Here is a 41,402-nt window from a genome sequence, read left to right on the forward strand (position 1 = left end):
TTCTGTTACGGCACTACGCAACATTATTGGGCAGCACCAGCTCGACGAGGTTCTTAAAGAGCGCCAGCAGATCAACGCTACGCTGCAGCAGCTAGTAGATGCTGCCACTGAAACCTGGGGTGTAAAGATTGAGATGGTGGAAATCAAGGACGTAGAGATACCTGAGTCTATGCAGCGCGCCATGGCCCGCGAGGCCGAGGCCATTCGGGAGAAACGCGCCCGCATTATTAAGGCCGAAGCCGAGCTGGAAGCCAGCATCAAGCTCACCCAAGGCGCCAAACAGATGGAAGAAAGCCCCATTGCCTTAGAGTTGCGCCGCTTGCAAATGCTCTCCGAAATCGGAATTGACAACAATACAACTACCATTGTAATGGTGCCCTCTGAATTTACCCAAGCTGCCAAAAGCCTGACGCAGCTAGCCGGACAAACTGGTAACTAACACCCTACCGTTGGGTAGCCTGACTACGCATCCCTAATTGGATAGACTGCTTGCTGCAATGGTAGGAAGTAAGCGCGGGCTAGGTATGCTGTGTTAGTGAGTAGGATTGCTTTTGGCATACCAGACCCACGCTGCACCAGCTTCCACAAATGCTTTCTGCCGTTGCATCCCCAGCTTATCCAGCACCCGACAGGAGGCACTATTTGCTTGCATCACCGTGGCACGCACCTCGGCTACTTGTAGCACTTGGAAGGCAAACACCAAGCTGGCCGCGGCCGCCTCCGAGGCATACCCCTGACCCCAATACTGGGGAAGCAACCGGTAGCCAATATCGTAGTAATTGGTGCGCCCATCCACAAAGCTGTCGTTGACCAACTTGAGGCCGCACCAACCCAGAAACTCCTGGGTATCCTGGTGTACTACGGCCCACCGTCCCAGGCCATTGTGCTGGTACTGCCCCCGGATATACTCGACAATGGCGCTGGCTTCTGCCAGCGTACTGATGGGCTTGTTGGGCACGTAGCGCAGCACAGCGGGGTTCGAGTCGAGGGCCAGAATACCGGCGGCATCGGCCGCAGTTATTTCCCGCAGCAGCAAGCGGGCAGTGGTCAGGCTATTCACGGCGCCGTAGGGCGTACACCAACTCATCGTGGTATTCGCCGTTTTTGAAAAAGGTTTGGGCAAAGCGGGCTTCCAACGCAAAGCCTGCTTTTTCTAGCACGCGCTGAGAAGCCCCGTTGGTACCAAAAGGCCGCGCGAAAATGCGGTTGATGTCGAAGGTCTGGAAGGCGTAGGCTACCATGCGCGTAATGGCCTGGGTGATGATACCCCGCCCCCAGAACGGCTCGCCCAGCCAGTAGCCCAGCTCGGCGTTTTTGCGTTCAATAGCTGAGCGCGGATGCACGCCAATGCCGCCAACGGCTTCGCCCTCCACCTCAATAGCGAAGAGATGAGCAACCTCTTCGCCGCTGGCAAGCCCGATGAAGTAGCGGCCAGCTTCCTCCGTGTACGGATGCGGAAACTGGTCGTTCATGAACCGAGCAATGGCCGGATTATTGGCGTAGCGGACCAGGCTAGGCAAATCAGTCAGCGTCCACGGGCGGAGTGTGAAGGGAACGGAATTACTTGGCTTGTACATAGAACGGAATATTTGCCGTGGCTACGTTGTCGTGGCCGTCGTAGGCGTATACAAACAAGCGGTAGGCGCCTTCTTTTTGCGGGGCCGTAAGGGTAGTCTGGGCTTTGGCTCCGGCCGGAATCAGGCCCGTAATAGCCACTGGGCGGCTCTCCCGGTCGCCGCCCGACTTAAGATCGGTGCTTTCTGGCAGCAGTTCCCACCGGTAGGTTAGCTGGTCCTGGTTGGGGTCGGTAACGGCCACAGCGGCGAGGTAGCGCTGGCCGGGCTGCAAGTACACGTTGTCGGTAGCCTGCTTATTATTCAGCGTGAAACTAGCCAAGTGCGGGGCCCGATTCTTCGGCCACGCCCCGCTCCAGAGGTACTGCATCACATCCACCACCTCTGATTCTTTTCCATCTTCGGTGAAGAGCCCGTACCAGGTAGGCGTGCGCTCCTGCTTCTGCCCCCACAAGAATACGTAGGTACCTAAGCACTGCGTTTTGTCCTTGGCTACCGATGCCTCGTAGCGGCTCTGGTACACGGCCGCTTTCTGGCTGCTGGTTTCTTCTACCGAGGCTTTCCAGGGCGTAACCGGGCTTTCCCAGTGGCCGGTGGGGCCCCACTCCGCTACTACATATGGCCCCTTCCAGCCGGTGGTGCGCACCTGCTGCGGAATGGAAGCCAGCCCCGCGTACGTGTTGATGCTCAGGATATCCACGGCCGGGCACTTGGCCTTGATATAGTCTACCTCCTGTTGGTTGAGGCCCGCCAGCACAGTACTGGTGGGGTGGTTAGGGTCTACCTCGTGAATCATTTGGGCAATTTGCTGCACCGCGTCCCACACCTTGGGGTTGGTATACTCCAAGTTCAACTCGTTGCCAATCCCCCAAAACAGCAGGTCTGGGCTGTCTTTAAATCGGAGCACATCGGCACGCAGGCGCTGCAATTGTTCGGCTACTGCCTTTGGGTCATTGTAGTCGAAGCCATGCCGCTCACGCACCACATCCAGCCCCATCATCACTGTAAGGCCGTTTTTGTGGGCCTCGGCTAGCACCTTCTCGCCGCCCACGGTGGTCCAGGTACGAATGGAATTGCCGCCGCAAGCTTTGATACGCTCGGGGAACTGCCCCCCACCGGCACCTTTGATAAAGTATGGCTTGCCGCCGCGGAGCAACTCGTAGCGGCCATTGGTTTGCTTGACTTCCACTTTAACGGGACCTGTTTGGGCGCAAGCAACGGTACTAAGGGTAAGCAAGGATAGAAGGAGGTGGGCTTTCATGGACAGATGCGGGTAGTGAAGGCCCTATGTTAGTTAAACAGCACGGATATATTGTGCGCCTTCCTGCACCTACCCTGAGCTAGCTGGGCTGTACTGAGCACCAGGCGCACCCACATGCCACTGCTTACGCCGGTGGTTAAACAAGGCGGCTCCCGGTAGCATAACTGCTAGCAGAGAGATGCTAGCCACTTCCCAGAAGTGGAGGCCCGGCAGGCGTACCAGCACTTCGGCCACCAAGGCCACGTACAGTTCCAGCACCGACAAGTACATAAAACTGTAGTGCAGCTGCCGCCAGGAGCGCACTGGTTTCTTGCGCAGTACGGGCGCCATTCCTAGGACCAGCGTAACGGAGCTGAGGAGCGCGGCCACGTGAAAAATACCGAAGCCGTGGTATTGCCGGTAAATGGCAAATGAAGTGGTGAGCATCAGGATCATACTACCCACGTAGCCGTACCCGAACCGCTTGTGCAGGGCACCTCGCTTGGCTAGCAGCAGCACCGCAGTCCCCAGAATTAACGAAGCTAATGCCGCTACCAGATGTAGTAACCCCCAACTGCTATAAACTACTGTAGGCATGCGGTAGGCGGCTTGGTCGGCAGCCGTCACGGCGTGCTCAAGACAAAGTCAGGGAGAATAAGGGAAACTAGCTATGTGCGTTTGCTAGCAAAACAGTAGCCCCCCCATATTGTTCTTTTCGCCACTAGGTGCAGGATTACATCCCCGCATGTCAACCCAGCCCCCTTAGCTTGCGTTATAGGGCCTACACACCATTTCCTTGTCAATCATGAGCATATTTGGTTCTGACCGCCAACCGAGCGGTACGCTAGGAGGTTTGCTTTCAGGTTTGTTTAATAGCTGGGGTGGCCAACGTGCTGCTGCTGGCGCTGTTCGTCCGGCTTCCGGTGGCTTCAACCGCAAGCTTGCTGGGGGTGCGCTGCTAGCAGCTGGCGCGGCGTATCTATACAATCGCAACAGAAATAAAAGCGTAAATACCCCTAGCTTTACCGGCAACGAATAGCCTATTCGTTGCAACAATAAAATCCCCGCTTCGCGCTGCAACAGGCACGAAGCGGGGATTTATTTTGAGCTGATGTTCACTTCCTATAAGGCCTTACACTCAGTACGCTTTACCTCAGGTCACCTCACGGTTAGTACTTCTACTATATAAACGTGTTTGCTGCTCTGGTTTTTTACCGTGATGCGGAAGGTTTTGCCGTTTTCCAGATTTAACGGGGCGTGTCAGCACTGATTAGGCGCAAACGCTTTTTCTAACAGAGCAATTACTTCTTCTGTCGGCCTAGCCTCAGCGTCTAGCTTAGTCAGAGGCACCACTACTTTAGGAAACTCATCCACAAAACGCATTTCCTCAAATGCAGGAATGCGGTGCTGCTGCATAATCTGCTCGAAGTGCTGCCGGTCTACGCCCCATACTTTGACAAACTTCGATTCGGCTACGTAGGCTTCCATTAGCGTTTTTTCATCTTCATAGATGAGGCCGAATTCTAGGAAGCAGTCTTGGACTAACTCCTTTTGCAGAGAGGCTAACTTTCCCAATACAAGTGCCTTATCCTGATACTCGCCATGTGTCACTTCATCTTCGTATGGACAGAAGATACAAGCACATACGCTGGGCAGCATAGCTGCTAGGTCTGTGAATAACTCCCATAAACGGGAGTTATTCACATTCACCTCGGCATAGAAGCGAAACAGTTGTTCGGGGTCTTCTACTTCCGTCAGCACAAAACCTTCAACGAACTCTACTTCCTGCCACGCATCAATTGTATCCCAATAGGAACGCGGCACGTCACTTTTTCCCGCAAATCGGGTCGTTCTAGGTATTTCTAGGCTTGACATGGCTTTGTATATTTCTCACGGCCGCGCGGCCATCGTAAACACCAGCTCTCCGCCGTTCATAATGGCCTCGTGCGCGAGGAAGGGGCGGGTGAGCTTTTGGCCGTTGAGGCGGGCTTCCTTCACGTAGACGTTTTTGTCGCTCTGGTTCTTCACCGTGATGCGGAAGGTCTTGCCGTTTTCCAGGTTCAATACCGCGCCGTGCACGGCGGGGCTGCCCAGGGCGTATTCCGGGGAGCCGGGCGCGACGGGGTAGAAGCCCAGGGCGGAGAAGATATACCAGGCCGACATCTGCCCGCAGTCGTCGTTACCGCCGAGGCCGTCGGGCGTGGGGCGGTACATCTTGGGCAGAATCATGCGTACCCGAGCCTGGGTTTTGTAGGGCTGGTCCGTCCAGTTGTAGAGGTAGGCGGCGTGGTGGGCGGGCTCGTTGCCGTGCACGTAGTTGCCAATGATGCCCTCGCGGCTGATATCCTCGGTTTCAGCGAAGAACTTGTCGGGCAGATTCATCGTGAACAGCGAATCGAGGTGCTCGGTGAAGCGACGGTTGCCGCCCATTTTGGCGATAAGCGCCGTGGGGTCCTGGGGCACGTAGAGGCTGTAATTCCACGCATTGCCCTCAATGAAGCCCTGGTTGTGGGTACTCAGCACGTCGAACTCCTTGCGGAAACTACCGTCGGCAAGCTTAGGGCGCATAAAGCCGATGCGCTGATCGTACACATTCTGCCAGTTCTGAGCCCGCTTGCTGAACTCCTGGTAGATATCCTGCCGATTGAGTTTCTGAGCCATCTGGGCAATGCACCAGTCGTCGTAGGCATATTCCAAGGTTTTAGAAACCGAGGAGCCGCTTTTGTCCTCGGGCACGTAGCCCAGCTGCATGTAGTAGCCAATGCCATCGTAGCGGGCCGTACGGGCCGTAGTCACGCAAGCATCAAGGGCCTTATTGGCATCAAAGGGAGCATTGCCTTTCAGCACAGCATCGGCAATAACGGGCACGGAGTGGTAGCCAATCATGCACCAGTTTTCATTGGCATAATGGCTCCAAATAGGCAGCATGTGCTCCACGCTCTGGTCGAAGTGGGCCAGCATGGAGCGAATCATATCGGCGTTGCGCTTGGGTTGCAGCACGTTGAACAGCGGGTGCAGGGCGCGGTACGTGTCCCAGAGCGAGAAGGTAGTATAGTTGGTGAAGCCGTCTGCCCGGTGGTTGTTCTGGTCGAGGCCGCGGTACTGCCCATCGGCGTCCATGTAGTTCGTGGGGCTCAGAAAGGCGTGATACATGGCCGTGTAGAAGTTCTCCTTATCTACCTTCTTCGGCGACGTGATGACCACTTTGCTTAGCTCCTGCTGCCAGAGTTGCTGGGCCTGGGCTTTCACCTTGTTGAAGTCCCAACCCGGTGCTTCGGTACGTAGGTTTTGGAGGGCGCCGGCAGTGCTCACGGGCGAGAGAGCAAACTTCACTTTCACCTTTTCGCCGGGCGCGGTGGTCTTAAAGTTGAAGTACATGCGCAGTTGCTCGCCGGCCAAGTCGGGGAAGTTCTTCGTCTGGTCAAACTTGCCCCAAAAGCCGCGGTAGGCCTGCTTCTTGCTGTAATTGTGGCTACCGTACTCGGCAAAGGGCCTTGAGAACGTCATGGCGAAGTACACCGTGCGGGTGCGGGCCCAGCCATTGGTTTGGCGGTAGCCGGTCACGAGGGTATCATTTTCTACCCGCACGAAGGTCCACACGTTCTTGTCCGGGTAGTTGTAGATGCCATGCATCAAGTCCACAATCAGGTGGGCCTGATCAGTGGCCTGGGGGAAAGTGTACTGGTGCATTCCCACGCGGTTGGTAGCGGTCAGCTCAGCCAAGATGTCGTGGTCTTGCAGGCGCACGCGGTAGTAGCCTGGTTCCGCTACCTCCGTATCGTGGCGAAAACGGGAGCGGTAACCACGCTCAGGTTGGGTAGCCGTGCCGGGATTCAGCTGGAGCGCCCCCGTAGTAGGCATCACAAGAAAGTCGCCGAGGTCGGAGTGGCCGGTGCCGCTGAAGTGGGTGTGGCTAAATCCTACAATGGTAGGGTCAGTATACTGGTAGCCAGCGCAGTACTTGTACACATCAGGGTTGTACTTGCCGTCCTGCTCGTAGCTAAGGGTGTCGGTATCGGGCGAGAGCTGCACCATACCGAAGGGCACAGTAGCCCCCGGAAATGTATGTCCCATCTTCGCCGTCCCGACTATCGGATGGGCATACTGCACCAAATTTTCAGTAGGCTTTGAGGTTTGGGCGAGGGTAGGCAGGGCCGTGAGCAGCGCGGCCAGCAGCAGGAGTTTCATTAGCTTCTGGAAAGGCGGTTGAGGATAGCAAGGTAATGCTAAATGGTTTTAGCAAGTCTCTCTTCCTTGGGCATATCCCGGTTTATGTATTCACGCAGATGTAGGATTGTAATATAGATACTAGTCCCTAAGCTCACCTGTGACCATAGCTTTCATGGTGGCAGCGTAGCAATCAAAAGTACACCTATGTGCTCGTGCTCGTCAATGACGAGCCGACGCTCCAAGCCAACATCCGCTCAGGTTAGTTTAACCTTACACTCCAGGATTAGTGGGCAGTTCTCAACCATCGTAGTAATAAGCCTTGCCCATCTAGCATTGCTTATTAAGGACTGAGACATCTTAGCTCTTCTATCGGTAGGCAATAGTAGCCTCTCAATGCCCGTAGCTTACTACCCGCGTCACTTTCCACTGCCCGTCGCGTAGGCGCCACACCATCATGTTTTTGAAGGTACCGCAGTCGTCTTTGCCGTTCTCGACGTGGCAGAAGCGGTGTTGGTAGGTTTCCACGGCGCCGTAGCCGCTGATCGGGTAGACTTCCAGCGTGCCAGGCACGAGCTGGCGGTTCAGGCCGGTCGCTTTGTTCTGGTCAAACAGAGATTGGAAGCCTTGCATGGTTTGCTGAAAGTCAGCTAGGCCGCCTTTGTCGTGGTAGAACTCCAGGTCCTCAGCGAAGAAGGTTTGGAGTTGAGTTAGATCGTGGCGGTTAAATGCTTCAAACATGGCACTATCCTGACGGGCGATGGTGCGGTACAACGCTTTATCAACAGCTACCGATGGCCCTGCCTGAGGTACCAAACCCGGCTTGGCCGCTGAGCAGGACGCCATACTGAGTGTCAGCAGCATACCAAACCAGTAGCCTATTCCCTGCCGCCCCAGCCGACATTTTCCTTGGATCTTGTTCATACCTAACAACTATGAAAACCCGCCTCTTTATTCCGCACAGTACTGGAGATGCGGACGAGCCGGGGCGTTGCATACTACCAGCAGGCTACTAGAGTAACAGAAGATAAGCGGGCGCACTTCCCCAACGCAACCGGACAGCTACGTTCAGGTGAAAACATACAATCAGAAGTCAAAGCTGATCGAACCGTCTCTACTACTTGGTGGATAGTAATACAGACAACGTGGTAGAGATGCTCCGACCAGCTTGAGCCAATTGTTCTGCTTACCTCAACAACTTTTACGTACTCCTTACCCCGCTTCACCGCGCAATATCTCCAGTGGGGGGCGCGTCAGTACATCACGGCTGTTGAATAGGCCAATGAGGACGGTGAGAATAGTAGTACCTAAGGCCAGTAGTAGTAAAGGCACCACCGACGGGGCGAAAGGAACTTCAAATACCCAGCGTGCCAACGCCCACGCGGCACCAATGGAGAGCACCAGCCCAGCCCCGGCCGCCAGTATACCCAGCAAAGCGTATTCCACTAGCGTGATGCGCAGAATCTGCCGACGACTGGCTCCTAAAGTGCGCAGCAGCACGCTTTCTTGCACGCGCTGGTAGCGGCTCACTACCACGGAGCTGGCCAGTACTAGAAGGCCAGTAGCAATGCTAAACAACGCCATGAAGCGAATCACAAAGGAAATTTTGCTCAGGATATCGTCCAGGGTTTGTAAGATCAAGCCTAGATCAATGGCCGATACGTTGGGGTAGCGGCTCACCAACTCTCGTTGCACAGCTCCGAGCACGGCGTTGTTGGGCACGCGGGTCATGAGGGCGTCAAACTGTGGTGCATCTTCTAAAACGCCACTGGGAAACACAACCAGGAAGTTCGTTTGCACGCGCGACCAGTCTACCGTGCGGGTGCCGCTCACAATAGTGGCTAGAGGCACTCCTTGCACGTTGAAGGTCAGGGTATCGCCCAGAGTTAAGCGTAGGCGCTTGAAGTACCCATCTTCCATAGAAATTCGGGGCGTCCCGTCGGCGCCTAAGGACGGTGCCTGGCCCGTTTCTAGCTTTTCGGAGGCAATAAGCTGGTTGCGGTACGTCACGCGATACTCCCGGCTAAAGGCCCGCTTGAGCCCACCCCGAGCGGTATCCTGGCGGAAGTCGGCGCTGGTGCGGCCGTTGATGGCGGCCAGTCGCATGGTTACGACTGGAACTTGTTGAAGAATGGGCAGTTGCCGCTGCTTGAGGAGCTGGCTGATGCCCACCCGTTGGCCGGGCTGAATGTCAAATAGCACCAGGTTGGGTTGCTCGCCGCTGGCTGCCAGCTGTACCCGGCCTAGCAGCAAGCCCTGCAATAGGTAAAGGGTAGCCAGCAGAAACACACCCAAGCCAATAGAAACTACTAGCGTAATGGTCTGGTTGTTGGGGCGGTACAGGTTGGCCAGTCCCTGCCGCCATACGTAGCTCCACGAGGTAGGAAAGTAACGGCGTACCATCCAGCGCAGCCCCTGGCCCAAGGCGGCCAACGCCCCAAATGCTACCAGTAAACCACCCGCAAAGCCCAAGGCCTGTTTGGCGTCGCGGATTTGCAGGTACGCAAATCCCGTAATGAAGGCCGCAATCAGCCCAAACACCACGAAGCGCAGCGGATCAGGCCGGGTAGCATCTTCCTCAAAGGAAGCGCGCAACGTACGCAAGGGCGATACGCGCCGAATACTCAGCAAGGGCAGTAGGGCAAACAGTATGGCCACTAATACTCCCGTGATAATGCCCTGAACCACCGCCGCCCACGATACGGCGACTCGCACAGCAACGGGCAAGAAACCCGCAAATACGCGGGGAAGCAGTAACTGCACCATTGTGCCCAGCCCCGCCCCCACTACGGCTCCTACCAAGCCCATGAGAGCTATCTGAAGCAGATAAATCTGGACGGCTTGCCAGCCGCTGGCGCCCAGGCAGCGCAAAACGGCCACCGCAGCTACTTTCTCCCGCACGTACAGGCTCACCGCGCTAGCTACCCCCACGCAGCCGAGCAGCAGGGCTACAAAGGCTACTAGGTTCAGAAACCGGGTGAGGTCGGCAAAAGAACGGCCGGTTTGCTTTTTCCGACTGGCTACGGTGTCGGTATCCAGATTTGCTTCCTCGAAGCGAGCTTCCAGAGGCTTGATAAGGGCCTCCACATCGGTGCCGGGCGCAAACTGGTAGTAGGTGCGGTACTGGATGCGGCTGCCGCGCTGCACGAGCCCAGTTTGCGCCAGCAGCCCCCCAGGAATAAACACCGTGGGCGCCACGGCCGCACTAAAGCCCGACTGCCCCGGCGTTTTGAGCACCCGCCCGGCAATACGAAATGTGAGCTTCCCTACCTTAATAGAGTCGCCGGGACGGGCGTTGAACTGCACCAGAAGCGCATCATCCACCAAGGCCAGGCGCTGCCCTGGTCCTGCTGCTTGCCGGAACAGGGGCACCGCGCCGGCTGGCTGCACTTCCCACGTGCCGTAGTACGGAAAGCCGCCCGTAAGGGCCCGCACCTGCGCCAGCCGTACCCCCTGCCCTTTCGGGAACTGCACGAGCGAGGCAAATGCTACCTCATTGCTGCGGGTACCCCCTAGCCCACGCAGCGTGGGCTGCAACTCAGCCCCAACCGGCTGGGTAGACGAGATTACCAAATCGGCACCCACCAGCTCGCGTGCTTGCTCGTTGATGCTACGGGCCAGGTTGTCGCCGAACCCGTTAATGCCCACTAGTGCCGCAATGCCCAGCACAATAGCTGAAATAAAAAGCAATAAGCGGGAGCGACTACGGCGGCTGTCGCGCCATGCCATGCGCCAGAGCCACCCCAGGCCTGGCCGCGCTTTCGGAAGGCTACTCATGAGGTGGGAGTAGGCGCTATGGCCCGGTCAGAGAAGGAATCGGATACTACGGTGCCCCCCTTGATGCGCACTACTCGCTGGGTCTTGGCGGCCAACTCCAGATCATGCGTCACCAGCACCAACGTGGTACCAGCTTCGCGGTTCAGTTCAAACAGTAGCTCCACCACCGTGGCACTGGTATCGGCATCCAGGTTGCCGGTGGGCTCATCGGCAAACAGAATTTTAGGCCTGTTGGCGAAAGCCCGAGCCAGGGATACGCGCTGCTGCTCGCCCCCGGAAAGCTGGGTAGGGTAATGGTGGCCCCGGCCAGCCAACCCCACGCGCTCCAACAGGTTCTGCGCCGTTTTCTCGCCGCCCTGAATACCGCGTAGCTCCAGGGGTACCAGCACGTTTTCGAGGGCCGTGAGCGTGGGCAGTAGTTGAAAATTCTGGAAAATGAAGCCTACGTACTCGTTCCGCACCGCGGCGCGCTGATCTTCACTGAGGGTATCCAGCTGAATACCGTTGAGCCATACGCTGCCCGACGAAGCCCGGTCGAGGCCGGCGCACAGCCCCAGCAGGGTGGTTTTGCCGCTGCCCGAGGGGCCCACAATAGAAAAGGTGTCGCCGGGTTGCAGCTCGAAGCTGACGGACTCTAGCACAGTAAGCTGGCGCCCAGCACTGGCGTAGGATTTGGTAAGATTTTCGACTTTGAGCATGAAGCGAGAGTGAGAAAGCTACCCACCTGATGTAGGGCACGCCTTCGGAAGACAGATTAGGTTGGGAGTTGGGCCGACAGCAACTTGCTAGACGTTTCAACCACGCGGGTACCTTCTCCCGTTACGTACCAATCAGGAAAAGATTTCTTACCGCATGAAAACAGCTTCATTCTTCCTTCGCTGCTGGCTAGCACTTGCCATGCTGACCGGCTGCAATACGAACACCCAGCCGGCGACTGACCCGGCGGCTACTACCACCCCTCCCGCTGCGGCCACGCCAAGTACCCCGGCTACCCCACCGGCCATCGGCAAGCAAACCATTTTGTTTTTTGGTAACAGCATTACGGCGGGCCTAGGAGTCGATCCGGAGGAGGCCTTCCCCGCCTTAGTAGGCCAGAGGATAGATTCCGCCGGCCTGGGTTACACTATTCAGAATGCGGGCCTTAGTGGCGAGACTACGGCCGGTGGCCGCAGCCGTGTGGGCTGGGTACTGCGCCGCCCGGTAGCGGTGTTTGTGCTGGAACTCGGCGGCAACGACGGCCTACGGGGCCTCCCCCTTTCCGACACGCGCCGCAACTTGCAGGCCATCATCGACACTGTACGCCGCCGTAGCCCCCAGGCACAAATTGTGCTGGCCAGCATGCAAATTCCGCCCAACCTGGGCGCCGACTACGCTACGCAGTTCAAGCAACTCTACGCCGACTTGGCCCGGCAGAACAAGCTTGTTCTTATTCCTTTCCTGTTGGAAGGCGTGGGCGGGGTAGCCCGCCTGAATCAGCCAGATGGCATTCACCCCACGCCTGCCGGGCACCGCTTGGTAGCTCGCACCGTTTGGGCCATCTTGCAGCCTCTGCTGCAAAAACCAGCCGCTACCCAGCAGCCATAAGCTGAACTATGCACCAGGGGTGGCACACACTAGGCTGATAACAGAACCGGAGCTTCACTTGCTAGCCCTGAGACAAAACCAGGAACATAGCAAAATTCTAATCTAAAAGATTCGGGCTTTTACCTCAAAATTGGGTTGTTCTTTAACCGGTGAGTTCCCACTCACCTAACCCAGCTCTTACCTTCACCGTTGCCCACTAGTGGCTGTTTTAGGTGTGACATAAGTGTATAACCCTGTTGCCTGACGGCACTAAAAAGGCCTTCTACTACATGTAGAAGGGCTTTTTGTGTTTGCATTTGCAGTGCTTACGCCTGCATATTTGGAGAAGGCACGTTTTGAATTACGCAGTGCAGCGCTACTGCTTGCCGCTCTTCTCGCCGCTTAATACGGCCTGACGGGGCTTCACTTGTGCTACCCATTTGTTCTCTTTCCTACCAACCAAAACACCATGAAAAACACATTACGCACTCTTGTGGGCGCGGCGGCTCTGCTGCTCCGTCATTCCGCAGCCGAGGCGCAAACCTACCAGCAGGTTTGGGCCGATGAGTTCAACGGCAGCATTAGCCCCGATTGGGTATTTGAAACCGGCGGCGGCGGCTGGGGCAACAATGAGAAGCAATACTACCAGCGGGCCAATGCCACGGTAGCCAACGGCAACCTGCTCATCACGGCTAAGCGAGAAACCGTGGGCGGCATGACCTACACCTCCGCCCGCATGAAAACCCAGGGTACCCGGGAGTTTAAATACGGCAAAATAGAGGCCCGCATGAAGCTTCCGTTGGGTCAAGGGCTGTGGCCTGCCTTCTGGATGCTGGGCGCCAACATCAACACCGTCAGTTGGCCTGCCTGCGGCGAAATTGATGTCATGGAGCACATCAACGCCGAAAACAAAGTGTACGGCACGGTACACTGGGACAGCAATGGCCACGCCGAGTACGGGGGCAATATCATTACGACACCCCAGGACTACCATGTATATACCGTGGAGTGGAACGCCAGCGCTATTCGCTGGTTTGTGGATGGCACCAAGTACCACGAAATCAATATTGCCAACGGCACCGGCAACACGGAGGAGTTTCAGCGCCCTTTCTTTCTGCTACTGAACCTGGCCGTGGCGGGCAACTGGCCCGGCCAAACCGTGGATGAAAGCAAGCTACCGGCCACCATGTACGTAGACTACGTGCGGGTATACCAGCTTACTTCCTCGCCGCCTCCTACCACCTCCAGCACAACCATTCAGGCCGAAAGCTACAGCTCAATGAACGGAGTACAACTGGAAACCACTTCCGATACTGGTGGCGGGCAGAACGTGGCCTACATTGACCAGGGTGATTGGATGGCGTATAGCAACGTTACGTTTCCTACCTCCGGCACCTACACCATTGACTACCGCGTGGCTAGCCCATCCGGTGGTACGCTTTCTTCAGACCTGAATGCGGGCTCTATCCAGTTGGGAAATACGACCATTCCAGCTACGGGCGGTTGGCAAAACTGGACTACGGTTTCTAAGACGGTGAGCATCAATGCGGGCACCTACAATTTCGGGGTATTCGCCCAAACCGGCGGCTGGAACCTCAACTGGATTCGCATCACCAAAACTGCGGCCCGCACGGCCCTGGCCTCTACTGATGCTCAAGCCTCCGCTGACTTGAAGCTGTACCCAAATCCCGCAACCGACCAGCTACGCGTGGAGGCAGCCGGCAGCCTAACGGGTAGCCACTACCAGATTTTAGATGCCAGTGGCAAGACCGTGGGCACCGGAGCACTGCAATCTTCTACCGTCAATGTATCGGCACTGAAAGCCGGCATGTACTTGTTGCAAATTCAAACCAGCAAGGGCGAAATACTAACGCGCCGCTTTAGCAAGTAGGCCGTCCTGAGCAGGAAATTATTGCTCTACCCGGGGGTAAAGAGTGCCTTTGCTACTTCGATGGGCAGAGCTATTCTTTACCCCCTAGTAGTTTGATAAGGGCATGAAAACCCTACGCTTATGCAAGGCCGCTACGGGAAAATTTTGCCTGAGCCGCTGGTCTTTGCCACGAAAACGCTTTACTTGCGGCCGCAAATGGATGCCGCCGCCTCGTTTGGCACCGGTCCATTGCCCGAACATATGACTCTTGCTACTACCGTATGTACCTCTCGCCTAGCGCTGGCTGTTGCCAGCCCAGTAGGCGTGTGCGTACTGGTAAGCAAGGGTAGCAAGCACATGGCGGGCTCGTCCGCGGGCCTGCTGATGGTCAAGAAATCGAAGAAACGTAACCCGATCTGACCGTCGCACCTGTTCGTCGTACCCGAATCTGAATGTAAGCGCCGGTCCTCCCAGGATCGGCGCTTTTTTTTTACCCTTACTTGCTTTCGCCCGCAACCTCTTGGGCTTTTCACCGCCACTTACCTCCCGTTTTTCACCGTTTATGAAAGTTTTAAAGTTTGGCGGCACGTCCGTCGGGTCGGCGCAACGCATGCGCGAAGTAGCAGAGCTGATTCATGCCCCGCAGGAGCGCCGCATTGTGGTACTTTCGGCTATGTCGGGCACTACCAATGCGTTGGTGGAAATTGGCCGCCTGCTGTACGCCGGCGACACCGCTGCGGCCACGGCCAGCATTGAAGCCCTGCGCCAGCGCTACCACCAGGTAGCCAGCGAGCTGCTCCCCGACCCGGCCGTAGCCACGGAAGCCATTCAAGACCTCGATCAGCGGTTTGAAGCAGTGCGGGAACTGACGCACGCGCCGCTTTCTGCCGATGGGGAACGGGTAATTCTAGCCCAGGGTGAGCTGCTCAGCACCCTGCTCTTCCACCGCTACTACACCCGCGTGCTGGGCCGGTCGGCGGTGCTACTGCCAGCGCTGGACTTTATGCGCCTCGACCAAGACGAGGAGCCGGATGCGGCTTTCATTCGGGAACACCTGGCTACTACGCTGGCTCCGCATGCTGCGCAGTCGCTATTTATTACCCAGGGCTATATCTGCCGCAGTGCCCAAGGCCACATCGACAACCTAAAGCGCGGGGGTTCTGACTATTCGGCTTCCCTGATTGGGGCTGCTGCCGATGCTTCCGAAATCCAGATCTGGACGGACATTGACGGCTTGCACAACAATGACCCGCGCGTAGTGGAGGGCACCTACCCCATCCGGGAGCTGTCGTTCGACGAGGCCGCGGAGTTAGCCTACTTCGGGGCTAAGATTCTACACCCCAGTTCGGTGCTCCCCGCCCGCCAGCACGGCATTCCAGTGCGCCTGCTCAACACCATGCAGCCCGACGCACCCGGCACCCTTATTTCGGCTAAAACTGGCGCCGAAGCCATCAAGGCCGTTGCGGCGAAAGACGGTATTACGGCCATCAACGTGAAGTCGAGCCGTATGCTACTGGCCCACGGTTTCCTGCGCACCCTATTTGAGGTGTTTGAGCGGTACCGTACGTCCATCGACATGATTACAACTTCGGAAGTAGCCGTATCGCTTACTATCGACGATGCTACCCGCCTACCCCAGATTTTGGAGGAGCTACGCCGCTTCGGCACGGTGGAGGTAGACGAAAACCAGAGCATTATCTGCCTGGTGGGCAACCTGGAGCACGACGCCCACGGAGCCGCTAACCAAGCGTTTGCCGCCCTGCGCGACATTCCAGTGCGCATGATTAGCTACGGTGGCTCGCCTAACAACATCAGTATTCTGGTGCACACCAACGATAAAATGAGTGCCCTCAAGGCCCTCAATGCTGGCTTGTTTCAGCGGTAGTCCCATAGTATTCACTTCCAACCCCGCCTCACGTTGTGCGCAGGGCAGCTAGCGTGCTAGCGTTTGTTTTCGTCACCCGACTGTTGTCATGACTTTTCAACTTCCTGGGCAGCTGGCAACCCAGCCTACCCCTTTTTACTACTACGACCTTGCCCTGCTAGATCAGACCCTGACGGCTTTGCAAGCGGCCGCCCAACCGGGCAATTTTCAGGTGCACTACGCCCTGAAAGCAAATTTCAACCTGCCTATTTTGGCCCGCATCAAAGCCCACGGCCTGGGGGCCGACTGCGTGAGTGGTGGGGAAGTGCAACGCGCGTTGGAAGCGGGGTTCGCGCCCGACCACATCGTGTTTGCGGGGGTTGGCAAGTCTGATGCAGAAATCAACCTGGCCCTGGCCGCTGACATCTTCTGCTTTAATGCCGAATCGGTGCCGGAGTTGCAAGTGCTAAACGAACTAGCGGGGGGCCAGGGCCGCCGGGCGCGCGTGGCCCTGCGCATCAACCCTAACGTGGATGCGCATACCCACCCCCACATTACCACGGGTCTGGATGCCAATAAGTTCGGCATCAGCCTGCAAGACCTGGCCGGTGTGGTAGATAGCCTGGATAGCTTGCCGCACCTTGAGCTGGTAGGCCTGCACGCCCACATTGGCTCGCAGATTACGGAGCTGCACGTGTTTGCGGAGTTGAGCGCCAAGCTCAATGAATTGCAGAGCTGGCTGGAAGGCCGTGGCCACCAGCTACCCCACCTCAATGTGGGCGGCGGCCTGGGCATCAACTACCAAGACCCCGATGCGCAGCCCATCCCCGATTTTGCCGCCTACTTTGGCATGTTTACGCAGCACCTAGCTCGTCGCCCAGGCCAGCAGGTGCACGTGGAGTTGGGCCGGGCGGTGGTAGCGCAGTGCGGCACCTTGGTAAGCCGGGTGCTTTACGTGAAAGAAAGCCAGCAAGTGCGGTTCGCCATTCTTGATGCGGGCATGACGGAGCTGATTCGCCCGGCACTGTACGGTAGTCACCACCACATCCAGAACCTAAGCAGCCAGGGCGTGGCGCTACCCTACGATATCGTAGGTCCTATTTGTGAGTCGTCGGATACGTTTGCTAAGGGCACTCTCCTACCCGAAACCAAGCGTGGCGACCTGATTGCTATTCGTTCGGCTGGGGCCTACGGCGAGGTAATGTCTTCGGGCTACAATCTGCGGGAAAAGGCCGCTGCGGTCTACCAATAGCCGTTTCTGAGAATTAACAATAAAAAAGGCTAGGCGTATTGCCTGGCCTTTTTTGTGCTAGGGGTACGGCTACCACCAAACCGTCCACTTTCCTAATTTCTGCTGCTGGCTGAAGTAGCGCAGCATCCACTGGCGTTCCGGGCGCAGTTCGCCCTTCACGAGCAACACGGGGTGTTGTAGCAGCAAGCTACCGAGGTAAGGCTCCTGCCGGGCGTCTTGCAGGTAAATCAGGTTCCGGCGCCAGGTGTCATTGCGCTCAAACTGGGTTTCCCGCTGCAGGCTAGAGTTACCGTCGTGCAAAGAAACGGGTAGCTTCTCCAGCTCGAAGGCCAAGGATGGCAGCAACTCGTTGTACACCAGCACTTGGCGGGTTTGCAGTTGCTTAGCGCGGATGAACTCGGCTAGTGGCCTGCTGCCGTTGAATGCCAGCTCATTTTGCTGCATAATGGGCTTGGCCGTGAGCAGCAATGTCACTGTAAACACCACCGTGGCGACCAACAGGCGGGGCGCAATGCGCACTTGGTTCCAGAGCGTGAGTAGCAACACCAGTACCAGCACTCCGGCGGCGGGCCACACCGTTGTAATGGGCTTGACCTCAAAGCCCAGGTCAACTACCGTAGTGAAGATGGGCAGCACGCAAAGTAAGCCGAGCAGCAACCCGTAAAAGGCCACAATGCCCACGTACCACCGATGCAGTGCGGCTTCGGTGCAGCGCCCCAGGTAGTACACCGTGAGCAGCACTACCCCAGGAAATATGGGCAGCACGTACAGCAAGAGCTTGGATTTGGACAGTGAAAAGAACAGCAGCGGCACCAGCACCCAGAAAATCAGCACATTTTGCCACGGCCGAGGCACCGTACTCCAAGGCGTTTTGATGGCCCGTACAACCAGCGCTATGGCCCAGGGCAAGCTAGTAGCGGGAGCCAGCACGAGGTAAAACCACCAGGGCTTAGCTCGGTTGAAGGTGGCGGCGTTGGCAAAGCGCTCCACGGTGTGCTCAAACAAGAAATAGCGCAGAAAGGCCGAGTTTTCGGCTACTAGGTAGCTATACCAGCTGAGGCCTACCACCAGAAATAACCCCAGGCCCAGCCAATGATGCCCCGTAAAAGGCCGCCTGATTTGCCCCTGTTTGAAGTAGTGCCCAACTACTGCCATCAGGGGCAACACAAAGCCTACGGGGCCTTTGGTGAGGAAAGCTAGCCCCAGCCCTACCCAAAACAGGTATAGCCACCGGGCCCCGCCTCCCGCGTAGTAGCGCAGAATACCGTACGCAGCGGCCAACTCTAGCGTGGCCAAGTAAGCGTCGGTGGTGACGTTGAGGGCCGAGATAAGCACCACTGGCAGCGTGCCATAGATAACGGCCGCGGCCAGCGCCCGGGCCCGGTCTTGCTGAAATAGCAGCAGCCCAAGCCCATACATGAGCACTACTTGCAGCAGCACGGCCAACACGGGCAGCAAGCGTACGCCCAAGGTAGTTTTGCCGAACAGGCCCAGACCAGCCGCAGTAAGCCAATACGTGAGTGGGGGCTTGTGGAAGTGATAGATGCCTAGCAAGCGGGGGTGCAGCCAGTCCTGGCCGACTAGCATCTCACGCCCAATTTCCGAGTAGCGGGCCTCACTGCTTTCCAGCGGACCCCAGCTACCTAAGTTTAGCAAAAATGCCGCGCTCAATCCTAGAAGAAAAAGCCAGAGCCAGCGGCGGGAAGTCATGGGAAAAGGCATAAGGGGCAGCGCAGCTAGCAGGGTGAAACGGGGAGCAAAGTTAGCCACAAAGCTAGGCCGAAGTAAGGTTTGGCCCAGGTAGGGTGCCGGAATAGCGGCACCTAGTCTCTTAGGAGCACGGCTGAGCCTAGGCATGCTGCGTAGGTCAGGCACTACCCCTCGCTTAAGGCCGCACTACACAACTCAAAACTTACTCATAGTCAGCAACTAACCTGGCACTCACTGGTTACATGTGGCGTACCCACCTCGTCTGCTGCCATGAAAATTCTCCTTACCGGCGCCACTGGCTATATCGGTCAGCGCCTGCTGCCACTACTGGTAGAAATGGGTCACGAGGTGGTGTGCCTCGTGCGCGACCCGCGCCGCTTCGAGCTGCCTGCTGCTCTGGTTTCTCGCGTAACCGTAGCCGCCGGCGACCTGCTCAAGCCCGATTCGTTGGCCGCCCTACCGCTCGACATTGAGGCGGCGTACTATTTGGTGCACTCCATGAGTGGGCACGACAAGAACTTCTACCGCTCGGAGCAGGAATCGGCCCGGCACTTTACTACCTACCTCAACCGCACTACTGCCCGCCAAGTCATCTACCTATCGGGCATTGCCAACGACCGGGCCCTGAGCACCCACCTTCGCTCCCGCCGGGCAGTAGAGGCTGTGCTGGAAGAAGCCGAAACGGCGGCCCTCACGGTACTGCGCGCCAGCATCATCATTGGGTCGGGGTCGGCTTCCTTTGAGATTATCCGCGACCTAGTGGAAAAGTTGCCCGTGATGGTGACACCGCGCTGGCTGAACTCGCGCTGCCAACCCATCGGCATCCGCGACGTGATGCACTACCTCACGGCCGTGCTGGACAACCCGGCTGCGCTGGGCTGTTCCTTTGATGTTGGTGGCCCTGATGTGCTTACCTACCGCCAGATGCTGCTGCAACTAGCCGCTGTGCGGGGCTACCGCCGCTACATTGTGACGGTGCCAGTGCTCACGCCCCGCCTGTCGTCGTGGTGGCTGTATTTGGTTACCAGCACCACCTTTTCCTTGGCCCAAAGCCTAGTGGAAAGCCTGCGCAACGACACGGTAATGAACCCTACCCGCAGTATTGCCGCAGTGGTGCCGCACGCGTGCATGGGCTACCAGGCCGCCGTGGAACTGGCGTTTCAGCGCATTGAGCAGAACGAAGTGCTCAGCAGTTGGAGCGACGCTCTGAGTAGTGGCGTGATGCCCCGCAACTACATGGACCACATCCAGATTCCGCAGTACGGCTTGCTCACCGACCGCCAAACCCTGCGCTTTACCCGCCCCCTCCAGGAGGTGCTGCAAAATGTGTGGAGCATTGGGGGCGAGCGGGGCTGGTACAAGGTAGACTGGCTGTGGCGGGTGCGCGGCCTACTTGATAAGCTGGTGGGCGGCCCGGGGTTGCGGCGGGGGCGCCGCTCTCCTACCCGCCTCCGGGCCGGCGACCCGCTCGACTTCTGGCGCGTACTCGTTGCCGACCGCACGAGTCGCCGCCTACTGCTCTACGCCGAGATGAAACTCCCCGGTGAAGCGTGGCTACAGTTCCGCATTCTCGACAATCCCGACGGCTCTCACACCCTGGAGCAGTTGGCGGCCTTTCGTCCGCAGGGGGTAGCGGGGCGGCTGTACTGGTACTCGCTGGTACCGTTTCACTTCATCATCTTCCGGGGCATGATTGAGAACATCGTGCAATACGCCGCTCCCTCTTCAAAGCAACTTGCTTTGCAAGCTGCCAGGGCGTAGGCAAAGTGAAATGCTACTACAGCAAAAGCTACCCTCCCAAACGAAACGCAAAACGCGCAGTTTGAGAGGGTAGCTTTAGCATATCATCCTCCTGCTAGCTAGAGCAAGAACCTCAGCCCTTGGCTTTACTTAGAGTTAGAGTGAGCTGACCTTGGCTTTAGATTTTCTCAGGCAGCAGCAGAGCATCTTCGAAGTTACCCAGAATAGCTTTCTCGCCCTCAGTTACGGCCTCCACCAGCAGAGCCCCGCCCACAAAGGCACCCTTCCAGGATTCGCCCATGCCGCCGAACACCTCTTCCCGGTCGCCGCGGGAACGAAGCTTGTTGATTCCCATTTTAAAGGCGCGCACTTCCTTGGCCGTGCGCTGCGCCCACTTCTCATCGTCGGAAGCCAAGGCGCCCACTAGGGCTCCGTTTGAAATGTTCATCTCGCCTACCAGCTCCTCCACGCGGTCAACCAGCACAATGCTGTCGATGGGACCAAAGGGCTCCTTAAAGTACAGCTCGCTCTGGCGGGGCAGGTTGACTAGGGCCCGCGGCGCACGGTAGGCCGAACGGTCCTGGCCGGGCAGGAACAGGCTGTCGTCAAGCTTGCCTTCGTAGATGGGCGTAGCGCCAGTTTTCAGCGCGTCGGCGTAGAGACGGTCTAAGTCTTCAGCCTGGGCTTTGTTGATAACGGGACCAAACGCCAGCTCTGGCAGCTTGTCGTCGGGGCTGTCTACCAGCGTGGGGTTGCCCACTTTCAGTCCTTTAATAGTATTCCAGTAGGTTTCTACGAACTGCGGGAACAGGCTCCGCTCTACTACAAAGCGCACATAGGCCGTGCAACGCTGCTTGCCGTAGTCGTAACCCTTCTTGAGCTGATCAGAAAGACCATCCCAATCAGAGAAATTCCAGATGCCGTAGGTATTCACGCCTTCCATTTCCAGCATGTAGCGCTTATGCTCCTGGCTTAGTGCATCGGCAATGTTGCGTCCGTTGTAGCGCCCGCCCACGAAGGAGAGGCAGTCTACCGCATCATGTTTCACCAGTACGTCGCTCAGTTCGCCCCCCGAGCCGCTAACCAGCGTTACGGGCAGGCCACAGCGGCGAGCAATAGCAAAAGCTAGGCTTAGAGAAATAAAGCCTCCATCGGTAGGCGTCTTGGCAATAACGGCGTTGCCGCACAAGGCCTGCACTAGCACCGCATGCAGCAGCACCGACATGGGATAGTTCCAGGAAGCAATGTTGCTCACCAGGCCCAGGGGCTTGCGGTTGCCCAGCATGCTCTCAATGTTGTCTACGTACCATTGCACGCCATCAATAGCGCGGTCGATGTCGGTGAAACCCAGCTTGTAGGTTTTGCCGATTTCCCAGATCAGCAGCTTGCCAATCAGCTCTACGTGGGGGCGCAGTTGGTCGAGGCAGTCTTGCACGCGGCGTTTGCGCTCATCCAAATCCGTAGCGGCCCAGGCCCCAGCCTCTTTCTTCGCCGACTCCACAGCACGCAGGGCTACTTCCCGGCTGAGCATGGGCAGCGAACCAATTTCCGAGCCATCGACGGGCGAAATGAACGGGCGCGGCTTGCCGGGCTCTTGCCAGCGGCCTTCCAGCAGGTTCAGAAAACCTGTGCCGTCGGCAGTGAATATTTCGGGAGTAACATTCTTGGTTTGTTGCAGCAAAAAGCTGAACTCCACCTGTGGTGAAACGATTTTAGGCATGGCGAGGAGAGAAGCAGTCAGTTCTTAGTTTAGGAAATCCTGCTTCCTAAAGAGGATTATTTTGGATTTGTTTTGAACGCTGCCGCTAGTTACACCGCCGCCGTGGCTCCTGCAACTACCGGCTGCTCTTGCTCTACGGCGCCTACACTCTTGGTAAGCAGCAAGTTTACCATGCTGGAAGAACCTACAAACAACGGGGTGCGCTGGTGAAATTCTGTAGCCACAATATCCAAGATGGGCCCATGCTCCGATTCGGCAGTGCCACCGGCCTGCTCAATTAGGAAGGCTAGCGGGAAGGCTTCGTACAGCACGCGCAGCTTGCCACTAGGGTTTTTTGACGTGGGCGGGTACAAATAGATTCCTCCCGTGAGCAGGTTGCGGTGATAGTCTGCCACCAACGAGCCCACATAGCGGCCGCTTTGCCCCTGGCGCTTGCACTGCATCAGGTAGTCGCGCACGTATTGGGGGTAGTCGAACCAGTAGCCCTCGTTGCAGCTGAATACCGTACCAGAAGTAGGGATGCTAATGCTGGGGTGAGAAAGAAAGAATTCGCCCAAGGAGTTTTCGTAGGTGAACCCGGCTACCCCGTGGCCAGTGGTGTACACTAGCATGGTGCTGGAGCCGTACAGGATGTAGCCGGCCGCCACTTGGCGCCGCCCACCCTGCAAGAAATCCTCGCGCGTGGCGTCCTCTCCCACCGGCGACACCCGACGGTAGATGCTGAAAATGGTCCCGATGCTGATGTTGACATCAATATTAGAGGAGCCATCCAGCGGGTCAATAGCCACCACGTACTTGCCGTTGCAGTTACCGGTATGAATGATGTCGTCCTCTTCTTCGGATAGCACTGCGCACGCCTCACCGCCGTTGGTAAGAGCCCGAATGAAGCGGATGTTCGCTTCCACATCCAGCTTCTGCTGCGCCTCACCTTGCACATTCTGCTGGCCCATGGCCCCAATAATGCTGGTCAGGCCTGCCCGGTTTACTTCCCGGTTTACAATCTTGCCGGCCAACGCAATGTCGCGCAGCAACTGACTCAACTCACCAGTGGCAAACGGAAACTCGGCCTGTTTGCGCATAATGTAGCGTTCCAAGGTGGTTCCAACTGGCTGGGCTATAGCATTTTCCTTTGTAATACTCATGGCATGAACAGGATACGGTGAGGCCACCAGAATTGCGGCAGCATTCCGAGCGGGTAGTGGCCCCTAACTTCCACTTCCGCCCGAAAGCCGCCGCGTATTCTGTTGGATGAGCTGAATGATTTAGAAAGTAAGTCGTCGTTGAGGGCAGGAATGCACTGCCTGCGTTGGGCGTGCAGCACCCTTGGGTTTGCACAGGACCTCACTTCCTGAATTGGAAGCTACCAGTGTCCCGGCCTATAATTAGCTTTTGACTTCGGGCTGTTTCTGGGACTGCCAGAGCACTACCTGCCATCCCTTCTTGGGGTCCTTTATTTGCACTACCACGTATTTCAAATGGGCCAGATTGGGCGTGCCATCGGGCTTATTGGGCAGCGTGATGGTAATTGTACCGTTCACCACGGCGGCCTTACCGTCGTTGTACGCACGCACGTTCAGGGTTTCCACGTCGATTTTATCGTACTGGCTTTTTCCGTCGCGGATGCTTTGGATATACTCCTGCTTGTTGTTTTGCTTGCCGTTGGAATGGGTGTACACCAAGTCGTCGGCAAAAACCTTTTCAAGAATGGTGTAATCCTTTTTCACCTGAGCCTCAAACCGTTGACGCTCCAATGCTTCTACCTGTTTGACAGCCGCAACATCATTTTTGGATTGGGCAAAGGCAAGGATAGGCAGGGCCAGCCACAGCAGGGCCAGCAACACATGGTTCTTTTTCATAGCTCAGAAAGACGAAAGCAGGAGGTTATTCCGCGGCCGAGGTGGTACTATCTAGGTCAATTTGCTTCATGCGGGGCGCCAGGAAGTGCATCAGCACCCAGGCCAGCAGGTAGGCCCCGCCGCAAATCCAGAACATGATGAAGTAAGCTTTGTCGAGTTGCCCGATGCTTTCGTAGTACACAAACATGCGCTTCTGCACCAAGGCCGAAAGCAGAATGCCTCCTAGTCCGCCGGCCATGCCGCCAATGCCCGTAACCGAAGCCACGGCCCGCTTCGGGAACATGTCCGATACGGTGGTGAAGATATTGGCGCTCCAAGCCTGGTGTGCCGCCGCCGCAATACCAATCACCAGCACGGCCAGCCACATATTGATCTGCCCGAGCTGCTGGGCAAACACGATGGGGAACACGCAGAGAGCAATGAGGAGCATGCTGATTTTGCGAGCCTTGAATGCGGGCCAGCCATTCTTGATGAAGTTCATGGGAATCCAGCCGCCCCCAATGCTACCTATACTAGACAGCACGTACACCATGGCTACGGGTACGGCCACTTCGGTACCTTTCAAGCCGTACTGCTTATTGAGGAAGTCGGGCAACCAAAACAGGTAGAACCACCAGATGGGGTCGGTCAGGAACTTGCCAAGCACGAAGCCCCAGGTTTGGCGGAAAGTCAGCAGCTTGAACCACGACACCTTGGGTTTGGTCTCTATAGAGGCGGCCGCCAGATCATCTACGTCGCTGTGAATGTAGTCGAACTCAGCTTTAGTCAATTTGGCGTGGCGTGCAGGCACCTCGTAGAGCATAAACCACAGCACCAGCCACACAAAGCCAAGCGCGCCCGTGATGACGAAGGCCCACTGCCAGCCGATTGTCTCGGCAATGAGGGGCACCGTCAGCGGGGCAATAATAGCGCCCACGTTGGACCCTGAGTTGAAAATACCCGTAGCCAAGGCGCGCTCCTTCTGCGGAAACCACTCGGCGGTGGTTTTGATGGCCGCCGGGAAGTTGCCGGCTTCCGTTACGCCCAAAAAGGCACGGGCAACGCTAAAGCCCAGGGTACTACTCACAAAGGCATGCCCAATGGCCGACAGGCTCCACAGGAAGGTAGATACGGCATACCCCATCTTGGTACCAAGCTTGTCGATTACGCGGCCTACCCCAAGCATACCCAAGGAATAGGCTAGCTTAAAGGCAATTTCAATGTTGGCGTAGTCGCCGGCATTCCAGCGAAACTCGGTTTCCAGGTAAGGCTTAAGCAGGGATATAACAGCCCGGTCGAGGTAGTTTACCGTGGTGGCAAAGAACACCAAGGAACAGATGGTCCAGCGGTATTTGCCAATGCTAGTGGCCGTGGGAGTGGCCGCAACAGCGGGTGGGGATTGTATCATCGAATTCAGGAAAATTCGGTGGGAGATACTATGAAAAGGCAACGGTCATCGCCCAAGCAGCAGAGTGGGGTTCCTACTTTTTAAGCGTGCCTACAAAGGCGAGCAGGCTGGCAATTTGCTGGCGCAGCGCCTCAGTATCGTCGGCATTCTTGAATAGCTGGGAGCCCATCCCAACCACGTTGATGCCGGCCTGAAACCACTCGCGCAAGCTTTCTTCCGTGGGCTCTACTCCACCCGTTACCATAAGTGGCACGGTAGGCATAGGGCCGCGCAGGCTTTTGATGAAGCCCGGCCCAACTACATTGCCCGGAAATATCTTCACAATGGCCGCTCCTAGTTGGGTAGCCCGGTATACTTCTGCCACCGTCATGGTGCCGGGCAGCCAAGGCGTGCCATGCTGTCGGCATACCTCCGCTACCTCTTCCGTTAAGCACGGCTGTACCACAAAGGCCGCACCGGCCTGAATAAACCGCTCCGCATCGGCGGCGGTGTAAATAGTGCCAATGCCGAGGAGCATGTCCGGGCAGTTTTCGTGCGCAAAGGCTACTAGCTCGGTAAACACGTCAAAAGCATTGGCGCCACGGTTTGTAAACTCGAAGACGCGTAGTCCGCCCGCGTAGCAGGTTTCCAAGATACGCTTGGCGTAAGCGGCATCGGCATGATAGAACACCGGTACTACGGGGTAGCGCAGCACGGTTTCCAGGGCGTCGGCAGATAAAATTCGGGACATGGAAGGAAGATAGAACCCAAGGGCGCAGCCCCCAGGCAATGGAGTTCAGAGTGAGTTAGCGCAGCAAACGGCCGGTCGTGTTGCCCGCCATGATGTGCTCGACTTCGGCCGCTGTCACTAAGTTGATGTCGCCGGAAATGGTGTGCTTGAGGGCGGAAGCGGCCGTAGCGAAGGTAAGAGCCTCCGTAACGGTAGAATAGGTCAGTTGTCCGTAGATAAAGCCCGAAATGAAGGAGTCGCCTCCACCAATGCGGTCTACCACAGGGTTGATGTCAAAGTCCTCCGTTTCGTAATAGTCGCCTTCCACGTATGCCAGGCCGCGAATTCGCTCATGCGAAGCGCTTTGGGTGTTGCGGCGGGTAGCAATTACCTGCTTGATCTGGGGAAAACGCTGCACTAGTTGCTGGCTCATCGACACGAAGCTGTTTTCGGCGCCGGCTTCGGCTTTGATGCCAAACAAGTCCTCGGCATCGCCTTCGGTGCACACTACCATGTCGCAGCCGGCTACTAGCTCAGGCATCACGTCTTGGGCACGCTGCCCATACTGCCACAGGTTGCGGCGGTAGTTCACGTCGGCCGACACGGTGAGCCCCAGGCGGCGAGCGGCGGCAATGGCCTCTTTAGTAGCCTGCGCGGCCGTAGCCGAAATGGCGGGCGTGATGCCCGTCCAGTGCAGCCACTGGGCATTTCCTAGAATCTTGTCCCAATCAAACCACTCGGGTTGCAGGTTGGCAAAGGCAGAATCGTACCGGTCGTAAACGATGCGGCTCGCGCGCAACGACGCGCCTACTTCTAGGAAGTAGAGCCCCAGGCGCTGGCCTTGAAATACGCAGTGCTGCATATCCACGCCGTGGTGCTGAAAATGCTGCGCCGCTGCGTGCCCTACGGCATTATCAGGAAAGCAGCCGGCGTGGGCAGCCGGCATGCCTAAGTACGCTAGTGCCGCAGCCACGTTAGCATCCCCGCCACCGTAGGTAATATCCAACGAGTGTGCCTGCGACAACCGCAAATTTTGCGGCGGGGAAAGCCGCATCATGATTTCACCAAAGGTGACAACTTGCTTCATGGAGGAAGGAGAGAATCGTGTTGACCATTCTGCAGCGGCTGGCGCCCCCGAACGGTCTACCAGGAACGAGCGGGGCTATACTACCGCAGTTTCAATGGGCGCCGCCACGGTAGCGAAACCGAAGTACTCTTTGGCGTTGCCGTAGCAGATGTTCTGCACAATACCACCGAGCAGTTCCAGGTCTTCGGGCAGCTCGCCGTTTTCCACGTCGTTGCCGAAGAGGTTGCACAGCACGCGACGGAAGTACTCATGGCGCGGGTACGAGAGGAAGGAGCGCGAGTCGGTGAGCATGCCTACAAAGCGGCTTAGCAGGCCCATATTCGAGAGGGCGTTGATCTGCTTTTCCATGCCATCCTTCTGGTCCAGGAACCACCAGCCCGAGCCGAACTGCACCTTGCCTGCTACTGAGCCGTCGTTGAAGTTGCCAATCATGGTGGCAATCAGCTCATTATCGGCCGGATTCAGATTATAGATAATGGTTTTGGCTAGCTTATCCTGCTCATCGAGGCGGTTGAGGAAGGAAGAAAGAGCACGCCCCTGGGCGAAGTCACCAATAGAATCCCAGCCCGTATCGGGGCCGAGCTGGCGCAGCATGCGAGCGTTATTGTTGCGCAGTGCCCCCAGGTGAAACTGCTGGGTCCAGCCTTTCTCCCAGTCCATCTCCGCCAGCAAGACCAGCATGGCCGATTTGAACTGCAGTATTTCCTGCTCGCTCAGCGCCTGCCCACCCCGCACGCGGGAGAAGATCGTGCTGATTTCGGCCTCAGTGTACGCAGCCGCGTAGATTTGCTCTAACCCGTGGTCGGAAAGACGGCACCCAAGGGTAGCGAAAAAGTCGTGGCGCTGGCGCAGGGCGGCTTCCAAGTCGGCGAAGGTGCGAATGTCTACCCCCGCTGCTTGCCCCAACTTGTCGAGGTAAGCGTTGTAGCTGGCAGCATCCTCAGGGGCCATTGCCTTATCGGGGCGGAAGGTAGGCAGCACTTGCACCTCAAAGTCGGTTTCCTGGAGGGCACGGTGGTACTCCAAAGAATCGGCGGGGTCGTCGGTAGTGCATAGGGTTTCCACGTTCATCTTGCGCAGCAGGTTCTGCACGGAGTACTCGGGCGTACGCAGCAGCGCGTTACACTGGTCGTAGATGCGGCGGGCGCTGTCTTTGTTCAGTAGCTCCGTGATGCCGAAGTAGCGCTGCAATTCCAGGTGGGTCCAGTGGTACAAAGGATTGCGCACCGTCTGTGGCACCGTTTCGGCCCACTTCTCAAACTTTTCCCAATCGGAGGCATCCCCGGTGATGTAACGCTCTGGTACGCCATTGGTGCGCATAGCCCGCCACTTATAATGGTCGCCGTAGAGCCACACCTGCGTGATAGTATCAAACTGCTTGTCTTGCGCAATTTGGTCGGGCAGCAGGTGGTTGTGGTAGTCGATGATGGGCATCTGCTTGGCATACTCGTGGTAGAGTGTGCTGGCCGTGGCCGTTTGCAGCAGGAAGTCGTGGTTGAGGAATGGCTTCATGGTCAACTAAGATGGTTGGGTAGCCCTCAGAAGCGGGTATGGGTAGTGAGTAAAGGTATCCAGATGCGGGCAGCTTCTGACCAGTTTAGAACCGTATTCCCTTGGTTTTTTAACGGAAACGATTACGGTAGGTGCGCCGCCGGAAGGCAGTGGTTTAAGGCGCTTACTAAAGCGAGCGACAGGCTAGTTTTGGCAAGCGCCCCAAACAAGGTGAAAGCTGGGTATTACAGAGAAACTCCGCGTTTCCACGGAATAAAGTCGGTTTGGCCGTGGCGCACGGCGGCAACTTCCTCACCACTGGCTACACGAACCACGTAGTCCAGAATTCGCTCCCCGGCCTGCTCAATAGTTTCTTCCCCGTCGATGACGGTACCGGTGTTCAAGTCAATGATATCGGGCATGCGCTTGGCCAAGGCCGTGTTGCTCGAAATCTTAACCACGGGTGCAATGGGGTTGCCGGTGGGCGTGCCCAGGCCAGTAGTGAACAGTACTACCGTGGCCCCCGAGCCTACCTCCGCCGTGGTTGACTCCACGTCGTTGCCGGGAGTACACAGCAGGTTGAGCCCCGGCTGGGTTACCGGCTCGGGGTAGTCGAGCACGGCTACCACGGGCGAGGAGCCGCCCTTGCGCGCCGCTCCCGCCGACTTCATGGCGTCGGTAATAAGGCCGTCGCGAATGTTGCCCGGCGAAGGATTCATATCGAAGCCAGATCCCACGGCCACGGCCGAGTCTCCGTAGGCTTTCATGAGGGAGCTGAACCGCTCGGCGGTGGCCGTATTTACGCTACGGTCTACCAGCTCCTGCTCTACCCCGCACAGCTCCGGAAACTCAGCCAGGATAACGGAGCCCCCTAAAGCCACAAGCAAGTCCGACACGTGACCCACGGCTGGGTTAGCCGAGATACCCGAAAAACCATCGGAGCCGCCGCACTCCAGCCCAATGCAAAGCTTGCTCAGTGGCGCTGGCTGGCGCGTCTGCTGATTAGCCAACATCAGGCCCGCAAAGGTTTGGCGCAGGGCAGTGCTCACCAGGGCTTCTTCGGTGCCTATTTTCTGCTGCTCCAGAATGTAAAGCGGCTTCTGGAAATTGGAGCTGCGCTTGTTAATTTCGTCCTGCAACATGCTCACCTGCGCGTTTTGGCAGCCCAAGCTCAGTACCGTAGCACCAGCCACGTTGGGGTGCGTAATGTAGCCGGCCAGTAGTCCGCACAGGGTTTGAGCATCTTGGCGGATACCGCCGCAGCCCCCCTCGTGGCTTAAAAACCGGATGCCGTCTACGTTCGGAAATAGCTTGGGCTTGTGCTGGCCGTTCTCCGCCGAGTGCAGGTCCGTGGCCAGAATTTCTTCTACCGACTTGCCAGCTTGCATCAGCGAAATCAGCTCCTGGGTTTGGGGCTGGTAGCTCTTGCGGCGGGCGTAGCCAAGGTCATTTACCAGGGCTTCTTCTAGCACCTGAATATTGCGGTTTTCGCAGAATACCAGTGGAATCACCAGCCAGTAGTTGGCCGTGCCTACGCTGCCATCGGCGCGGTGAAAGCCCATAAACGTGCGTTCCTGCCACTTGCTTACGTCGGGCACGGGCCACTCGGCGCGGCGCTGGTGGTGCTCGTCGTAGCTGTCGGTAGCGTGGCGCATGTTGCCAGTCGTGAGCAACCCACCTACCCCAATGGCTTCGCGGGCTTTACCTACCAGCACCCCATACATATGCACGGGGTCGCCGGGAGCGAGAAATTGCAACGCCAGTTTGTGCTTGGCCGGTATCTTTTCGGTAGTCGTGACGGTGATGCCATCCCACGTGACGGGCGTGCCAATGGGCAGGTCCGTGAGGGCTACCAGCACGTTATCGTCGGGGTGAATTTTGGCTACCAAATGTTTCATTGGAGTATTTTCTAAAGTGATGTTCTGACCGTACAACTTTTCCGGGAGAGGATGAGTTTACACGGCCACATTTTGCGCCACAGTGCGGTTAAGCGTGTGGGCGACGGTAGTACGGGCGCCGTGCTCAAGGATTTTTTCCAGGTAGCGCGTTACGCCAGCCGTAAACCCAGGTAGCGCCGACAAGTCGTGGCCCCACAAGGCTTGGTTTTTCAGCACAGTGCGGGTGAGTTCTGCGGGTTCCAGGCGGGCCCACAGGTCGGCGAAGTAGCCCGCCTTGTCGTCCTGAATTTCATAGGACTGGCCGTTTGCCTCCCCATACCACGTGCCTCCCTCCTGCCGGGTAGCGCGCATAAAGCTTAGGTAAGCGGCAAAGCCCAAGGCCATGTAGTGTGGTACCGCCTTCAGCTTCTGATAATAATGCAGCAGCGTGGGCACGTTACGCATCTGCATTTTGGCCGTGTAGTTCATGGAAATGGACAGCCACCGGTGCTCAATGGATGGGTTGCGAAACCGGTCGAGCACTTGCATGCCGAAGCGCTGTCCCATTTTTTCGTCTACCTGATAGGGAATGCCGGGTAGCAAATCTGCCAGCATCAGGTTGTGCACAAAGCCTGCTAGGTTGGCATCTTCCATGGCCTCGCGCACCGTAGTAAAGCCCGCCAAATGAGCCAAGCCGCAGCTCAGGGTGTGGGTACCGTTCAGCAGGCGAAGCTTCAGCTCCCGAAACAGGTTGATGTCAGGCTGAACAATCACGCCAGCATCTACCTGCTCAAACGACAGAATCTCCTTAACCCGGGCGTCGCCCTCAATGGCCCAGAGCGTATATACCTCCGACATAGTCAGCAACTCATCTTCGTAGCCCAGCTCAGCGGCCAGGACGGCCTGGGTAGCCTTGTCAGGGCGGCCAGGCACAATGCGGTCTACCAGGGAGTTGCACACCTGGTTGGCCGTTTCCAGCCAGTCGATGAACTCTGCGTCCAAGCCGTTGCGGTGCGCTTGCTCCAGCAAAATGGCTTCCAGCTTGGTTCCATTATCCGGAATTAGCTCGGTAGGGACAATGACGAGACCTTTGTCCTTGGCGCCCGCAAAGGCACGGTAGCGGGCCAACAGAAACGCAAGCAGCTTGCCGGGAAACGACTGGGGCGGGCTCTGGCTAATGTCGTCCGACACGAGCTGAATGCCGACTTCCGTGGTATTAGAAAGTACCACTTGCAGGTCTGGATTGGCCGCGCAGGCCAAGATGTCGGCCCACTGGCTTTTCGCCGACAACACCCGGCTGATGGCCGAGCAAACGACGTTTTCGGATATCTCACGGCCGTCCTCAATGCCACGGATGCCGAGCGTGTACAGACCATCTTGGCGGGTAAACGCATCAATGTCACCACCGTCGGTGCTTTTCACAACGACAATGCGGCCGTTGAAAACACCTTGGCGGTTCGCCTTGTCAATGAGGTAGTCAGGCAGGCCGCGCAGCAGCACGCCCGTACCAAATTGAAGAACTTTCTCGGGGAGTTCCAGCAGAGCGGATGAGGGCAGCGCAACGGTGGTTGCGGGCGCTTGGGAAACCAGGTGTCGGGATAAGTGCGGCATGGTTAAAACCGTTATTGTTTGCGGCCCAGGGTGGGCGTAGCGTTGCTATTCCATTTCTGCTGCCAACGCGGGTAGTCGCGGTTGAGCAGCTTTTCGGGCCAGGTACCGGCATAAGCGTAGCCGGTGCGTCGCTCGTACTCTATTTCGGCCAGCGTAGCATGGGGCTGGGAATCGCGGCCCACGTAGATGGGTCGGTTGGTGTTGAGGTCATAAAAACGAGCCCAGATGGTAGCATTGGCCTCCGGCACGATTACCCGGTCGAAGCCCTTGGGCTGCTTGGCGTCGGGTTGGTCCTTCACGGTGTACCCCGTAATCTTCACCATTTGCAGCCACGCCACGGCCGCCTCTATTGCTTTCTTAATAGCTGGCGTTGGGCTTTCTGTGTCCATCAGAAACTGCACGATAGACACGGTTTCCATACCACTCAGGGAAGGCAGTTCAAACGCACGGGCCTTCACTGGCAGCAGGGTTTTCTCGTCGTGTTGGGCGCACCAAGCCGTGAGCTTCCCTTTTTGCACGTACTGGGTTTTCAGCATGCAGTCGATGCCCCGGTTTACGGCGGTGGTGGCAGGGGCTACCAGGGCGGCGTCTACTACCTCCAAACCGTTGGCGCGGCGGCTCACATCACGCAGCACCTGCAAGGCCCGCACCATGGCGTTGTCGTTGTAGGTAATCTGGTGACGGTAGCTGCTCAGGTCGGGGTAGTACTGGGGAAAGCCGCCGTTGGCATACTGCATTTTCAGCAGGTAGCGGATACCTCTCTCAGCCGCCGCTTTATAGGCAGCGTTAGAAGTCGTTTGAAACGCCTTCACCAGGTAGCGTATTTCCCGCGTGGTGGCATCGTTGTCGATGGTGGCATCGTTGCGGCCGGCGTCGTCGCGGGTAGCGGCTTCTTCGGCCACGGTCATGGCGTGGTCGTACTTTACTTTGATGTTGTTCACCATCTTAGGCCAGCCACCCACAGTCCGCTGGTACAGCAGCATCCGCTCGGCCACCGAGTCAACGCTAGCCGCAGGGGCTGGTGCAGCACTAGCCACGGCCCCGCCCGATAGCGAAGCCGTAGCGGGCCGGGCCGAGTACCGGTCGGGAGCGTTTAGGTTAGATGGCTTGAGCGGCACCGTAGCTGCCTTGCCCGATTTTGGATACCACCGACCACCAAAGGTCCAGTCGGCCCCAATTTTACGGGCTTTCGGAGCGCCCTGCGCCGCGCTCAAGTTGTTTTTAAACCACGCAAAGTCGCCGCCCTGCCGGTGGCAGTTCTGGTAGTACACCCGGCGCCCCCACTGCTTAGCCCCGGGCCCCGACTGAGCCCAGTATATATCCGCGTCGGCCATGTTCTGCCCGAAGGTGCAGTTCACGAGGTAGAACTGAGCTTCCCGGTGAAAGCGCCCTAGCTTGAAGCCTGGGTCCCCCTCGAAGGAGCAGTTCTTCAAGACCGTCTTGGAGTCCTGATCCGCGGAGCCATCGTGCCAGATGGCGGCCGAGGTGTTGTGGCAGATAAAGCGGCAGTTTTCCGCATAAGCCCAGCCCCGGGGGCAGTAGAAGTCTACCCCGCCCTCCATGGTGCAGTCCTGAAAGTAATACAGGCCCGCATCCACGTCCCAGGGGCTCACCGTGTCGCCGCCCAGGGCCCGGAAGGTGCAGTGCTTCACCACAAGGCGGGTAGTACCGGGCATGGTACGCAGCGCCATTTGGTGGCCGGTTTTGCTCAGGGTTTTCTTTTTGGTGGGCTCCGTGGGGCAATCAATTGTAACGGGGCCGGTGGCATCAAAGCCGAAGCTGTTGATTACCGTGAGGTTTTCTAATGTGATATCGGGGGAGTTGCGCATGTTCAGAGTAGCTACGCCCCAGTCGTCTTGGCCCGCAACGGGGTCGCAGCGCCACGCGTCGCGGGCCTGCGCAAACGTCAGCACCACGCCTTTTTCGCTCTGGCCTTTCAGAATGATGTTCTGCTTGCCATCGAGAAGCACTTTCTCACGGTAGGTGCCATTTTTGATGTACACCGTCCGCGGCTTGGTTGCCTCATTGGGCAAGCTGTTGATGGCGGCTTGGATGGTCCGGAAGTTTCCCGAACCATCCGCCGACACCGTTACCTGCTGGGCCCGGGCCGATAAGATTCCCATTTCCCCAACCCCCACCAGCAGGAACAGGTAGCTCACTAATTTTTTCATGGTGCAACGCGCAAACAGCATCGGGCGATTACACAAAGTCTTCCCGCATGGGACTGAAAGAATCCAGCAGCACGCCTGCTTCCAGGCACTCTACCCCGTGCCACACGTCGGGGGCGGCGTAGAACGTGTCGCCCGCGCGGAGCACCCGTTCTTCTTCGCCTACCGTGCACCGGAACACGCCACTTTCCACGTAGGTAATTTGGCTGTGCACGTGGTGGTGCCGGGCTCCTACCCCCCCAGCTTCAAAGGCCACTTTCACCAGCATCAGGTCGGGACCATACGCCAGAATTTGGCGTTGCACGCCCACCCCTACCGTTAGCCAGGGCAGATGAGAAGTTGTAGAGAAAGCCGGTTGTGCAGAAGTCATAATCTCAAAAAGGAAGGATGTGGGGAGTGCAGCCAGGCCTAATGCGAAATACTAGGATTTCACACCGCTAGCTTTCATGTAGTCACCTGCTAATAGCCCTGATTTTGCTTTAATGCCGGATCAGAAGCCAGGGTGCTTTGCGGAATTGGAAGCAATTCTTTGCCTAAGCCCGGCACGTACTCGGCGGCCAGGCCGCTGCCTACGCTAGCAGCCGTGGTAGTGCCCAGGGTGTAGGAAGTGCCAGCGGGGCGCAGATTTGCGAGGTAGGCTGCATCAATAGCCTGGCGCCAGTTTACGCGCACGGTACCCGTAGGGGCAGCCGTATTGCTGGGTGAAGGCCGGTAGAACGAGCGAGTCCACTGCACGGGGCCAGCAGCCGGCGTTTTGTAGTACATGTACTGGGGCACGTTCTGATAAGGAGCCTGGTTTTTGGCCAGCTTCTCAATCTCCGCCTTCACCTCCGCAATTTTAGTAGCAAACAGGTTCCAGCGGAGCAGGTCGTACTTACGAATGCCTTCGCCACCAAACTCAAGGTAGCGCTCATTCACAATGGCATTGAACATGGCTTCTTTGGAAGCCATATTCAGGCCTACTGCCGCTTTGGCGGCACTACCAAAGGCGCGGGTGCGCACTTGCAACAGGGCGTCTTTAGCCGCCTGCGTGGGGCCGTTTAGCTCGTTTTCGGTTTCGGCAAACATCAAGACCACATCCGCAAATCGAATAAGTGGCCAGTTGTAGCCCAAGTAGTTGCTAGAGCCCGTCACCAGGGGCACGTGCCAGTCGCGGCGGAACTTGCCGTCCGTTACCACATTCAGGGCCACGCCCGAGAAGAACGTGCTGGTGCTGGCCATGCCGTAGGGCGTTAGGGTTACGTCGCGGCGGGTGTCCGTCGAGTCGAAGGCATAGAAATAGGTAGGTGCAATGACCATGGCGCCCTGGGTAGAACCATAGGCGCTGGAGGCGTTCTGCAAGCGTGGGCCATTGTAGTAGCCCTGCTTGCTGTCGGAAGCGGCCGTGGAGCCACCTGCACCTACCTGGAACATGATTTCGTTGGCTACATCGGCGCGCTGCTGGTTGATGCTCTGGAATACTTCCAGGAACGTGGTGTTCAACTTGTGCTCGTTCGGACGTGCCATCAGCTCGGCGCACTCCTGGCGGGCAATGCGGTAGTAATCCAGGTAGTCGGCGGGGCGCACCATCTGCACTCCTTGCAGCGAGTAGCCGCCCCGGTAGAGGGCCAGGCGGGCCCGCAGGGCTTTCACGGCACCTTTCGTGATTCGCTCGTTGGCAGTACCCGCGGCAGAGCGCCACGGCACCAGCTTTTGAGCTTGGCCCAGGTCGGCAATGAGGCGGGCCAGGGTTTCGTTGCGGTCGGTATTGGGCAGGTTGAAGTTCTGGCCCGATACCGAGGGCGTAAACTGCGCCGGCACATCCCCCCAGTTGCGGATCAGCTCAAAGTAGTACTGCGCCCGCAGGGTTAGAGCCTCGCCGTGCAAGCGGTGCAGCGCAGCCGTGTCGGCCGCCGAACCGCTAGTGTAGAGTGCCATCTGTGGAATCTGCTGAATACAAATGTTGGCGCGCTCCACACCCTGGTACAGCTGGTTCCAGGGGTTGGTAATTTCGGTGTTGGTAGCCAGGGCCTTGTAGCGCGCAATGCTGCGACGCTGCCCATCGGGGGCACCCGGCGAGCCAATCATTTCATCAGTATCTACGGAATAGTACAGGCTGATGCGCTGCCCGTACCCGTTGTCGCCCGAAAGGGGGTCGTAGGCGCCAATAACGGCGGTAGTGGCGCCAGCTACTGTGCTGAATATATAGGAAGTGGTATTGAGCGCCACCGGCTCTACATCCAGGTAATCTTTGCAGGATGACACCAGCCCGGCGGTTCCCGTTAGCGCCACGGCGGCAGCTACGGCCCGAAAGGGGAATAAGGATTTCATATGCTGAAGTGGGAAAGCAGTGGGTGGGAATTACAGGGCCAGGTTCACACCCAGCAGGAAGGCCCGGCTACGAGGGTAGGCGGCATAGTCAACCCCAGGCGTGAGCGGCGACGAACGGCGGGTGTTCACCTCGGGGTCGTAGCCCGTGTATTTGGTGAAGGTGTACAAGTTGTTCAGGGTCACGTAGAAGCGCACCTGGGTCATCTTCACGCGCTGAATTAATGGTTTGGGGAGGGAGTAGCCGAGCGTCACGTTATTGATGCGCAGGAAAGAGCCATTCTCCACGGCCCAGGAGTGCAGGAAGTAGCGCTGGGTAGGCGTCCAGATCTTGGCATTCTGGTTTACCTCGCGCAGCGTGTTGAGGTCGGTAATGCGGGTGCCATCGGCGTTGATGGTGCGGTACCGGTCTTCCATCACATCGAGCACGTTGCTGAACACGGTGTTGGGCGTGTTCGTGGTGAACTCAATCTTGTTGGCGTTGTACACATCATTGCCCAACACAAAGTTGAGGAAGACGCTGGCGTCGAAGTTCTTGTAGGTAAACTGCTGGTTCAGGCCGCCCGTCACCTTGGGGTTGGCATTGCCGATTACCTTCTGGTCGAGGTCGTTCACGGTACCATCCTCGTTCAGGTCCTTGAGTTTGATGACACCCGGCTGGGCCACCTGACCTACTGCCGTACCCGAGGGTAGCAGCCCCGACTTAGGAATCCAGAGGTTGGTAGCGGCATCAAAGCCCTCGAAGTCATCGGCGGTGTAGAAGCCGTCGGTCACGTAGCCGTACATTTCGCCCACTGGCCGACCCACTACCGCTTTGTAGTCGGCCGCCGAAGCGAAGTTCGAGCCCGCCCAGCCCGAGTTGATGCCAGCAATTTCGTTGAGGTTTTCGCCCAGGCTTTCAATGCGGCCGCGGTTCATGGAGGCGTTGGCAGTAGCCGTCCAGGTGAAGTCGGGTGTGTTGAAGATGGTGCCCGTCAGTTGCAGCTCTATACCTTTGTTTGAGGTTTTGCCTACGTTCTGCAACTGGCTGGTATACCCCAAGAAGGGTGGAATGGGCCGGTTGATGAGCAGGTCGGTCGTCGTGTTATAGTAGATGTCGCCGGTAAACTGCACCCGGTTTTCCCACAGCGCTAGGTCCACCCCAAAGTCGCGCGAGGTCGTTACCTCCCACTTCAAATTCGGGTTGGGCAAGGTAGTAGCCGAAGCTCCCAGCACTTGGTTATGGTTGAGGTAGTAGGGCGCATTGCCGGCCGCAAACAATTGGTTGTACAGGAAGTCGCCGATGCGGTTGTTACCTGCCTGCCCATAGCTCAAGCGGAACTTCAGGTCCGAAATACCGGAAACGCCCGTGAAGAAATCTTCCTTGGAAATACGCCACGCGGCGGAAGCACCTGGGAAGAAAGCCCATTGGCTTCCCGATCTGAACTTGGACGAGCCATCTGCCCGGAACGTACCCGTAAACAGGTACTTATCGTCGTATGAATACGTTAGGCGGCCAAAGCCCGAGAGCTGGGTGTAGTCCTGGGGAATGCTCGTGCTGGGCAGCACTGGCTGGGCCGTTACGCCCGTGGGCAGCACGCCCTGGTTGATGTTGGCCCAGGCCCGCTCGGCCGTAATGTCCAGCGGCAGGTAGTTGGTTTGGATGTACTGCTGGCGGTTGCGCTGCTGGTAGGTTTCCTCGCCCAGCAACAACCCAATCGCGTGCTTGCCCTTGGTGAGGCTATAATCCAGCACGTTGGAGTTGTTGAGCGTTACCTGGGTGCCCGTGGTAATGGTAGCAAACGGCAGCTCGTTGTAGCCACCCGCAGGCTGGCGGATGGTAGGTGAGTTGCGGCCGTTGAAGGTGTTTAGCTCGGTGTTGTTGATGTCGAAGCCAGCCGTGGAGCGAAACACGAGGCCCTTGGCCAAATCCAGGGCTATGTTGGCCCCCACATTGAAGGTGCGGCGCTTATCATCCCGAAACTCGCTTTCAATGGCGACGATAGGGTTTACCAGAGACGAAGTCGTGAAGAACTCCGGGTCAAACACGTTCGGGTCGAGCAGGACGCCGCTGCTGCGGGGCACCGACAAGGGTAGGTACTGTACCGCGTTGCGTAGGCGGGAGGTGGTGTTGGAACCCGAGCTGGACGTTCCAGCGCCGGTGGATTTTTGGTCGTTGAAGCGCACGTTCAAGCCGATGCGCAGCTTCTCCAGCGGCTTGGTATCGAAGCGGAAGTTCACCAAGTTGCGGGTGTAGCCCGATGCCCGCTGAATGCCGTCTTCGTCGTTGTGGGTTAGGCTCAGGGAGTACGTCGTGCCCTTCACCCCACCCGATACCGACACGTTGTGGGTTTGCTGGAAGGCGTCGCGGCCGAAAGCCTCATCCTGCCAGTCGAGGAAGGGTGAGTTGCGGGCGCGAGCAAGCGTATCGCTTAGGTAGTTGGAGCTACCAAACAGCTTCTCGTACGAGTCTAAGCCGGCGCTGCCAGTAAGACCTACCTGCTGGGCCCGTTCAAACTGATAATCGAGGTAGTCGGCGGGCTTGAGCACGCCCAGCTTCTTGCTGATGCGGCGGAAACCGGCAAAGCCATTGTAGCTAATAACGGTTTTGCCTTCGATGCCTTTCTTGGTGGTGATGATTACAACGCCGTTGGCACCGCGGGCACCGTAAATGGCGGTAGCCGACGCGTCCTTCAGCACATCCACCGAGGCAATATTCTGGGGCGCAATTACGGCCAGGGCATTTTCAATCTGAATGCCATCTACCACGTAGAGCGGCGAGTTGTCCTGGGTGATGGAGCCACCGCCGCGCACCCGCACGCGCACGTCGAGGTTGCCGGGCGTACCTTCTGAAGAAGTAAGCTGCACACCAGCCAAACGACCCGTTAGAGCTTCGGCGGCGGAGTTTACGGGAATATCCTTGATCTGCTGAGCACTGACGGACGACACCGAGCCGGTTACGTCGCGGCGCTGCACGGCCTGGTAGCCAATTACTACCACGTCGTCCAGCGTCTTGCTGTCTTCCCGCAGGGTCACGTTCAGGCTAGTGTTGCTGCCTACTGCTACTTCGTAGGGCAGGAAGCCGATGTAGCTAAAGCGCAGGGTAGCATTTTCGGGCACGGGCAGGTCGAAGCGGCCTTCCACGTCGGTGGAGGCGCCCGCGGTAGTACCCTTTACCACTACCGTGACGCCGGGGAGTGGCTCCCCTTTATCCGACTTAACGACGCCTTGCACGCGCCGCTGCTGCGCCCAGGCTGGTGCCGCCACGCACGCCAACAGCGGCGCCAGCAACAGTAGTTTTCTTTTCATGACAAGTGTGGGAATTTGGTATTGGGAAGGTGGGTGCTTTTCAGCGCAGTTCTGTGATGGACACGGGGTCCATATCGGTGTATTCTTGGTTTTCGCCACCCATACCCCAGATGAAGGTGTAACCGGCCGTACCGCAGCCGGAGTGAATAGACCACGGCGGCGAGAGGATGGCTTGCCCCTCTCCCACCCAGAGGTGGCGGGTTTCCTGGGGCTGGCCCATAAGGTGCAGCACGCGTTGCCCCTCAGCCAAGTCAAAGTAGAGGTAGGCCTCCATGCGCCGGTCGTGCACGTGGCTAGGCATGGTGTTCCACACGCTACCCGCGTGTAGCTGCGTCAGGCCCATCACAAGCTGGCAACTTTGGATGCCCTCCAGGTAGATGTACTTATAGATGGTGCGCTGATTGGCCGTTTCCAGGGCACCCATGGTCACGGGGGTAGCCTCGGCCTGGGTCATGCGGGTAGTAGGATAAGCCGCATGCGCAGGCGTAGACAGCAGGTAATACTTGGCAGGTTGCGCGGCATCGACGCTGGCAAAAGTTACCTCACGAGCATCCTTGCCCACGTACAGGCAATCTTGGCGGCCCAGCTCGTACAACATACCGTCTACCGTGACGGTACCGGCCGCACCGGTATTGAGGATGCCCAGTTCGCGGCGCTGCAAAAAGAACTCTGCCTTTAAGTTCTCTGGGCAGGGCAAGCTAATGGCCTCCGTGGTGGGTGTGGCGCCTCCCACAATCATGCGGTCGTAGTGGGTGTAGACCAACTGAATTTCGCCGGGCACGAACAGGTTTTCCAACAGGAAGTTCTCCCGCAACTCGGCGGTGTTCATTGCCGCAGTTTCGCGGGGACCAATAGCGTAACGCTGAATCATACTAGGAATACTAAGCGAATGAAAGTAGGAGGCAGTGCCTTTGGAAGCAGGAGTGGGTACACCCTCCTGCTCGGTTAACAGGTAACCTTAGCGGCCCATCCAGCCGCCATCGACGGTGAGGATGGTGCCATGCACGTAGTCGGCCGCGGCCGAGGCCAGAAACACGGTGGGCCCCTTAAAGTCCGCGGGCGTGCCCCAGCGCCCGGCCGGAATGCGGGCCAGAATGCTCTGGGCACGGTCCGGGTCCTGGCGCAGGGCCTGCGTGTTGTCGGT

32 protein-coding genes (1 of these 32 only partly in view) are annotated in these 41,402 nt (G+C 57.7%); 7 read left to right on the top strand and 25 right to left on the bottom strand.

Annotated features, from left to right (window positions below):
* A protein-coding gene (locus CHB83_RS03835) for a slipin family protein (RefSeq protein WP_218823159.1) crosses the window boundary here: on the top strand, positions 1-439 show its 3' portion. The gene continues 329 nt to the left of window position 1, outside the view; only the last 439 of its 768 coding nucleotides appear in the window; the start codon falls outside the window, past its left edge; it ends in the stop codon at positions 437-439.
* A 93-nt stretch (positions 440-532) separates the two neighbouring features.
* Here the strand turns inward: CHB83_RS03835 and CHB83_RS03840 are convergent, their stop codons facing one another.
* The 9 genes from CHB83_RS03840 to CHB83_RS03885 all read right to left on the bottom strand — a co-directional run bounded on the left by CHB83_RS03840 (position 533) and on the right by CHB83_RS03885 (position 11,456).
* Complete coding sequence (locus tag CHB83_RS03840) at positions 533-1,087, bottom strand: GNAT family N-acetyltransferase (RefSeq protein WP_089331710.1); 555 nt, start codon at positions 1,085-1,087, stop codon at positions 533-535.
* Complete coding sequence (locus CHB83_RS03845) at positions 1,053-1,577, bottom strand: GNAT family N-acetyltransferase (protein ID WP_089331711.1); 525 nt, start codon at positions 1,575-1,577, stop codon at positions 1,053-1,055. Before CHB83_RS03845 ends, CHB83_RS03840 begins: the two co-directional genes overlap by 35 nt.
* Positions 1,561-2,835, bottom strand: a complete 1,275-nt coding sequence (locus tag CHB83_RS03850) for a glycoside hydrolase family 2 TIM barrel-domain containing protein (RefSeq protein ID WP_143436981.1) — start codon at positions 2,833-2,835, stop codon at positions 1,561-1,563. The genes CHB83_RS03845 and CHB83_RS03850 overlap by 17 nt, the downstream gene beginning before the upstream one ends.
* 69 nt (positions 2,836-2,904) lie before the next feature.
* Entirely contained in the window at positions 2,905-3,411 is a 507-nt protein-coding gene (locus tag CHB83_RS03855; RefSeq protein ID WP_143436982.1) for a DUF2306 domain-containing protein, read from the bottom strand.
* Between the two features lie 663 nt (positions 3,412-4,074).
* On the bottom strand, positions 4,075-4,638 hold the full coding sequence (locus CHB83_RS03865; protein ID WP_089331713.1) for a hypothetical protein: 564 nt from the start codon (positions 4,636-4,638) through the stop codon (positions 4,075-4,077).
* 66 nt (positions 4,639-4,704) lie between these two features.
* Positions 4,705-7,002, bottom strand: a complete 2,298-nt coding sequence (locus tag CHB83_RS03870; protein WP_089331714.1) for a GH92 family glycosyl hydrolase — start codon at positions 7,000-7,002, stop codon at positions 4,705-4,707.
* A gap of 372 nt (positions 7,003-7,374) precedes the next feature.
* Positions 7,375-7,905 carry a nuclear transport factor 2 family protein gene (locus CHB83_RS03875; RefSeq protein WP_089331715.1) on the bottom strand — a complete coding sequence of 177 codons (531 nt, stop codon included), beginning with the start codon at positions 7,903-7,905 and terminating at the stop codon, positions 7,375-7,377.
* Positions 7,906-8,193: 288 nt separating this feature from the next.
* On the bottom strand, positions 8,194-10,758 hold the full coding sequence (locus CHB83_RS03880; protein ID WP_245855271.1) for an ABC transporter permease: 2,565 nt from the start codon (positions 10,756-10,758) through the stop codon (positions 8,194-8,196).
* Positions 10,755-11,456 (bottom strand): ABC transporter ATP-binding protein, encoded by a 702-nt coding sequence (locus CHB83_RS03885; RefSeq protein WP_089331716.1) that lies wholly within the window; start codon positions 11,454-11,456, stop codon positions 10,755-10,757. The genes CHB83_RS03880 and CHB83_RS03885 overlap by 4 nt, the downstream gene beginning before the upstream one ends.
* Before the next feature lie 154 nt (positions 11,457-11,610).
* On the opposite strand from CHB83_RS03885, the gene CHB83_RS03890 reads away from it, so the two are divergent.
* From CHB83_RS03890 to lysA, 5 genes are all read left to right on the top strand, one after another.
* The gene (locus CHB83_RS03890) at positions 11,611-12,342 is read left to right on the top strand and encodes an arylesterase (protein WP_218823160.1); all 732 of its coding nucleotides are present in this window, start codon (positions 11,611-11,613) and stop codon (positions 12,340-12,342) included.
* 448 nt (positions 12,343-12,790) lie between these two features.
* Positions 12,791-14,212: a carbohydrate-binding protein gene (locus tag CHB83_RS03895; protein ID WP_089331767.1), complete on the top strand. Its 1,422-nt coding sequence runs from the start codon at positions 12,791-12,793 to the stop codon at positions 14,210-14,212.
* A gap of 120 nt (positions 14,213-14,332) precedes the next feature.
* Entirely contained in the window at positions 14,333-14,611 is a 279-nt protein-coding gene (locus CHB83_RS03900; RefSeq protein ID WP_045690087.1) for a hypothetical protein, read from the top strand.
* A gap of 142 nt (positions 14,612-14,753) precedes the next feature.
* Positions 14,754-16,076 (top strand): aspartate kinase, encoded by a 1,323-nt coding sequence (locus CHB83_RS03905; RefSeq protein ID WP_089331717.1) that lies wholly within the window; start codon positions 14,754-14,756, stop codon positions 16,074-16,076.
* An 88-nt stretch (positions 16,077-16,164) separates the two neighbouring features.
* Positions 16,165-17,307 carry a diaminopimelate decarboxylase gene (gene lysA, locus CHB83_RS03910; protein WP_089331718.1) on the top strand — a complete coding sequence of 381 codons (1,143 nt, stop codon included), beginning with the start codon at positions 16,165-16,167 and terminating at the stop codon, positions 17,305-17,307.
* A 69-nt stretch (positions 17,308-17,376) separates the two neighbouring features.
* Here lysA and CHB83_RS03915 read toward each other — a convergent pair whose 3' ends face one another.
* Positions 17,377-19,017: an ArnT family glycosyltransferase gene (locus tag CHB83_RS03915; RefSeq protein WP_179225444.1), complete on the bottom strand. Its 1,641-nt coding sequence runs from the start codon at positions 19,015-19,017 to the stop codon at positions 17,377-17,379.
* Positions 19,018-19,287: 270 nt separating this feature from the next.
* On the opposite strand from CHB83_RS03915, the gene CHB83_RS03920 reads away from it, so the two are divergent.
* Positions 19,288-20,778, top strand: a complete 1,491-nt coding sequence (locus tag CHB83_RS03920) for an SDR family oxidoreductase (protein ID WP_089331720.1) — start codon at positions 19,288-19,290, stop codon at positions 20,776-20,778.
* 157 nt (positions 20,779-20,935) lie between these two features.
* Here CHB83_RS03920 and CHB83_RS03925 read toward each other — a convergent pair whose 3' ends face one another.
* The 15 genes from CHB83_RS03925 to CHB83_RS04000 form a co-directional block, all read right to left on the bottom strand.
* The gene (locus CHB83_RS03925; protein WP_089331721.1) at positions 20,936-22,477 is read right to left on the bottom strand and encodes an aldehyde dehydrogenase family protein; all 1,542 of its coding nucleotides are present in this window, start codon (positions 22,475-22,477) and stop codon (positions 20,936-20,938) included.
* 89 nt (positions 22,478-22,566) lie between these two features.
* The gene (gene fbp, locus CHB83_RS03930; RefSeq protein ID WP_045689135.1) at positions 22,567-23,619 is read right to left on the bottom strand and encodes a class 1 fructose-bisphosphatase; all 1,053 of its coding nucleotides are present in this window, start codon (positions 23,617-23,619) and stop codon (positions 22,567-22,569) included.
* A gap of 240 nt (positions 23,620-23,859) precedes the next feature.
* Entirely contained in the window at positions 23,860-24,333 is a 474-nt protein-coding gene (locus tag CHB83_RS03935) for a nuclear transport factor 2 family protein (protein WP_089331722.1), read from the bottom strand.
* A 25-nt stretch (positions 24,334-24,358) separates the two neighbouring features.
* Positions 24,359-25,720: an MFS transporter gene (locus tag CHB83_RS03940; RefSeq protein WP_045689137.1), complete on the bottom strand. Its 1,362-nt coding sequence runs from the start codon at positions 25,718-25,720 to the stop codon at positions 24,359-24,361.
* A 73-nt stretch (positions 25,721-25,793) separates the two neighbouring features.
* Positions 25,794-26,450, bottom strand: coding sequence for a beta/alpha barrel domain-containing protein (locus CHB83_RS03945; RefSeq protein WP_089331723.1), 657 nt, complete (start codon positions 26,448-26,450; stop codon positions 25,794-25,796).
* A 55-nt stretch (positions 26,451-26,505) separates the two neighbouring features.
* A complete protein-coding gene (locus CHB83_RS03950; RefSeq protein WP_045689139.1) occupies positions 26,506-27,516 on the bottom strand; it encodes a sugar kinase in 1,011 nt (336 codons plus the stop codon).
* Between the two features lie 75 nt (positions 27,517-27,591).
* Positions 27,592-29,028, bottom strand: coding sequence for a glucuronate isomerase (gene uxaC / locus CHB83_RS03955; protein ID WP_089331724.1), 1,437 nt, complete (start codon positions 29,026-29,028; stop codon positions 27,592-27,594).
* A gap of 224 nt (positions 29,029-29,252) precedes the next feature.
* Positions 29,253-30,905 (bottom strand): UxaA family hydrolase, encoded by a 1,653-nt coding sequence (locus CHB83_RS03960; RefSeq protein ID WP_089331768.1) that lies wholly within the window; start codon positions 30,903-30,905, stop codon positions 29,253-29,255.
* Positions 30,906-30,962: 57 nt separating this feature from the next.
* Positions 30,963-32,495 carry a tagaturonate reductase gene (locus CHB83_RS03965; RefSeq protein WP_089331725.1) on the bottom strand — a complete coding sequence of 511 codons (1,533 nt, stop codon included), beginning with the start codon at positions 32,493-32,495 and terminating at the stop codon, positions 30,963-30,965.
* 11 nt (positions 32,496-32,506) lie between these two features.
* Positions 32,507-34,666 carry a pectate lyase gene (pelA, locus tag CHB83_RS24050; RefSeq protein WP_245855272.1) on the bottom strand — a complete coding sequence of 720 codons (2,160 nt, stop codon included), beginning with the start codon at positions 34,664-34,666 and terminating at the stop codon, positions 32,507-32,509.
* A gap of 28 nt (positions 34,667-34,694) precedes the next feature.
* Complete coding sequence (locus CHB83_RS03980) at positions 34,695-35,033, bottom strand: cupin domain-containing protein (RefSeq protein WP_045689142.1); 339 nt, start codon at positions 35,031-35,033, stop codon at positions 34,695-34,697.
* Positions 35,034-35,122: 89 nt separating this feature from the next.
* Positions 35,123-36,973: a RagB/SusD family nutrient uptake outer membrane protein gene (locus CHB83_RS03985; protein WP_045689143.1), complete on the bottom strand. Its 1,851-nt coding sequence runs from the start codon at positions 36,971-36,973 to the stop codon at positions 35,123-35,125.
* 30 nt (positions 36,974-37,003) lie between these two features.
* Positions 37,004-40,258, bottom strand: a complete 3,255-nt coding sequence (locus tag CHB83_RS03990) for a SusC/RagA family TonB-linked outer membrane protein (RefSeq protein ID WP_089331726.1) — start codon at positions 40,256-40,258, stop codon at positions 37,004-37,006.
* 40 nt (positions 40,259-40,298) lie between these two features.
* Positions 40,299-41,129, bottom strand: a complete 831-nt coding sequence (gene kduI, locus CHB83_RS03995; RefSeq protein WP_045689144.1) for a 5-dehydro-4-deoxy-D-glucuronate isomerase — start codon at positions 41,127-41,129, stop codon at positions 40,299-40,301.
* A gap of 87 nt (positions 41,130-41,216) precedes the next feature.
* On the bottom strand, positions 41,217-41,402 hold a 186-nt coding region (locus CHB83_RS04000; protein WP_143436983.1), incomplete at its 5' end, for an SDR family oxidoreductase.

The organism is Hymenobacter mucosus (genome assembly GCF_900188255.1).
Lineage (GTDB): Bacteria > Bacteroidota > Bacteroidia > Cytophagales > Hymenobacteraceae > Hymenobacter > Hymenobacter mucosus.

Coding starts and splice junctions, on each gene's coding strand:
- CHB83_RS03840 (WP_089331710.1), bottom strand. CDS start 1,087: ATGAGTTGGTGTACGCCCTACGGCGCCGTGAATAGCCTGACCACTGCC.
- CHB83_RS03845 (WP_089331711.1), bottom strand. CDS start 1,577: ATGTACAAGCCAAGTAATTCCGTTCCCTTCACACTCCGCCCGTGGACG.
- CHB83_RS03850 (WP_143436981.1), bottom strand. CDS start 2,835: ATGAAAGCCCACCTCCTTCTATCCTTGCTTACCCTTAGTACCGTTGCT.
- CHB83_RS03855 (WP_143436982.1), bottom strand. CDS start 3,411: ATGCCTACAGTAGTTTATAGCAGTTGGGGGTTACTACATCTGGTAGCG.
- CHB83_RS03870 (WP_089331714.1), bottom strand. CDS start 7,002: ATGAAACTCCTGCTGCTGGCCGCGCTGCTCACGGCCCTGCCTACCCTC.
- CHB83_RS03875 (WP_089331715.1), bottom strand. CDS start 7,905: ATGAACAAGATCCAAGGAAAATGTCGGCTGGGGCGGCAGGGAATAGGC.
- CHB83_RS03880 (WP_245855271.1), bottom strand. CDS start 10,758: ATGAGTAGCCTTCCGAAAGCGCGGCCAGGCCTGGGGTGGCTCTGGCGC.
- CHB83_RS03885 (WP_089331716.1), bottom strand. CDS start 11,456: ATGCTCAAAGTCGAAAATCTTACCAAATCCTACGCCAGTGCTGGGCGC.
- CHB83_RS03890 (WP_218823160.1), top strand. CDS start 11,611: ATGAAAACAGCTTCATTCTTCCTTCGCTGCTGGCTAGCACTTGCCATG.
- CHB83_RS03895 (WP_089331767.1), top strand. CDS start 12,791: ATGAAAAACACATTACGCACTCTTGTGGGCGCGGCGGCTCTGCTGCTC.
- CHB83_RS03900 (WP_045690087.1), top strand. CDS start 14,333: ATGCAAGGCCGCTACGGGAAAATTTTGCCTGAGCCGCTGGTCTTTGCC.
- CHB83_RS03905 (WP_089331717.1), top strand. CDS start 14,754: ATGAAAGTTTTAAAGTTTGGCGGCACGTCCGTCGGGTCGGCGCAACGC.
- lysA (WP_089331718.1), top strand. CDS start 16,165: ATGACTTTTCAACTTCCTGGGCAGCTGGCAACCCAGCCTACCCCTTTT.
- CHB83_RS03915 (WP_179225444.1), bottom strand. CDS start 19,017: ATGACTTCCCGCCGCTGGCTCTGGCTTTTTCTTCTAGGATTGAGCGCG.
- CHB83_RS03920 (WP_089331720.1), top strand. CDS start 19,288: ATGAAAATTCTCCTTACCGGCGCCACTGGCTATATCGGTCAGCGCCTG.
- CHB83_RS03925 (WP_089331721.1), bottom strand. CDS start 22,477: ATGCCTAAAATCGTTTCACCACAGGTGGAGTTCAGCTTTTTGCTGCAA.
- fbp (WP_045689135.1), bottom strand. CDS start 23,619: ATGAGTATTACAAAGGAAAATGCTATAGCCCAGCCAGTTGGAACCACC.
- CHB83_RS03935 (WP_089331722.1), bottom strand. CDS start 24,333: ATGAAAAAGAACCATGTGTTGCTGGCCCTGCTGTGGCTGGCCCTGCCT.
- CHB83_RS03940 (WP_045689137.1), bottom strand. CDS start 25,720: ATGATACAATCCCCACCCGCTGTTGCGGCCACTCCCACGGCCACTAGC.
- CHB83_RS03945 (WP_089331723.1), bottom strand. CDS start 26,450: ATGTCCCGAATTTTATCTGCCGACGCCCTGGAAACCGTGCTGCGCTAC.
- CHB83_RS03950 (WP_045689139.1), bottom strand. CDS start 27,516: ATGAAGCAAGTTGTCACCTTTGGTGAAATCATGATGCGGCTTTCCCCG.
- uxaC (WP_089331724.1), bottom strand. CDS start 29,028: ATGAAGCCATTCCTCAACCACGACTTCCTGCTGCAAACGGCCACGGCC.
- CHB83_RS03960 (WP_089331768.1), bottom strand. CDS start 30,905: ATGAAACATTTGGTAGCCAAAATTCACCCCGACGATAACGTGCTGGTA.
- CHB83_RS03965 (WP_089331725.1), bottom strand. CDS start 32,495: ATGCCGCACTTATCCCGACACCTGGTTTCCCAAGCGCCCGCAACCACC.
- pelA (WP_245855272.1), bottom strand. CDS start 34,666: ATGAAAAAATTAGTGAGCTACCTGTTCCTGCTGGTGGGGGTTGGGGAA.
- CHB83_RS03980 (WP_045689142.1), bottom strand. CDS start 35,033: ATGACTTCTGCACAACCGGCTTTCTCTACAACTTCTCATCTGCCCTGG.
- CHB83_RS03985 (WP_045689143.1), bottom strand. CDS start 36,973: ATGAAATCCTTATTCCCCTTTCGGGCCGTAGCTGCCGCCGTGGCGCTA.
- CHB83_RS03990 (WP_089331726.1), bottom strand. CDS start 40,258: ATGAAAAGAAAACTACTGTTGCTGGCGCCGCTGTTGGCGTGCGTGGCG.
- kduI (WP_045689144.1), bottom strand. CDS start 41,129: ATGATTCAGCGTTACGCTATTGGTCCCCGCGAAACTGCGGCAATGAAC.